At 57.6% G+C, this 57179-nt stretch carries 51 protein-coding genes and 2 tRNA genes (2 of these 53 cut by a window edge); 32 read left to right on the forward strand and 21 right to left on the reverse strand.

The genetic code is table 11. The annotated features are described in order from the left end of the window. The 21 genes from GTP58_RS31755 to tssA form a co-directional block, all read left to right on the forward strand. Positions 1 to 1265, forward strand: partial view of a hypothetical protein gene (locus tag GTP58_RS31755; protein WP_161080156.1) — the final stretch only. Its footprint begins 2515 nt before the window's first position; the window shows 1265 of its 3780 coding nt (coding positions 2516-3780); the start codon falls outside the window, past its left edge; it ends in the stop codon at positions 1263 to 1265. A gap of 241 nt (positions 1266 to 1506) precedes the next feature. Further along, the gene (gene tssB / locus GTP58_RS27360) at positions 1507 to 2037 is read left to right on the forward strand and encodes a type VI secretion system contractile sheath small subunit (RefSeq protein WP_072784765.1); all 531 of its coding nucleotides are present in this window, start codon (positions 1507 to 1509) and stop codon (positions 2035 to 2037) included. Positions 2038 to 2087: 50 nt separating this feature from the next. Next, entirely contained in the window at positions 2088 to 3578 is a 1491-nt protein-coding gene (gene tssC / locus GTP58_RS27365; RefSeq protein WP_161080157.1) for a type VI secretion system contractile sheath large subunit, read from the forward strand. A gap of 82 nt (positions 3579 to 3660) precedes the next feature. Continuing rightward, complete coding sequence (locus GTP58_RS27370; protein WP_161080158.1) at positions 3661 to 4146, forward strand: type VI secretion system tube protein Hcp; 486 nt, start codon at positions 3661 to 3663, stop codon at positions 4144 to 4146. A gap of 58 nt (positions 4147 to 4204) precedes the next feature. Continuing rightward, positions 4205 to 4660: a type VI secretion system baseplate subunit TssE gene (tssE, locus tag GTP58_RS27375; RefSeq protein WP_161080159.1), complete on the forward strand. Its 456-nt coding sequence runs from the start codon at positions 4205 to 4207 to the stop codon at positions 4658 to 4660. After that, positions 4657 to 6405, forward strand: a complete 1749-nt coding sequence (gene tssF / locus GTP58_RS27380; RefSeq protein WP_161080160.1) for a type VI secretion system baseplate subunit TssF — start codon at positions 4657 to 4659, stop codon at positions 6403 to 6405. The genes tssE and tssF overlap by 4 nt, the downstream gene beginning before the upstream one ends. After that, positions 6393 to 7409 carry a type VI secretion system baseplate subunit TssG gene (tssG, locus tag GTP58_RS27385; protein ID WP_229215771.1) on the forward strand — a complete coding sequence of 339 codons (1017 nt, stop codon included), beginning with the start codon at positions 6393 to 6395 and terminating at the stop codon, positions 7407 to 7409. Before tssF ends, tssG begins: the two co-directional genes overlap by 13 nt. 5 nt (positions 7410 to 7414) lie before the next feature. After that, the gene (gene tssH, locus GTP58_RS27390; RefSeq protein WP_161080161.1) at positions 7415 to 10105 is read left to right on the forward strand and encodes a type VI secretion system ATPase TssH; all 2691 of its coding nucleotides are present in this window, start codon (positions 7415 to 7417) and stop codon (positions 10103 to 10105) included. Next, positions 10102 to 12093, forward strand: coding sequence for a type VI secretion system Vgr family protein (locus GTP58_RS27395; protein ID WP_161080162.1), 1992 nt, complete (start codon positions 10102 to 10104; stop codon positions 12091 to 12093). Before tssH ends, GTP58_RS27395 begins: the two co-directional genes overlap by 4 nt. A 1-nt stretch (position 12094) precedes the next feature. After that, the gene (locus GTP58_RS27400) at positions 12095 to 12820 is read left to right on the forward strand and encodes a toxin-antitoxin system YwqK family antitoxin (protein ID WP_161080163.1); all 726 of its coding nucleotides are present in this window, start codon (positions 12095 to 12097) and stop codon (positions 12818 to 12820) included. After that, on the forward strand, positions 12820 to 13206 hold the full coding sequence (locus GTP58_RS27405) for a DUF4280 domain-containing protein (RefSeq protein WP_161080164.1): 387 nt from the start codon (positions 12820 to 12822) through the stop codon (positions 13204 to 13206). Before GTP58_RS27400 ends, GTP58_RS27405 begins: the two co-directional genes overlap by 1 nt. A gap of 22 nt (positions 13207 to 13228) precedes the next feature. After that, the gene (locus GTP58_RS27410; RefSeq protein WP_161080165.1) at positions 13229 to 13465 is read left to right on the forward strand and encodes a hypothetical protein; all 237 of its coding nucleotides are present in this window, start codon (positions 13229 to 13231) and stop codon (positions 13463 to 13465) included. Then, positions 13462 to 14328 carry an ABC transporter substrate-binding protein gene (locus tag GTP58_RS27415; RefSeq protein WP_161080166.1) on the forward strand — a complete coding sequence of 289 codons (867 nt, stop codon included), beginning with the start codon at positions 13462 to 13464 and terminating at the stop codon, positions 14326 to 14328. The genes GTP58_RS27410 and GTP58_RS27415 overlap by 4 nt, the downstream gene beginning before the upstream one ends. 8 nt (positions 14329 to 14336) lie before the next feature. Beyond that, complete coding sequence (locus GTP58_RS27420; RefSeq protein WP_229215772.1) at positions 14337 to 15623, forward strand: dicarboxylate/amino acid:cation symporter; 1287 nt, start codon at positions 14337 to 14339, stop codon at positions 15621 to 15623. An 8-nt stretch (positions 15624 to 15631) separates the two neighbouring features. Beyond that, positions 15632 to 17062 carry a cation:dicarboxylate symporter family transporter gene (locus tag GTP58_RS27425; protein WP_202413882.1) on the forward strand — a complete coding sequence of 477 codons (1431 nt, stop codon included), beginning with the start codon at positions 15632 to 15634 and terminating at the stop codon, positions 17060 to 17062. 10 nt (positions 17063 to 17072) lie between these two features. Beyond that, complete coding sequence (locus tag GTP58_RS27430; protein WP_084560120.1) at positions 17073 to 17585, forward strand: hypothetical protein; 513 nt, start codon at positions 17073 to 17075, stop codon at positions 17583 to 17585. 10 nt (positions 17586 to 17595) lie between these two features. Continuing rightward, positions 17596 to 18921: a type VI secretion system baseplate subunit TssK gene (tssK, locus tag GTP58_RS27435; protein WP_161080167.1), complete on the forward strand. Its 1326-nt coding sequence runs from the start codon at positions 17596 to 17598 to the stop codon at positions 18919 to 18921. Between the two features lie 5 nt (positions 18922 to 18926). Then, positions 18927 to 19688, forward strand: a complete 762-nt coding sequence (locus GTP58_RS27440; RefSeq protein ID WP_229215773.1) for a DotU family type IV/VI secretion system protein — start codon at positions 18927 to 18929, stop codon at positions 19686 to 19688. Positions 19689 to 19710: 22 nt separating this feature from the next. Then, positions 19711 to 23829 (forward strand): type VI secretion system protein, encoded by a 4119-nt coding sequence (locus GTP58_RS27445; protein ID WP_373924784.1) that lies wholly within the window; start codon positions 19711 to 19713, stop codon positions 23827 to 23829. A gap of 5 nt (positions 23830 to 23834) precedes the next feature. After that, positions 23835 to 24470 (forward strand): formyltransferase family protein, encoded by a 636-nt coding sequence (locus GTP58_RS27450; protein ID WP_161080170.1) that lies wholly within the window; start codon positions 23835 to 23837, stop codon positions 24468 to 24470. Positions 24471 to 24602: 132 nt separating this feature from the next. Then, on the forward strand, positions 24603 to 25661 hold the full coding sequence (gene tssA / locus GTP58_RS27455; protein ID WP_229215774.1) for a type VI secretion system protein TssA: 1059 nt from the start codon (positions 24603 to 24605) through the stop codon (positions 25659 to 25661). Positions 25662 to 25665: 4 nt separating this feature from the next. Here tssA and GTP58_RS31670 read toward each other — a convergent pair whose 3' ends face one another. Both GTP58_RS31670 and GTP58_RS27460 read right to left on the reverse strand, forming a co-directional pair. After that, a complete protein-coding gene (locus GTP58_RS31670) occupies positions 25666 to 25791 on the reverse strand; it encodes a hypothetical protein (RefSeq protein WP_255490783.1) in 126 nt (41 codons plus the stop codon). 130 nt (positions 25792 to 25921) lie between these two features. Beyond that, entirely contained in the window at positions 25922 to 26371 is a 450-nt protein-coding gene (locus GTP58_RS27460; RefSeq protein ID WP_072784738.1) for a hypothetical protein, read from the reverse strand. Between the two features lie 186 nt (positions 26372 to 26557). Here GTP58_RS27460 and GTP58_RS27465 point away from each other — a divergent pair, with 186 nt between their 5' ends. Beyond that, positions 26558 to 26968, forward strand: a complete 411-nt coding sequence (locus GTP58_RS27465) for a response regulator (RefSeq protein WP_161080172.1) — start codon at positions 26558 to 26560, stop codon at positions 26966 to 26968. Positions 26969 to 27038: 70 nt separating this feature from the next. On the opposite strand, the gene GTP58_RS27470 is transcribed toward GTP58_RS27465, so the two are convergent. The 4 genes from GTP58_RS27470 to GTP58_RS27485 all read right to left on the reverse strand — a co-directional run bounded on the left by GTP58_RS27470 (position 27039) and on the right by GTP58_RS27485 (position 30175). Then, a tRNA-His gene (locus GTP58_RS27470) sits at positions 27039 to 27114 on the reverse strand. 95 nt (positions 27115 to 27209) lie between these two features. After that, complete coding sequence (murI, locus tag GTP58_RS27475) at positions 27210 to 28040, reverse strand: glutamate racemase (protein ID WP_161080173.1); 831 nt, start codon at positions 28038 to 28040, stop codon at positions 27210 to 27212. Then, positions 28040 to 29569 (reverse strand): fumarate hydratase, encoded by a 1530-nt coding sequence (locus GTP58_RS27480; RefSeq protein WP_161080174.1) that lies wholly within the window; start codon positions 29567 to 29569, stop codon positions 28040 to 28042. Before GTP58_RS27480 ends, murI begins: the two co-directional genes overlap by 1 nt. A 15-nt stretch (positions 29570 to 29584) precedes the next feature. After that, complete coding sequence (locus GTP58_RS27485) at positions 29585 to 30175, reverse strand: YqhA family protein (RefSeq protein WP_161080175.1); 591 nt, start codon at positions 30173 to 30175, stop codon at positions 29585 to 29587. Between the two features lie 206 nt (positions 30176 to 30381). Between GTP58_RS27485 and acs the strand changes: the two genes are divergently transcribed. Together acs and GTP58_RS27495 are read left to right on the forward strand one after the other, a co-directional pair. Beyond that, positions 30382 to 32367, forward strand: coding sequence for an acetate--CoA ligase (acs, locus tag GTP58_RS27490; protein ID WP_161080176.1), 1986 nt, complete (start codon positions 30382 to 30384; stop codon positions 32365 to 32367). Between the two features lie 64 nt (positions 32368 to 32431). Next, positions 32432 to 32522: transfer RNA gene (locus tag GTP58_RS27495), tRNA-Ser, on the forward strand. A gap of 159 nt (positions 32523 to 32681) precedes the next feature. Here the strand turns inward: GTP58_RS27495 and GTP58_RS27500 are convergent. Then, positions 32682 to 33188, reverse strand: coding sequence for a hypothetical protein (locus tag GTP58_RS27500; protein ID WP_161080177.1), 507 nt, complete (start codon positions 33186 to 33188; stop codon positions 32682 to 32684). A 484-nt stretch (positions 33189 to 33672) separates the two neighbouring features. Here GTP58_RS27500 and GTP58_RS27505 point away from each other — a divergent pair, with 484 nt between their 5' ends. Further along, a complete protein-coding gene (locus GTP58_RS27505; RefSeq protein WP_161080178.1) occupies positions 33673 to 34035 on the forward strand; it encodes a hypothetical protein in 363 nt (120 codons plus the stop codon). A 160-nt stretch (positions 34036 to 34195) separates the two neighbouring features. Further along, positions 34196 to 35155: a DUF932 domain-containing protein gene (locus GTP58_RS27510; protein WP_161080179.1), complete on the forward strand. Its 960-nt coding sequence runs from the start codon at positions 34196 to 34198 to the stop codon at positions 35153 to 35155. 73 nt (positions 35156 to 35228) lie between these two features. Here GTP58_RS27510 and GTP58_RS27515 read toward each other — a convergent pair whose 3' ends face one another. The 3 genes from GTP58_RS27515 to GTP58_RS27525 are packed head-to-tail and all read right to left on the reverse strand — an operon-like array spanning position 35229 to position 41324. Further along, on the reverse strand, positions 35229 to 36422 hold the full coding sequence (locus GTP58_RS27515; RefSeq protein WP_161080180.1) for a GIY-YIG nuclease family protein: 1194 nt from the start codon (positions 36420 to 36422) through the stop codon (positions 35229 to 35231). Continuing rightward, positions 36415 to 38529 (reverse strand): DEAD/DEAH box helicase, encoded by a 2115-nt coding sequence (locus GTP58_RS27520; RefSeq protein ID WP_161080181.1) that lies wholly within the window; start codon positions 38527 to 38529, stop codon positions 36415 to 36417. Before GTP58_RS27520 ends, GTP58_RS27515 begins: the two co-directional genes overlap by 8 nt. Beyond that, positions 38526 to 41324: a class I SAM-dependent DNA methyltransferase gene (locus GTP58_RS27525; RefSeq protein ID WP_161080182.1), complete on the reverse strand. Its 2799-nt coding sequence runs from the start codon at positions 41322 to 41324 to the stop codon at positions 38526 to 38528. Before GTP58_RS27525 ends, GTP58_RS27520 begins: the two co-directional genes overlap by 4 nt. Before the next feature lie 300 nt (positions 41325 to 41624). On the opposite strand from GTP58_RS27525, the gene GTP58_RS27530 reads away from it, so the two are divergent. After that, positions 41625 to 42191 carry a recombinase family protein gene (locus tag GTP58_RS27530; RefSeq protein WP_161080183.1) on the forward strand — a complete coding sequence of 189 codons (567 nt, stop codon included), beginning with the start codon at positions 41625 to 41627 and terminating at the stop codon, positions 42189 to 42191. 41 nt (positions 42192 to 42232) lie between these two features. On the opposite strand, the gene GTP58_RS27535 is transcribed toward GTP58_RS27530, so the two are convergent. Together GTP58_RS27535 and GTP58_RS27540 are read right to left on the reverse strand one after the other, a co-directional pair. Next, positions 42233 to 43234: a hypothetical protein gene (locus tag GTP58_RS27535; protein WP_161080184.1), complete on the reverse strand. Its 1002-nt coding sequence runs from the start codon at positions 43232 to 43234 to the stop codon at positions 42233 to 42235. A gap of 137 nt (positions 43235 to 43371) precedes the next feature. Beyond that, positions 43372 to 43677, reverse strand: coding sequence for a helix-turn-helix domain-containing protein (locus GTP58_RS27540; RefSeq protein WP_092278028.1), 306 nt, complete (start codon positions 43675 to 43677; stop codon positions 43372 to 43374). A gap of 143 nt (positions 43678 to 43820) precedes the next feature. Here GTP58_RS27540 and GTP58_RS27545 point away from each other — a divergent pair, with 143 nt between their 5' ends. Next, the gene (locus GTP58_RS27545) at positions 43821 to 44768 is read left to right on the forward strand and encodes a toxin-antitoxin system YwqK family antitoxin (protein WP_161080185.1); all 948 of its coding nucleotides are present in this window, start codon (positions 43821 to 43823) and stop codon (positions 44766 to 44768) included. Positions 44769 to 45016: 248 nt separating this feature from the next. Here the strand turns inward: GTP58_RS27545 and GTP58_RS27550 are convergent, their stop codons facing one another. The 3 genes from GTP58_RS27550 to GTP58_RS27560 form a co-directional block, all read right to left on the reverse strand. Then, on the reverse strand, positions 45017 to 45724 hold the full coding sequence (locus tag GTP58_RS27550) for a hypothetical protein (protein ID WP_161080186.1): 708 nt from the start codon (positions 45722 to 45724) through the stop codon (positions 45017 to 45019). Between the two features lie 52 nt (positions 45725 to 45776). After that, positions 45777 to 46487 carry an inovirus Gp2 family protein gene (locus GTP58_RS27555; protein WP_202413883.1) on the reverse strand — a complete coding sequence of 237 codons (711 nt, stop codon included), beginning with the start codon at positions 46485 to 46487 and terminating at the stop codon, positions 45777 to 45779. A 296-nt stretch (positions 46488 to 46783) separates the two neighbouring features. Further along, positions 46784 to 46966, reverse strand: coding sequence for an AlpA family transcriptional regulator (locus GTP58_RS27560; RefSeq protein WP_154383153.1), 183 nt, complete (start codon positions 46964 to 46966; stop codon positions 46784 to 46786). 378 nt (positions 46967 to 47344) lie between these two features. Between GTP58_RS27560 and GTP58_RS27565 the strand changes: the two genes are divergently transcribed. Then, entirely contained in the window at positions 47345 to 48178 is an 834-nt protein-coding gene (locus tag GTP58_RS27565; protein WP_161080187.1) for a hypothetical protein, read from the forward strand. Positions 48179 to 48216: 38 nt separating this feature from the next. Here GTP58_RS27565 and GTP58_RS27570 read toward each other — a convergent pair whose 3' ends face one another. The 5 genes from GTP58_RS27570 to GTP58_RS31160 all read right to left on the reverse strand — a co-directional run bounded on the left by GTP58_RS27570 (position 48217) and on the right by GTP58_RS31160 (position 53807). Continuing rightward, positions 48217 to 49449 carry a site-specific integrase gene (locus GTP58_RS27570; protein WP_161080188.1) on the reverse strand — a complete coding sequence of 411 codons (1233 nt, stop codon included), beginning with the start codon at positions 49447 to 49449 and terminating at the stop codon, positions 48217 to 48219. Positions 49450 to 49859: 410 nt separating this feature from the next. Continuing rightward, entirely contained in the window at positions 49860 to 50501 is a 642-nt protein-coding gene (udk, locus tag GTP58_RS27575; protein WP_072784729.1) for a uridine kinase, read from the reverse strand. A gap of 379 nt (positions 50502 to 50880) precedes the next feature. Further along, positions 50881 to 52371, reverse strand: coding sequence for a hypothetical protein (locus GTP58_RS27580; protein WP_161080189.1), 1491 nt, complete (start codon positions 52369 to 52371; stop codon positions 50881 to 50883). Continuing rightward, positions 52371 to 53081: a hypothetical protein gene (locus GTP58_RS27585; protein ID WP_161080190.1), complete on the reverse strand. Its 711-nt coding sequence runs from the start codon at positions 53079 to 53081 to the stop codon at positions 52371 to 52373. Before GTP58_RS27585 ends, GTP58_RS27580 begins: the two co-directional genes overlap by 1 nt. 117 nt (positions 53082 to 53198) lie before the next feature. Next, the gene (locus GTP58_RS31160; protein WP_202413884.1) at positions 53199 to 53807 is read right to left on the reverse strand and encodes a PEP-CTERM sorting domain-containing protein; all 609 of its coding nucleotides are present in this window, start codon (positions 53805 to 53807) and stop codon (positions 53199 to 53201) included. A gap of 247 nt (positions 53808 to 54054) precedes the next feature. On the opposite strand from GTP58_RS31160, the gene GTP58_RS27595 reads away from it, so the two are divergent. Beyond that, positions 54055 to 54774 (forward strand): hypothetical protein, encoded by a 720-nt coding sequence (locus tag GTP58_RS27595; RefSeq protein ID WP_161080191.1) that lies wholly within the window; start codon positions 54055 to 54057, stop codon positions 54772 to 54774. A gap of 2 nt (positions 54775 to 54776) precedes the next feature. Here GTP58_RS27595 and GTP58_RS27600 read toward each other — a convergent pair whose 3' ends face one another. Then, positions 54777 to 55172, reverse strand: coding sequence for a hypothetical protein (locus GTP58_RS27600; protein WP_161080192.1), 396 nt, complete (start codon positions 55170 to 55172; stop codon positions 54777 to 54779). Positions 55173 to 55362: 190 nt separating this feature from the next. Here GTP58_RS27600 and xylF point away from each other — a divergent pair, with 190 nt between their 5' ends. Beyond that, the gene (xylF, locus tag GTP58_RS27605) at positions 55363 to 56367 is read left to right on the forward strand and encodes a D-xylose ABC transporter substrate-binding protein (RefSeq protein WP_072784719.1); all 1005 of its coding nucleotides are present in this window, start codon (positions 55363 to 55365) and stop codon (positions 56365 to 56367) included. Beyond that, on the forward strand, positions 56367 to 57179 hold the 5' portion of the coding sequence (gene xylG / locus GTP58_RS27610) for a D-xylose ABC transporter ATP-binding protein (RefSeq protein WP_161080193.1). It continues 720 nt past the right edge of the window; only the first 813 of its 1533 coding nucleotides appear in the window; its start codon is at positions 56367 to 56369; its stop codon lies beyond the right edge, outside the window. The genes xylF and xylG overlap by 1 nt, the downstream gene beginning before the upstream one ends.

Genomic DNA, 57179 nt, shown 5'->3' on the forward strand with positions numbered 1-57179 from the left:
ATGCGTTGACGGCGGATGTGAAGGCGGAGGCGGACAAGGCGCAGCAGGCGGCGCAAGCGGCCAAGGAGTCGGAGCAGTCGCTTGCGGCGCAGGTGGTGGCCAGTGAGAAGGATGTTGGCTCGGCGGCGGCCAGTGCGGAGTCGCAGACGACGGCGATGAAGGATGAAGCGCAGGCGGGCATCAATCAGGCGAAGGTGCAAGCGGAGTCGGTGGAAGCGCAGGTGAATGCAGCGCGCGCGGATGCGATCAAGGCAGAAACGATTGTGGCCGCGGAAGTGGAGAAACACGGCGGTGCTGCGGCACCCAGCACTGAGGCTGCCGCAGGCGCTGCTGCTGCTGCTGCTGCGGGCGCAGGCCAGGCAGCACAAGGCGCGGCCACAGACGGCGAAAATGCAGGCAGCAAGGCTGACGCTGTGGCTGACAAAGACGGCAACAGCGGCGCGAGTGCAGAGGACGGAGCCGCTGCACAAGGCGGCGCGACTGCTGGCGACAGCTCGACGGCGGAAGCGAGCAAGGAAGCATCCGGAGCGTCAGCCAGCACCGGCGCCGAAGGCAGCGACGCCAAAGCAGCCGATAGTGCCGCCACCACCGGGAGCACCGGCGACGCCACGCCTGCCAAGGGCGCTGGCGACGCCTCTGACGCTATCGATACCGGCGCCGCCAAAGATGCTGGCGACCGCGCGCAGCCCCCCGATGTCGAGGCCACGAAGGTTGCTGGCGACAACGCCAACGTCAACGCCGCCGATGACGGCGCAAGCCCTCCAGGCGGCGCGGTGGGCGGCGACAGGAGCGCAGCCGACAGCCTCGCTGCCGGCGACAAGGATGGCAAGGATGGCAAAGACAAACCCATCCCGCCCATCGACGGCAAGAAAGACGTTGGCAAGGCGATGCCTGATATCCCTGACGCGCCTGCCGGCATCGTCGAGCAAACCAAGGCAGCAACTGCCGCAACAGCGCCTGCGGATCTCAACGCCGCCATCCCCGCAGTCCCAGGCAACCTCGCGGATGCCGCCGCTGCGGCCATACCTGCCAAGCCAGCCGTGCCGGCAGCACCGGACGTCCTTAAAGACGCACTTGCAGGCAAACCACCCGCCAATCTCAAACGTCCATCACTGGACCAACTCAAGGATGCCATCGACAAACCAGGCATCAAACCGCCCGACCCAGCTTCCGCCGTAAAAGCCGCGAGCGAGGCAAGCCAATCGCTGGCGCAGAAACTCGCCGCCGCCAAGCTGCCACCGATAGAACCGCCACCCACAACCTGACGTCACCAGAATGTCACATTTGTGCAGTGGCGAAAAACGGACGCGGCAATACGTAAAAATGCTTGTTCCATAAAGAATTTACATTTATTATCAATTGAGTATTGGAAACCTTTGTAGCTATCACCGTTGCGGCGCAACGAGGGTGGTGACGCGAGCCTAGCCGCATTTTTTAAAAACTCCAGTCCGCCTGTTTTTAGTTTGTACATCGTCAGCCGCTTTTACTAGCATTGTGGAGATGGGAATGTCAGACAGCTTACAAAAATGGGTAGGACGGAACCGTCCCCCACGTGTGCAAATCACGTACGATGTAGAGATCGGTGACGCCACCGAGAAAAAAGAACTCCCGCTCGTGGTTGGCCTGCTGGCAGACCTCTCCGGTCAGCCGCTGGTCCCGCCGCCCAAGCTCAAGGCGCGACGACTGATTGAAATTGATCGCGACAACTTCAATGAAGTGCTGGGCAAAATCGCTCCACGTCTCGACCTCTCCGTGCCGGATACCCTCAAGGGCGACGGCAATCTCAAGGTGGAACTGAACTTCACCGAATACGATCACTTCCACCCGGAAGCCATCGTCGCCCAAGTGCCACGCCTGGCCAAACTGCTGGAAGTGCGCCAACAACTGCGCGACCTGCTCGGCAAACTCGATGGCAACGATGAACTCGACGCGCTGCTGGAAAACATCATCCAGAACAGCGAAGAGCTGAAGACACTCAAGGAACAGGGACCGGCTGAAACCGCGCCGGCGGCTGACGCCGAAGCGTCGCCAACCTGATCAGCGTTCACGCGCTTCCCCTTACATCGTTATAACGAGAGAGCTAAATCATGGCTGCTAATCAATCCGCCAAAGGCGGCGCCAAAGCGACGGAGACTGGAGAACTAAGCCTGCTGGACCGCATCGTCCAGGAAGGCAAAATGGCGGTCGAGCCTTCGCAAAGCGCTTACGCCAAAAAACTGCTGGGCCAGTTCGCCACCCAGGTGCTGGACGAAGGCATGAAAACCGCGCCCGATAAAGGCGTGGTCGCAATGATCAACGAGCGGGTCGCCGCAATCGACCGCATCCTGAGCGACCAGCTCAACGCCATCATCCACCACGACGAATTCCAGAAACTGGAAGGTTCGTGGCGCGGCCTGCACGACATGGTGTTCGGTACCGAAACCGGCCCCACGCTGAAACTGCGCTTGCTGAACGTGTCCAAGAAAGAGCTGCTCAAGGACCTGGAGAGCGCGGTCGATCACGACATGTCGGTGCTGTTCAAGAAAATCTACGAAGAGGAATATGGCACCTTCGGTGGCAATCCCTATTCGGTGCTGATCGGTGACTACTACTTCGGCCGCCATCCGCAAGACGTGGCGCTGCTGCAGCGCCTGTCGAAAGTGGCCGCTGCCGCGCATGCGCCATTCATCACCGCTGCCGCGCCATCGCTGTTCGACATGAGCGAGTTCACCGAACTTGGCGTGCCGCGCGATATGTCCAAGATCTTTGAAAGCGCCGAGCTGACCTCGTGGCGTGGCTTCCGCGAGTCCGAAGACTCGCGCTACATCGCTATGGTGCTGCCACGCTACGCGGCGCGCCTGCCATATGGCGCCAAGACCAATCCCGTCGAAAGCTTCAGCTTTGAGGAAGATGTCGATGGCCGCGATCACAGCAAATACCTGTGGGCCAATTCGGCCTACCAACTGGGCCTGCGCATCACCGACGCCTACGCCAAGCATAGCTGGACCACCGCGATTCGCGGCGTGGAAGGCGGCGGCAAGATCGAAGGCATGGTGGCGCACACCTACAAGACCGACGAAGGCGATATCGCGCTCAAGTGCCCAACCGAGGTAGCCATCACCGACCGCCGCGAGAAAGAGCTGAACGACCTTGGCTTCATCGCCGTGGTCAATTCCAAAGGCTCGGACTACTCGGCCTTCTTCGGTGGCCAGACCGTCAACAAGCCCAAGCTCTACAACCTGGACTCGGCCAACGCCAATGCGGCCCTGTCGTCGCGCCTGCCGTACGTGCTGGCGGCATCGCGCTTCGCGCACTACATCAAGGTCATCATGCGCGACAAGGTCGGCAGCTTCCAGACCCGTCAAAGCGTGGAGAACTATCTGAATAGCTGGCTCAGTTCCTATGTGCTGCTGAGCCCTAACGCAACGCAGGGCGAAAAGGCGCGCTTCCCATTGGCCGAAGGCCGTGTCGATGTCACCGAAAAACCGGGCAAGCCAGGCGCTTACTCGGCCACGGTGTTCCTGCGTCCGCACTTCCAGATGGAAGAGCTGACCACGTCGATCCGCCTGGTCGCGGAACTGCCTGCCGCCGCTGGCTGATTCCGCGCTGTTCAACTGACACTTCCGCAGTCCCGGCGCCGTGCTGGCGTCCGGGCCTGCACATCAACAACTGGAGCCAGCAATGTCTGACGTACTTATTCTGGATTTGGGCACGACCATCAAGGGCAACTGCATGATCACCGGCTATGCCGACAAGATCATTGTGCTGTCGTATTCGCACAGCGCGTCGCTGCCGCTGCAAATGGATTCCTCCAACACGGAGCGTACCTCCGGCCGTCCGGTGTTTTCCGAGATCTCGTTCTCGAAAATGTCGGACCTGTCGACCACCGAGATGTACAAGGCCTGTACCCAGGGCACCAAGGTCGGCACCGCCACGCTGCACGTGGGGCGGGTTGAAAACGGCAAGTACATGAGCTTCTTCAAGTACGAAATGACCAACGCCATGATCTCCAACATCAGCACCTCGGGCGGTGGCGGCATTCCGTCGGATTCGTTCTCGATCAGCTTCACCAAGATCAAGTGCGACTACACCCAGCAGCAGGCCGATTCGACTGCGAAGGGCACCGGTACCTGGAACTGGAACCTGGAGACGATGAAGGCGGATTGATGACCATGGGCGGGCGCGCAGCGTCCGCCCGAGTGATCACCGTGCATCGTAGTGAACTATGTCTAAAGCCATCACGGCGTCGCTCGTTCCCTTGTTCGACCGCATCACCGGCATGCATGCCTCTGCCGATGGCAGGCTGCTCGATGGTGGCGGCTTGCAGCATTCGCTACAGCAGGACCTGCTGCGGCTTTTCAATGTGCGCAACGGGCTGACGATAAAGGAGTTCCTTGAAGGCGATCCCACCGTACTGGATTACGGACTGCCGGACATGCTGGCGCTGTCGGCGCAGTCGGACCAGGACCTCGTGACCTGGTCGTCGGTGCTGGAGCGCGGCATCGCCCTGTACGAACCGCGGCTGTCGCATGTGCGCGTGCAGGTGCTGAGCAATCCCGCGCGGCCGTTTGCGGCACACGCGGCGATCGCCGCAGTGGTGGCGTTGGGACAGCAACTGTGCCGTGTCAATTTTGACGTCGTGCTGGACGCGCGTTCAGCATCCATGCAGGCCACGGCATGAGCGACGACATCCTCGAATACTATCGCCGCGAATTATCCTATCTGCGCACGCAGTCGGCGGACTTCGCCGCGCGTTATCCAAAGGTTGCGCAACGGCTGGTGCTGAGTGGCGGTGAATCGGCAGATCCGCATACGGAACGGCTGATTGAGTCGGTCGCTTTTCTGACCGCGCGCGTGCACCGTGATCTGGACCGCGATTTCCCCACCATCGCTGGCGCCATGCTGGACAATCTGTGTCCCAGTCTGACGCAGCCCGTGCCCGCCATGACGGTGGTGCAGATGACGCTCGATTCGACGCAGGGCAAGGTCATGGCGGGCATGCCGGTGGCACGCGGCGCCATGCTGTCGACGACTGCCGCCAGCGGCGAAAACTGCCGCTTCCAGGTAGCGTGGGATACCACCCTGTGGCCGCTGCGCGTGGCCGCCATCAAGATGGAAGATACGCGCACGCTGCGCCTGGATTTGCGTTGTGATGAAGGCATTGATGTGGCGGAGCTGGAGCTGGACAGCCTGCGCCTGCATCTGCATGGCGATCTGATGACGACCATGCCTTTGCATGAACTGCTGATTAGCGGTCTGGAACGCATGGAACTGCAAGGCGGTGATGGCAGCCTGCATCGGCTGGGACCCATGGCGCTCACCGAGGTGGGCTTCGACGAAAACGAAGCCGTGCTGGCGCAGCCCGCGCACGCGCATCCGGCATACGCGCTGCTGCAGGAGTATTTCGCCTTCCCGCGCAAGTTCCAGTTCTTTGATGTGAACGGTCTGCGAGGCCTGCTGGGCGCAGGGCAAGGGTTCTCGCTGCGCTTTGTATTCAACCGCAGCGCGCGCGTGTTGTCGCAACTGAACGCCGACAATTTCCAGCTCGGCTGCGTGCCGGCGGTGAATCTGTTCCCGGTGACCAGCGAGCCGATACGCCTGCATCGCCGTCACTACGAATACCTGCTGGTGCCGGACTATCAGCGCGAAGCCGTGATGGAAGTCCATTCGGTGGTGTCGGTCACGGCTTCCGATCCGCGCGCCGACAGGCCCACCATCATTCCCAGCGTCTTTGCGGAGTCCACTGTGGACGGCAGCGACGGCGTGTTCTGGTCCCTGCGCCGTGAAATGAGTCTGCGCAAAGGGATTACAGGTACCGACGTGTACCTGAGCTTTGTCGACCGCCGCGACGTGCGCGTGGTACCGGACGAACCGGTGGTCTACGCCCAGCTGCTGTGCACCAACCGTGGCCTGGCCGAACAAGTGGCGCCAGGTACGCTTTTCTACGGCGAGGGCATTTCCACTTCGACCCTGATACGCGCGCTCTACCAGCCTAGCGCACAGCGTCCGCCGGTGATGGAGGCCAAGGCCTTGTGGTCGTTGGTGGCGCTGTTGCGGTTGAATCACCGCTCGCTGGTGGATGGCACCACCAGTGTCGCTACCTTGCAGCAGATGCTGATGCTGTTCGCTGGCGACAGTGCGCGCGACCAGGCGCAGGTGCGTGGCGTGAAAAGCATGGTGGCCTCGGTAGCGACGGCGCGGTTGGGCAACGATACCTGGCGAGGCCACTGCCGTGGCACGGACATCGTGCTGGAGTTTGATGCGGATGCTTTTGTCGGTACCTCGCCGCTGGTGCTCGGTGGTGTGCTGTCGCGCTTCTTTGCCTTGTACACTTCCGCGAATTCCTTTGTGCGGCTGGCCGTGGAGCGCGGCGGTGAACCCTGGATGCAGTGGCCTGCGATGAGTGGACGACAATGTCTGATCTGATGTCGCTATTGCGGGAAGACCCGCACGCTTTCGATCTGTTCCAGGCAATCAGCCTGCTGGAACGAAGCGAACCTGCGCGTGCACCGGTGGGCACCGCTGGCGGCATGGATGAAGCGCTGCGCCTGGCCGCCCAGGTGGATATGTCGTTTGCACCCAGCGATGTCGCCGATTTGCAGGACAGTACACGTCCTGGTCCGCCATTGACATTGAAATCGCCCGTGTTGACGCTGGCCGGAGCACAAGGGCCGCTGCCGATACCGTTCACCGAGCTGCTGATGGAACGCCGTCGCGCGCGCGATATGTCCGGCCTGGACTTCCTGGATATATTCAATCAGCGCCTGCTGGGGTTTTTATACCGCAGCCGGCGCAAGCATCATCTGGCCTTAAGTACGGATGCGATCAACACCGCGCCGCTGGTGCGCAGCCTGGATGCACTGGCCAGCCTGGGACGCGCGGAAGGTGTGCGCGGGCCGGACGGCCAGCAAGCCTGGCTGCGCCACGCCGGCTTGCAGGGAGCAGCGCCGCGTTCGATGGCATCGCTGCTGGCGGTAGTGCGCGACCGGATGGGCGTGCGCTTCAATGGCAAGCAGTTTGTCGGCGGCTGGCATCCGCTGGCGGTATGCGACCGTGCGCGTTTGCATGATCCGGGCAAGCCCGTGACGCGGCAGGCGCGGTTGGGCATGGGCGCCAGTCTTGGCGCGCGGGCGTGGGATCAGGGCGCCGGACTGGCGTTGGACGCGCCGCCGCTGAAAGCCGCACAGTACGCAGCGTTGCTGCCGGGTGAAAAAGACAACGCGCTACTGGGCTGGCTGGTGGCGCGGCATCTCCAGCGGGATATCCAGGTGCGTCTGCGCTTGCAGCTGGCCGGGCGTCCGCACACGCTGTTGGGGGCAGGGCAGCCGCTGGCGCCACGTCTGGGCCTGAGTACATGGCTGTGCAGCGCCGGTCCTTCCACGGCGACGTATCAGCCGGCCAACTTCCTGCTGTCGACTGCTGAAGGCTGACGACCATGGAAATCGATATCCGCACCTTGCTGTCCAAGCTGAATCCCGAATGCAAGCGGGCGATGGGCCATGCTGCGGAGCTGTGCGTCAAGCAGACGCAGTTCAACGTGGAGCTGGAGCATTTGCTGTTTACGTTGCTGGAGGAGCGGGCGCCAGATCTGCTGGTGCTGCTCGAACGGTTTGGCATCGCCGAGAGTGCGGTGACGGTGCAGCTTCAGCGCAGCATGGATGGCTTCAAACGTGGCAACGGCCGTACGCCGGCACTGTCGCAGCATTTCATCGCGCTGTTCCAGGAGGCCTGGCTGCTCAGCTCCATGCTGCTGGGCAGTCAGCAGATCCGTTCCGGCACGGTGCTGCTTGCGCTGCTGGAGCAGGATAGCTTGCGCGGTCTGCTGATCGAAACCGCGCCGGAACTGTTGAAGATCCCGCGTGAGCAGCTGAAAAGCGAGCTTGCGGCTTTATTGGCGAGTTCCGCCGAGGATGGCGGCAGCACGGTTCAGGCCAGCGCTGTTGCGCCAGCCGGCGGAGAGGCTGGCGTAATGCCTGTGGCGCGCACGGCGAGCGGCGCCACGCCTTCGCTGGACCAGTACACCATCGACATGACAGCGCTGGCGCGTGCGGGCCGCATCGATCCCATACGGGGCCGCGATGCGGAGATACGCCAGATCATCGACATCCTGCTGCGCCGGCGCCAGAACAATCCTATCCTGACGGGCGAGGCGGGTGTCGGTAAGACCGCTGTCGTGGAAGGCTTTGCGCAGCGTATTGCACAAGGCGCGGTGCCACCGGCACTGGCCAATGTGGTGGTGCGAACGCTGGACCTCGGGTTGTTGCAAGCCGGCGCCGGCATCAAAGGCGAATTTGAAAACCGCCTCAAGTCAGTGATTGCCGAAGTGCGCGCCTCCGCCACGCCCATCATCCTGTTCATCGACGAAGCCCATCAACTGATTGGCGCTGGCGGCAGTGAAGGGCAGGGCGATGCCGCCAACCTGCTCAAGCCTGCCCTCGCGCGCGGTGAACTGCGCACCATCGCCGCCACCACCTGGGCGGAATACAAAAAATATGTGGAACGTGATCCAGCATTGGCTCGCCGTTTCCAGGTTGTCAAAGTCGAGGAACCGTCAGCCGACGCCGCAGTGGTCATGCTGCGTGGGATGGTGGCGACGCTGGAAAAACATCACGGTGTGGAGATCCTCGACGAAGCCGTTACCGATGCAGTGCGCCTGTCGCACCGCTACATCACGGGACGCCAGCTGCCGGATAAAGCCATCAGCGTGCTGGATACCGCGTGTGCCCGCGTCGCGATCGGGCAGGCGGGCACGCCGCCGCAGCTGGAAGCGCTGGAGTACGACATCACGCTGACCAGCGAGGAGCTGCGCCTGGTGCGTCAGCAGCATGCACGCGGCGAAGACCGCGCCGCCGATATCGCGCGCTTCGACAAGCAGTTGACGCAGCTCCAGGAACGCCAGACCCGCGTACGTGACAAGCTGGCCGAAGAGCGCCGCGCGGTCGATGAAATCCTGGCGCTGCGCCGCGCTATCGCTGCCACCGCCGATGACGCGGCCGTGCTCGATGACGAAGAACGCATTTCACGCGGCGACCAGTTGCAGCGCCTGCAGAAAGGCCTGGAGGCGATACAGGACGACGAGCCGCTGGTGCCGGTCTGCGTCGATTCGAAAATTGTCGCGGGTGTGATCTCCGGCTGGACCGGCATCCCGGTCGGCAAAATGCTGGCCGATGAAATCCACACCGTGCTGCAGTTGAAGGAAAGGCTGGAAGACCGTGTGGTCGGCCAGGAGCAGGCGCTGGATGCCATCGCGCGCCGTGTGCGTACCTTCCGCGCCGAGCTGGATGATCCCGGCAAGCCGGTCGGTGTGTTCATGCTGGTCGGCCCCAGCGGCGTCGGGAAAACCGAAACCGCCTTCGCATTGGCGGACATGCTGTACGGCGGCGAGCGCAATATGGTCACCATCAATATGTCCGAATTCCAGGAGGCGCATTCCATCTCCAGCCTGAAAGGCGCACCGCCCGGATACGTGGGTTATGGCAAAGGCGGCGTGTTGACGGAAGCCGTGCGCCGCCGCCCTTACTGCGTGGTCCTGCTGGACGAAATGGAGAAGGCGCATCCAGATGTGCTGGAGCTGTTTTTCCAGGTATTCGACAAAGGCACGATGGAGGACGGCGAAGGCATCACCATCGACTTCAAGAACACGCTGATCCTGCTGACCTCCAATGCCGCGCAGGACGTCATCACCCAGGCGTGCGCCAAAGGCAAACGTCCCGAAGTGACTGAGCTGATTGAGCAGTTGCGCCCGGCCTTGCTGCGCCAGTTCAGCCCCGCCTTCCTTGGCCGCCTGGTGCTGGTCCCGTATTACCCGCTGGGCGATGAGCAGATCAGCAATATCGTCGATCTGAAACTGGCCAAGCTGGCAGCGCGCTTCGCGGAAAACCACAACGCCCGGTTTACCTGGGATGACCGGGTAACGGAGGTCGTCACCGCGCGTTGCACGGAGGTGGACAGTGGCGCCCGTAACATCGACTTCATCCTGACGCAGACCGTGCTGCCCTTGCTGTCGTCGCTGGTGCTGGAACGGATGTCGATGCAGAAGCCATTCAGTGCGATACACATGAGTGTCGGCGCGGATGAGCAGTTTGCCTATGTCTTCCGCGACAATCCACTGAGAGGCCAGCCATGAGGACCGGGTTTGAACAGCCGGGCGGCCTGCTCTCGCTCACGTCGCCATTTGGCGATAACGACTTGTTGCTTGATGCGGTCGAGGGCAGCGAAGGTATTTCCGAATTGTTTAAATTTAGCCTGTACATGCGCTCAGCGAACACCAGTCTGAGTGCCGCCACCGTGGTCGGCAAGAACATGACGGTGACGCTGAATGTGGAAGGCGGCAGCAAACGCTATATCACGGGCATCGTCTCCCGTTTCATACAAGGCGGCTTCGATCAGGACTTCTCGACCTATGAAGCGGAAGTGGTGCCCATGCTTTGGCTGCTGACGCTATCGCGCGACCGCAAAATCTACCAGACCAAATCTGTCGCGGAGATCATCAAGGCAGTGCTGGGCGATTTCGGCATCACCTTTGACGACAAGCTGACGCAGACCTATGACAAGCTGGATTACGTGGTGCAGTACGATGAGACGGCGTTTGACTTCATCAGCCGTCTGATGGAGCAGGCCGGCATCTTTTACTTCTTCACGTTCAGCAGCAGCGGGCATACGATGGTACTGGGCGATGCATCGTCCAACTTTGCCGATTGCGATGGCGCAGCCAAGGTGCGCTTCTTCCCGCATACGGGGATGAGCAATGAAATCGATACTGTCTCGCGCTTCGCGTATGAGAACCGCATCGCCATCAAGAAATCGACTGTCAACGACTATGACTTCATCAACCCCAGCACCTCGCTGGAAGGCACGCATTCCGCCACCACCGGCAACGGTGCGGTGTACGAATTTGCGACCGGCCACCTCGCCGTAGCGGCAGCCAACGCGATCGCCAAGCTGCGCGTGGAAGCCAGCCAGGTCGGCGCGGAGATCCTGCGCGGCGATAGTTACTGCTATCCGTTCAGCGCGGGCAGCAAATTCACCTTGTCCGGGCATTTCGTCGATACGCTGAATGCCGCGTTTGTACTGCGCCGCGTGCATCACACCGCGCGCGATGACCTGTACTCCAATTCGTTTGAGGCCTTCCCGTCCGCCGTGCCCTTCCGGCCGCCGGTACAGACGCCACGTCCGCGCGCAGTAGGCTGCGAGACGGCGCTGGTGGTCGGTCCGAGCGGCGAAGAAATATGGACCGACAAGTGGGGACGCATCAAGGTACAGTTTCCGTGGGACCGGGACGGCGCCAAGGACGATAAAAGCTCGACCTGGCTGCGTGTGGCGCAATCGGTCGCGGGCAAGGGTTTTGGTGCGCTGTTCCTGCCACGTGTCGGCCAGGAGGTGGTCGTCACCTATCTCAACGGCGATCCCGAACGGCCAATGGTGACGGGATGCGTCTACAACGGCGAGAACGCACTGCCTGCCGAGCTGCCTGCCAATCAAACGCAAACCATCATGCGGACCTGGTCGTCCAAGCAGGGCGCGGCAGGCAATGAACTGCGCTTTGAGGACAAGAAGGATTCGGAGCAGCTGTATATGCACGCGCAAAAGGACATGCTGACCGAGATCGAAAACGCACTGACCACCACCATCAAGAAAGGTGCGGAGATCCACACCTTGCAGGAAGGCGACCGTACGGTGGATGTACAAAAAGGGAAGGAGACGCACAACGTCAAAGGCACGCGCGACATCACCGTGACCGGCGATGAAACGCATACCAACAGCGGCAAGTTCACGCACAAGGTCACCGGCGACTATGCCTTGACCATCGACGGCAAGCTTACGATCACCGTCACTGGCGACATCAGCATCAAATCCAGTGCCGGCGTCACGCAGGAAGCCGGCACCGCTTTTGCCGCGAAGTCCGGCACCGCGTTTTCGATCAAGGGCGGCACGGAACTGACCAGCGAGGCGGGCACCAACCTGACCAACAAGGCTGGCATGAAGATGCTCAACCAGGGCGGTGTGCAGATGGATAACAAGGCGCCCATCATCAACAGCAAGGCGGACGCCACGCAAACCGTGGAAGCCGGCGCGATGCTGACGCTCAAGGGCGCACTGGCGAAGGTGAACTGAGATGACAACGGAGACTGCCATGCCGGACGATCTGCTTGCCACCCCAGCTGCACCGCTTCTGGTCGAGGAGCGTGACGATGCGGGCCTGGTGCTGCAACGCGCCTGGTTGCAGGACGGTGCGCTGCACGGTCCTTTCGAGCAGTTCAGCGAACAAGGCGTTCCAGTGCTGAAGGCGTATTTTGAGGCCGGGAAAATGCACGGCGCCATGCAGGCCTACGCGCCGGACGGCAAGCTGATACAGCAGACCCAGTTCCAGCACGGTATGCCGCACGGGATGATGGAGATTTTCCTGAACGGCCGCTGCGTGTCGCGTCAGATGATGGTGAACGGCATAGCGGAAGGCCAGTCGCTGTCGTACGACGAAGCAGGCAACCTGAGTGCGCGCCAGCATATGCTGAATGGCCAGATACACGGTCCGGCCGAATTTTTCCATGAAGGGCTGCGGGTCCGTAAATCGCATTACAAGAACGGCCTGCTGGACGGCGACTCAAGCGACTTCGATCCACAAGGCAGCGTAGTGCAAAGCTGTACCTACCGCGCCAATCTGCTGCATGGACCTATGCGCCGCTACTGGCCTGACGGCGAATTGATGGAAGAGGTGATCTACCGCGACGGCAAGCCGGTGGGCGCGCCCGCGCGCTATGACAGCAAGGGCCGGCGTACCGACAATGCCGCAGCCACGCCGGACATTCTGGAGCGGCTGCAAAAACTGGTGAGGGGAAGCTGATGGGGCAACAGACCTGCATGGGCGGCATGCTCCAATGTACTTTTGGCGTGGCGCCGTCTTCATTGGTGGTCCTGCCGGCCAACTGCGTGATGACGACGACACCATCCGCCACCATCATGGATAACAAACCGATCATGAATGTACCGCCGTTCGGCATGTGCCAGTCGTTGTCCAATCCCATGGTGGCTGCGGCGACTGCGGCGGCGCTTGGCGTGCTGACGCCCATGCCTTGCGTGCCGGCGACGGTTGCGCCCTGGACGCCTGGTTCGCCGACGGTTTTGATCGGTAATATGCCGGCGCTGAATAATTCATCGAAGCTGATGTGCATGTGGGGTGGTGTCATCAGCATCAACGTACCGGGCCAGGTTACTGTGATGGTCCCCTGAATCATAGAATGCGAGCCCAATCATGGAATACCGATTCAGTCTGACACCCCGCCTGATCGCACTGGCGATCTTTTCCGGCGTGGCTTTGCTGGTGCTGTTGTTCGCACTCGGTTACGAAGTGGGCAAGAGCATGGCGGAGCGGCCGGCGATTGTTGATCGCAAAAGCCAGCAGGTGATGGGCAAGATATCCAATGACGCCGCTGCTGCCGCAGCGCCGGTCACCGAGCGCGTGAAAGCCGTGCAGAAGGCGGCGCAATGAACATCACGCGCGTCCTCCTGCTATGCATGGCCTTGTGCCTGGGCGGCATGGTGTGGGCGCAGACCGGAGCGCGTGCCAAGGCAAGTGGTGACGCCGGCAACTCGCAGCCGGTGCCGGTAGCCGTTGGAGGGATGCTGGCACCGGATATTGCCCGCATCGTCAACCACGGCGAGCTGGTGGTGTCCATGCTGGCGGCAGACAATCCGCCATTTTTCTCGACGCAGAAAGGACAGCTGGTCGGCACCGACGTTGACCTGGCGAGGTTGATCGGCAAGGAGCTGGGCGTGCCTGTGCGTTTCGACCGCAGCCCGAAGACATTTGATGGCGTCGCCGAAATGGTGGCCAACAGCCAGGCGGATCTGGGCATCAGCCGTCTTGCGCGCACGCTCAAGCGCGGGAAGATGGTGCACTTTTCAAACAGCTATATGCGCCTGGGCCATGCGCTGCTGATTAACCGTGTGCGCTTTGCGGAAATGGCGGGGGACCAGCCCTTGCCGCAGGTGATACGCAACTTCACCGGCAGCATCGGCGTGATTGCCAATTCTTCGTGGGAGGAGTTCGGCCGCCGCAACTTCCCGCAGGCGAAGCTGGTGAGTTATCCGACCTGGCAGGATGCGGTCAACGCCGCCATCAAGGGTGAAGTGGTTGCCGCCTATCGCGATGAACTGGAGATCATGCAGATCGTGAACAGCGATCCCAGTCTGGCGCTGTCGCTGCGCACGGTGACATTCAACGATCTTGAGTCCCCGCTCAGCATCATGGTCGGCATCCGCGACCTGACGCTGCTTTCCTTCGTCAACGAAGTGATCGCGCAGCGGGCCGAAAAACCGACCGTAAGCAGCGTGCTCAAATCGATCAAATAGGGACAGCAATGGACGCTCCGACCTCCATGCAAGGCTTTCAGCGCTGGGCTCTGAACCCGCTGACGGTGCTGGGCTGCGTGATCGCCGGCGGTGTGCTGGGCTGGGCGGCGCCGGCATTTGCGCGGCATCTGGGCGTGGTGGGCGTGGTGTATGTGGATCTGCTCAAGATGATTGTGCTGCCGTTTATGATTTCAGCGGTGATCTTCAGTTTGCAGAACCTGTACCACGACGGCGGCGCAGCGCGCATTTTCAAGCGTGTGGTGGCGGTGTTCGTGACGTTCTCCTTCCTGGTGGCGATACTGGCCGCTGCGGCTTCCTTGCTGGCGCGCCCGGGCGGCGACCTGCGCGCCGAAACCCGCATTGCACTTGGCAAGATCGTCAGCGCCGATACGGATAGCAGCAATACGCGGATGTCGATGCGTACCATCGAGGAAGCGCCGAAGCGCACCAGCCTGAAAGAAGTGCTGCAGGCGCTGATCCCGCAGAATATTTTTGCCGCGCTGGCCAATGGCGAGACCTTGAAGGCGCTGGTGTTTGCGCTGCTGTTCGGCTTTGCGGCGGGGCAGGTGCCTAACCGTATCGCCAGCGGTTTGCATCAGGCGCTGGAGACGGTGTATCACGCCTGCCAGACGTTGACGCGCTGGGTCAACCTGCCGGTGCCGTTTGTGCTGGTCTGCATGGCGGCCAGCGAGGTGGCGCTGGCGGGACTGGGGCCGATACGGGCAATGGCGGGTTTCGTCATGCTGTTCCTGCTGGTGTGCGCGCTGTTGCTGGTCCTGGCCATCGCGTTGATGGGGCGCCGCGCCGGTGTGCCGTTCCGTACCGTGGCGCAGGCGATGCGCGAACCGTTTGCGCTTGGTGTGGCAACCAATAACAGCGCCACCTGCATGCCCGCCATGGTCAGTGGCCTGGTGGACAAGCTGCAGTTTTCGCGTACGCGCGTGGAGCTGCTGGTTCCGCTCAGTATCTCACTGCTGCGCGTTGGCGCGGTGGCGTATTTTGTTTGCGGCACGCTGTTCATCGCCGCGCTGTACGGACGTCATGTGTCGGCGCTGGACCTGGGGGTGCTGGTGCTGGTGTCGGTACTGTCCGGATTTGCCTCGGCCGGCATGGCGGGCATTGTTACCGTATCGTTGATCGGTACCATTTGCAGCTATCTGTCGCTGCCGTTTGAAGCGGCGTTTATTTTGCTGGTGGCGGTCGATCCCATCTGCGCCATGGGCCGCACCGCGGTCACGGTGATCGGCAGTTGCGCCGCCGTTGCCACCATCTGCGCCGCTCCGGTGAAACTGTAGGAGGCGCCATGCAGATACAGACCCTGGTCAAGCCGCCATCGATCATACAGCTGCGCGATGTATTCCAGCATCCGGCGACGCTGCTGGGGGCGATGCTGCTCGGCGGCTGGGTAGGCACGCTGGCGCCGGACCGCGCCGGCCAGCTGGCGGCATTGGCTGCACTGTATCTGTCGCTGATCCAGATGGCGGCTTTTCCGTTCGTGATCCTGGCCGTGTATTTTGGTTTGCAGCGCCTGCCATCGGAGCCGGGATCGGGGCGCAGGCTGGCGCAGGTGGCGGGCACCTCGCTGCTGGCCATGCTGTTATGCGCCATCGTCGGCGTGATCGTGGCCAGCGTCTTTGGCGCCGGTTCCGGCTTGTCGGCGCAGCAGACCGCGACCCTGGGGCGACTGGCGTTGCGCTCGGATTCGCAGTTCAACATGAGCATGCACGACGATGATCCAGCGCCGCAGCCGCTGGATGTGCATATGCTGGTGCCGGACAATCTGTTTGGCGTGCTGGCGTATGGCTCGGTGCCGGCGGTGCTGATCGGCGTGCTGTGTTTTGGCGCCGCCGTGGCAGTGCAGGACCCGCAACGCTCGGCCCAGTTGAATGGCATTTTCGAAGGTGCGTACCGCGCGCTGGAGTCGCTGGTGCATCGCTTTAACATCCTGCTGCCTGCTGCTGCATTTGTGCTGGCCGCCGCTGCCACCGCCACCGCTGGCATGGATGCGATTCTGCTGCTGGGAAGTTTTCTGCTGTCGTTCTTTGTTGCGGGAGCGCTGGTGTGCGCTGCGGCCATCGGTGTGATCTGCTGGCGCTTGAAGACCACGCCATGGCCGGTGATGCTGGCGCTGCGCGAGCCGATCACGGTATGCCTGTTCTCGCCGGCGGCGGTGGCTGCGGTGCCGGGCTTCATCCAGGGGATGAGTGTGCGCCTGGGGTTCAGCCGTGGCCTGGTGGAGCTGGTATCGCCGATCGCGCCGGTGTTCATCAAGGCGGGGGAGGCGATGTTCTTTGCCGTGCTGGCGGTGTTCGTCGCGAATATCTACCATCAGCCGCTGCAAATCGGCGATATCGCGCTGATTTGCCTGCTGTCCTGGGCTTGCGCCTTGTGGTCGGTGGGGATTGCGGGTGTGAAGTCGGTCATCCTTGGCGGCTTTGTGCTGGGGGCGATGGGACTGCCGCTGGAGGCCGTGCTGCCCGCTTTCATGCTGGTGGAAGTGTTGTGTGAAGGTCCACGAAATTTGCTTTCCTTTCTTATATCGTCGGCGCTGATTGCCTTGGTAGCAGAGGGACTGTATATTCATAACGAGCAAGTTTCCGAGGTGTGGCACCCATCGACGCTGAAACTCGTCTTCACCCGCAAGCAAGCGCTGTTCGTACTTTTGCTGTTGTTGTTCGCTTTGTTCACAGTGTTTTGCGCAGGCATAGGTTATGGCCTGCGGCACGCGTTATGAAGACTGACTTATGCAACTGAAGATGCGCCGCAACCTCCCCTTGCTTCCGCTGCTGCTGGCCGCGACGCTGCTGCTTTCCGGCTGTTCCACCATGCGTTCGCTGGTGGGTATGGACCCCAAGCCTGTCTCTCCCGACTGGAAATCCCTGAGCCTGCGCGCTGCTGCCGACGCCAATAACAATAGTGCTGTCGCGGTGGACCTGGTGCTGATCAAGGATGCGTCCATGGTGGATTCGCTCATGAATATGCCGGCGTCCAAATGGTACGCCACGCGCGCTGATTTGCAGCGCACTTTCCCCGAAGGCCTGACGGTCTATCCGTTTGAACTGGTGCCTTCGCAAACCCTGCGTCTGGATGACAGGAAGTGGAACGGCCAGAAGGCCTGGGCTGCCGTGGTGTTTGCCGGTTACGGCAATCCCGGCGAGCACCGCGCGCGCCTGATGCTGAATGCCGGCGCCTATGTCGTCCAACTGAACGCCCAGGGCTTCGCTGTGAGCGAAGTGAAACCTGGCGCAGCACAGTAGAAAGAGACCGATGACCGTAACTCCACTTTTACCTCGCATCCAGTGGCACGAAGGCATGATGCTGACGCCGCAGCACTTCCAGCAGGAAGGTGCGCGCGTCGACGGCATGCTGGCGTGGCAGTCGCTGGCCACCAGTCCTTATGGCTGGGGTGTGCGCGAGCTGGCCATCGATGAAGCGCTGCTGACCACCGGCTTGCTGCGCATCCGCCAGCTGGAAGCGATACTGCCCAACGGCATGGCGGTAGCCTACGACAGCGCACTGGCGCAAGGGAAGGCGCTGGAGCTGGACTTGTCGCCATGGGCGGAAGCGATGGCGCAGCAGGATTTGCCGGTGTATCTGGTCATCGGCAATACACGTTCGCTGCGCCAGCCTGGCCAGCCGGCCATGTTCCGTGGCGTGGAAAGCGCCGCAGCGGAAGATGAGATATCGCAGGCGCTGGCTGCCGATGTGCCGCGCATGGACGTCAATCTGGCGCTGATGGCAGGCGCCACGCCGTCCGCTGCATACACGGCGTTGAAGCTGATGACGGTCAACAAGGGCAATGAGATCGTGCATCGCGGCGTCTTCATGCCGGCCATGCTGGAGGTGCCCGCCGCTGCTGCGGTGCGCCAGCGCGCACAGACGCTGGCCACAAATATGCGCAACAAGGCGGTGTTCCTTGCGCGCCAGACCGCGCAGCCGTCCTCGCGTACCGAAGACCGTATCAATCTGCTGGAGCAGAAGGCGCGGTTATCGAGTTTGATCCTGAATCTTCCATGGCTGGAAGCGGTGCTGCGCGCGCCAGTGACGCAGCCGTTGCCGCTGTACCTTGCCTTGTGCGCGCAACTTGGGCCGCTTGCGACCTTGCGCCCCGGCGCCGTGCCGCTGATGCCGCCGGCCTACGATCATGCCGATGCCTGGCCGGCTTTTGATGCAGTGCTGCTGGCATTGACCGATCTGGTGGCGGAAGTGAGCCAGGAGTGGAAGACCTGTACTTTCAATTTCGATGGCCAGGTGTTCTCGCTGCCGATGCAGCCGGAGTGGATGGGGCAGCGGCTGGTGATTGGCCTGCGCGGCCAGCCGGACCGCGAGGCGACGCAGTGGATGACCGGCGCCGTGATCGGCTCGAAGACGGTATGGACCTCGCTGACCGATCGCCGGGTGCTGGGTGCGCCCCGTGCACGCATCGAGGCGGCGCCCGAACTGGGCTTGCGCGCCAGCGCCGGCTATACCTTGTTCAGCGTTGAGGTGTCGGACGAATTCATCGTGGCCGATCAGGCCCTGTTAATCAGTAACGCCACCGAAAGCGTGCGCTCGCAGCGTCCGCAAGAGGTGGTGTTGTTCATCAAAGGATGACGACCATGACTGCCAATAGCGCAGCGGCGGCGCCGGCCGCATGGAGCGGCGGCATCAGCGAAGGCGTGGACCTGGCCTCGGTGCAGTTCCGCGATTTTTACGATACGCTGTCGCGCTCTGCGCAGGCGGCAATGCAAGTCAGCGAAGCGGACGCCAAATCGGCTGCGGAGGCACTGAGCCGCCAGCTATGCCAGTTGATCGAATTGCAGTCGCTGGAGGCGCGCCGGGTTGCCGGCAAGGCTGGCATCGAGGCGGAAATCCAGGGCCGCTTCCTGAAAGCCGCACTGGCCGACGAGGTGCTGCTGAATACGGAATGGGCGGGGCGCAGCTATTGGCGTCATGTGCTGATCGAGACCATGCTGTTCCAGTCCAGCTATGCCGGCGAGCGCGTGTTCGACGATCTGGACCAGCTGCTACGGGAACGCGAGCCGTCGCGCCGCAATCTGGGACGGTTGTATCTGTATTTGCTGTCGCTGGGTTTCCAGGGCCGCTATCGTGGCCAGAAGCAGGACAAGATTGTGGAATACAGGCGTGAGCTGTTCCAGTTTGTCTACCTGCGGCCGGCCGACCTGCAAGGGCGGGACCGCACGCTGTCGGAGCCGGCGTACGCCAGCACGCTGTCGCATCTGGCCGCACGGCGCCTGCCGCGCTTCAATCGCAATGGCCTGCTGTTTGTGATTGTGCTGCTGGTCCTGCTGGGACTCTCCGAGCTACTGTGGTTGTGGCAGTCGTGGCCTGTGCGGGCCGGACTGACCGCAACGCTGTGATCAACCAGGGGGAAGACGCATAGTGTTGAACTTCTTGTCAGATAACACGGCCATCGCCACGCTGCTGGTGCTGACGGTGCTCGTCATGCTGTTGTTCGCCATTGTGATCTGGGCGGCGATGAAGGGCGCGGAGCAGGCCGACAAGCCGGCTGCATTGCAGCCGCGCCTGATCAGTGCCGATTCGCTCAAGCAGTCGTTCCGCGTGGCGGTGGAACTGATCGAGAATAATATCGCGGCACGCTCGGAGCGCTATAACCTGCCATGGACGCTGGTGCTGAACGAGGGCACGGCCGGGCGTGAGCTGCCGCTGCTGCAATCAGGGCTGCAAAGCGCGCTGAGTACGGACAGCTCGCTGACTGCGGGCGCACAGGGCATCAGCTGGAACTTCTTCGACCAGGGCGTTGCGGTGCAGCTGCAAGCCGACTATCTTGGCTCGCCGGACCCGGATGCCGCCAACGCCAACAACACCTGGGACGATTTCCTGGGCCTGTGCCGCAACTACCGGCCCGACCGTCCTTTCGACTCGATCGTGCTGGCGATACCGGCGGCCCTGTTCCTCAACGCGGACGGCGCCGGACAGCTTGACCTGGCGGCACGCGCCAAAACCATCCATCGCCGTTTGTGGCTGGCGCAGAACCGTCTGGCATTGCGCTTCCCGATTTATATTGCGATCACCGATTGCGAAGTCATTCCGGGCTTTGCGCGTTTTGCCGCAGCGTTGCCGGAGCCACTACGCCGCTCGATGCTGGGCTGGTCGTCGCCGCATGAACTGAGCGCGCCGTTCCAGCTGCAGTGGATGGACACGGCGATGAACGAGATCGGCCGCACGCTGTCCGACAGCTGCGCCGAACTGTGTGCGCTGGAGCCTGCGGGTTCGGACAGCAGCGAATACTTCCTGCTGCCGAATCAGATCGAGCGCCTGCGCAACGGGCTGAAGATCTTTGCCGAAGAACTGATGCGCCCGAGCGCGTATCACGAACCCTTCCTGCTGCGAGGCGTTTATCTGACAGGCGATTGCAGCGACGAGGCAGCGCTGCTTGGCGATGGCCACGCGCCTGCCGATTTGGCGCTGGGCACGCCGGCGGTTGATGCCCCGCCACCGGTCGAGCCAGTGGCGGATGGCGAAGCGCCACCGCCGGCATGGCTGCCGGGGCAGGGCAGCGCCGTGCCGGCCTTCCTGCGCGATATCTTTGAACGCAAGATCTTTGCCGAAGTAGGGCTGGTGCGCGCGTCGTCGGTGCATCGCATGCGTCGTCCGGCCATGAATCGCCTCGCGCGCTGGACTGCGATTGGCATTCCAGTGATCTGGGTACTGGGCCTGACCTATGCCACCTTCGACCTGCATCGCTTGAGTAGCGACGTCCGGATCTACCTGGAAAAGCTGGACCGCGATTCGCGCGCCAGCCTGCAAGCCAGTAGCCAGAGTGTGATCGATCCTGCGCAAAGCCGCCAGCGGGCGATGGAGGCATTGCAGTACATTGAATTGATGGGCAATGCACGCTTGCGCTATTTGGCCATGCCTGGATCGTGGCCTTGGTTCGACGACCTGCATCAGCGGGTGCAGCGGCGCATGGAGAAGGGCTTTGCCGATAACGCTTTCGATCCGCTACGCCGCTCGGCCTATGCGCGCATGAGCGAATTGACCGGCGTGCCGATCGACCCGGTATCGGGCAGCCTGATTATCGGCGGCCGCTGTACATTGCCGGCACGCTGGAACGAAATGACCGCTGGCGCCAACAACGCTTTAAATATTGAGAACCTGCCGGAGTTCTCGGCACTGCTGCAATACACCTCCCGTATCGAACAGATGGACCAGGTGCTGCAAGCGATGATGCGCCTGAAGTCACCGAATTCCGGCCCTGCCTCAGGTGAGGATCTGGCGCTGGTGGTGCGAACCCTGCTGGGCGCTGAATTGAACGGCAATCCGGACCGCACGGCGCAGCTGTTCCGCCAGGTGGCCAAGGAGGTGCAATCGCTGACGATAGAGCCGTTGCAGGAAGCGGCCAGTTGCTCTTACAAGCTGGCGGTGCGCGCCACGGCAAAGCGCCTGTATGTCAACAATGGCTTGCTGAAGGCGGAGCAGACTATCTCGGAGAGTTCCAACGCGTTGTATGAAGCCGATCCGCGTGCGGATGCCAGTACCACGGTCGCTATCTGGCAGGCGCTGCGCACTGCGCTGCGCGCGCAGGAGCTGTACCTGGTGGCCGGCAAGGGCGGCTGGATGCACCGCGCCACGCTGGACCTGGGGCCAGCCTGGGATAACCTGATGCAGAAGACGCAAAGCATTTCTCTGCTCGGGACACCGATCGTTGACGATGCGCGCAAGCAGATGGATGAAGGCTTTACGCAGTTTATCTCGGCGTGGGATGCGACGCTGTCGGCCGACAGCCATTCGCAGGGGCTGAGCTCGGGCCTGGAATACTCGGAGGCGAATTCCTCCTGGGCTTTTGCGGTGGACCGCAAGGCGCTGTCGGATGCGCTGCAAAGTTTGTTGACGCAGCCTTTCATGAAGTTCAATCACCTGAGCCGTTTGCCCGAGGTGCCGCCCGGTTCCACCGTTGCCTGGGATGGCGCGCGGCTGGATCAGGTGCAGGCGCTGGCCGACGCGCGCAAGCGTGTGCAGACCGACTTCCTGCCGAAGTTCCCCGCCAATCTGCAGGCGCCGGCGGCCCGCCTGGCGGATGCGGCACTCGGCGAAACGGCGCGCGACCAGCTGTCGCAGGCATACATGGTGTCGGCGCGCGAGGTTCAGGCGCCGGTGACGGAAGCCGATCGCGCCCGCGTGCTGCGCATCCGTTCCTGGCTGCAGGAGATCGGCGCACTGGCGGTGGCGGACAATCTGTCTGCCGTGATGAGCCGCGATGCCTTGTCGCGTTTGCAGATGCTGGATGAAACGCTGACGCGCGCGGAAGTGTTCGTGCCGCGCGACCGCTCCTTCCGTTCGTGGAATGGCGAGAAGGCGCCGCTGCTGGATGCTTTTGGCGCCGGCGATGCTGGCGCGCTGGCGGGCTATGTGGCGCAGCAGCAGGCCTTTATCGAAGCGACCGGCAAGGATGCGGAAGCGCTGCTGCTGCAACTGGGCGGCTCGGCGGCTGGCAATCCCCTGGTCGGCAAGTGGCAGGCGACCGTGTCGGACCTGAACCGCTACAAGCTCAAAAGCCCGACCAGCAGCCTGACCGCACTGGAGAATTTTGTGCTGGTCGGTGCGGCCGATATCGACATCAACAACTGCCTGGACAAGCTGTCGGCACGCGCTGCGCAGCGCCGGGCCAGCGATATCTTCTCCGAGCGCATGCAGGGTTTGCAGGGCGGTTTGTATTCGCGTTGCCGTGAGCTGATGCAGACCGGCTACCAGGATGCGTGGACGCGCTTTGCCGATGCCTTCAACAGTGAACTGGCCAACCGCGCGCCGTTCCGTGCGCTGTCGCCGGATGGCGTGAAAACAGTCGATAAGGTTCCCGCCGACGTCGAGGAGGTGGGCGCGGTGCTCAAGCTGTTCGACCGCGTGCATACGCTGGCGCTGGCGTCGGACCGCGATCCCAGCCGGCCTTCCGCAGCCAGCACGGTGCGCAAGATGGACGATCAGATGCAGAAGGTGCGTGATTTCCTGGCGCCGCTATATCCCAGCGAAGAAGGGCAGCCGGTCGGCTTTGACGTGCTGGCGGAATTCCGCGCCAATACGGCGACGGAAAGTGAGGGCAACAAGATCATCGACTGGGCGCTGACCGTGGGCAGCCATACCTTGCGTCAGCGCGACGCCGCCAAAGCGCTGCGCTGGGAGCCGGGTTTGCCGGTGATGCTGACGCTGCGATTTGCGCAGGACGGTCCCGTGGTGCCGAAGTCCGAGGGTGGTCATGCGGGCATGTCGGTGGAGGAGCGGACCGTCAGCTACAGCTTTGATGACCCGTGGGCGCTGTTCAGCTTTGTGGCGGCGTATCGTGAATCGGAGGGCGCACCAGCTTCCGGCTCGCGCTCGCAGTTGCTGAAGTTTGAGTTCCCGCTGACGGTGGTCGGCGACGGCAAGATCGCGGCGCGCGATGCGCGTGCGCGCGTCTACGTGCGCCTGACGGTCAGCGCCGCCGGCAAGCGCGCGCCGCTGGTGTGGCCGCCGGCGTTCCCGGTCAAAGCACCTGCCTGGTGACGGTGATGGCCCCTGTATCCGCATTGACGCGCATTGCCGTTTTCGGCAGCTTCCACCGGGGCTTCCAGGTGCTGGGGGAGTTGTTGAGCGGGCCGTTGTCGCAACGCGTGCAGGTGGTGGGCGTCGCCACCGACGACGCCAGCGCCGACTTTATCAGCCGTGGACGCCGCGTGTGGTCGTATCCGCACACGGACAGCGAAGCGCTGATGGTGGAGCGGCTGGCGCAATCGCGCGGACTCAGTGTGTACAAGGGCCGGGTCAAGTCCGAGGCGTTCTATCAGCTATACGAACAGCAATGGCGGCCGGATATCTGCATTGCCGCCACGTTCGGGCAGCGCATCGACGCGCGCCTGTTTGCCTTGCCGCGTATGGGCTTCTTCAATCTGCATCCGTGCATCGACGATGGCTGGCCGTCGCGCTATGCGGGACCGAATCCATTCCAGGCGTTGATGGACAATGGCGCCGATCATGTGGTGATCGCCCTGCATGAAGTGGACGACGGTTTTGATACCGGCCGGCTGGTGGCGCTGTCGGACAAGGTTTATATTCCGCCCGGCGCGTCGGTGGTGGACCTGCACAAACTGACGTCGCCGCTGGCGGCCAAGTTTTTTGCACGTGAACTCGGCAAGATGCTACCGTAGGCCATGGCGACGATCAAAAGCAATCTGCGCAATCTGGTCGACAAGGCGCGTTCGCTCATTACTGAAGATAAGAGTTTGGAAAATCCAACAGCCCCCATGAATGGACCTAGCCTACCGATACCGCAGTCTCTGATGAACGTCGAACATCTGCGTGAGCTGGAGCTGTTGCAGCAGCCGATTACCGAGGGCCAGCCCTGCGGCATCGCGCTGCGTTACGATCCGGTGTTTACCGAGATCCGGCTGGCGCGCGAGGAAGACGACCCCAGTCTGCCGATGGGGCAGTGGGAGCGTCCGCTGAAAAAGGCCGACTGGGCGCTGATTGAAACGCGCTGCAAGACGGTGCTGGAGCATCGCTCCAAGGATTTGCAGATCGCGGCCTGGCTGGCGGAGGCGTGGACCCGCCAGTTTGGCGTCGATGGCCTGTACCGCGGCCTGAGCCTGATCGATGGTCTGCTGCGCCGCTACTGGGAGCCGCTGCATCCGATGGTCAGCGATGGCGACGCCGATGCCCGCATTGCACCGCTGGAGTGGATGAACGCATCGTTCGCCATGATGATACGGCTGCATGTGCCGCTGTTGAGGATCCACACGCGCAAGCCACCGGTGCTGACGCTGGTGGACTGGGACCGCATGACGGCGCGTGAGTTATCCACGAATGGCGCACATGACGATAAGGGTGAGCCGCCGATGTCGCGCACGGAGGTGATTTCATACGCACATCAGCGCCTGGGACGTGAGATGGCGCAGCGTCTGCAGGTGGTACAGCGCTGCCTGAACTGCCTGGAGACGATGCTGGCCTTCGTCGACCTGCAGCTGGGTGCCGAGTCGCCCAATCTGTCGAAACTGAAGGGGGCGCTGGTGGCAATGGAACGCGTGCTGCAGCAGCTTGCGCCCGAGCATAAAGAGGAAGAGATCATGCCCGATGAGCCGCAATCCATGGAAGCTGGTCTGAGCGCGAAGGTGGCGCCGACGGCGTTGCTGTCCGGCTGGAAGAACCGCGACGAAGCGTATGCGACGCTGGAAGCGATCGCGGATTATTTAAGCCTGGTGGAACCGCATAGCCCGACGCCGTATCTGCTGCGTCGCGCCGTCAACTGGGGCCGCATGCCGCTGCCCGAGCTGATGGCGGAAATCATCCGCGAAGAGGGCGACCTGAATCGCCTCGTGAATATGCTGGGCTTGCGTGAGTAGGCGCTTACTTGAGTTGATACACGGATGCCTGCTGATCCAGCAGCAGGTTCTCCGAGCACAGCACGTAAGTGGAAGCGCCAGCCAGACTGAGAAGCAGTGCCCCGAAGGCAAGGGGTAGATAGCGTGCCATGACCAACTCCCTGATGTATTTAGTTGAACGATCCATGCGTTCAGAATAATTCAGGGAGTGTCGAAACGGCATCAGCAAAACGTCCGACGCCGTGTAGGACAACTGCTTGTCGTATATCTTGTTGGAAATCTTATTTGGTTTTCCAAAGCGTGATCGGACCGACCGGCGCGGTATCTAGCGCATTGGCCTGTTCCAGCCACTGGGTCAGGCGTTCGGGCTGCTTGAGATGAATGCCCATGCCATCGATGGTGCCGATTTGCTCCAGGGCGCTGGCGTTGAGCTTGGCCTTGGACACCGTTGGCGCACTCATCACCATGCGATCATAGGCTTTGCGGGCCTTGTTTTCCCATTTGTGCAGGCTGGTTTCATCGAAGCGGTTGCTTTCGAAGTAGACGGTCAGCGTGCCATCCGGATTGCCAAAGCCGACGATACCGGCGCCCAGGCGGATGGCAGCGTTGCTGCCAGCGTCAAATGCGGCGGTGGGGACGAAGACGGCGGCGCGGCCGTCGGTGTCAGGACGACCTACGGGCGTGTCTTTGCCATAAGTGCTGACTTCAATAACAGGTTTATCTTGTGACATAACTTAAACAAATTCAGGGGATCAGCAGACGAGGTGTGCGGCTTTGCATGGGCATGCAAACGATTAACCATTGTAGCGCTAAACTAGTGCTGAATGGCAATAGGCTGTGCCAAAAATGTTGTAACGTTACGCGTGCGCCAGGGCATTGGGTTATAGTTATTGGAATGATAGCCAGGGGAGGATTGCATGCCATTGCACCAAGGGCTGAGCGTTTTCATTATCGACGACAATGAGATGACCCGCGGCCTGTTGCGCGTCATCATTCAGGGCGACAAATATGACGTGGTGGGCGACGCCGGCACGGCCGAGTCCGCCCGTTTGCGTTTGCGTTCGCTTCGCGCCGACATCATTTGCCTGGATGTGGTGATGCCGGATGGCGATGGCCTGGAATTGCTGGAATGGATACGGGACAAGCAGCCCAGGGCGGCGGTACTCATGGTGACCGCCAGTACCGACCGCAGCACCGTGGAACAGGCGCTGCGCAGCGGCGCCAAAGGCTATATCGTCAAACCCTTCAATCCTGGCACCGTGATGGACACGCTGGACAAGATCGCAGTCCAGATCAAAGCCCAGCGCGCGACGCGTCAAACTGGCTAGATGGCATCGGCAATGTCGCGGCCGAAACGCAAAAAGCCCAGTCAGAGACTGGGCTTTTCACTTAATTCTTTGGGGTGACTGATGGGGCTCGAACCCACGACAACAGGAATCACAATCCTGGACTCTACCAACTGAGCTACAGCCACCGCTGATTTACTACTCGCTGCCAACTAGTGCTGAACAACGAGCCAGAATTATACAAGCCGTTTTTAATTCCTGCAAATTTATATTTCGACGATGCTTAAACGTCAATCTTCTCCACCGGCGGGGTGAGACCCAGCAGGTTGGCAAAGGCTGGTGCCAGTGCGCTGACGTCGGCGGTGGTGTAGCCGTGCAGCGTGGCTGCGTCACCGCCTGCCGGACGCAGCAGTCCGGCGGCCTCCAGCAGGCGGCCGAGTTGGCGCGCTACAGCGTCGCCGGTATCGATCAGCGTGACGCCGCTGCTGGCATGGTCGCGTATCACGCGTTCAATACCGTCCTGCACGAAGGGATAGTGAGTGCAGCCGAGCACCAGCGTGTCCGCGCCTTGATCCAGCAGTGGTGTGACGTATTTATCCAGCAGGGCAGCGATGGCTGGCGTGTGCAGGTCGCCCAGTTCGATCTGGTCGACCAGGCCCACTGCCGGCTGCAGCAGGAATTCAGTCTGCGTGGCGGCGGCAATCTGCTCGCGCAGTTGCAGGAATTTTTCGCCTTTGAGCGTGCGCGCGGTCGCCAGCACACCAACCTTGCGGCTGCGCGTGATGGCCGCCGCCGGCTTCAGGCCCGGCTCAACGCCGACCACTGGCAGCTCAGGATGCTTCGCCCGCACCGCCTTGATGGCAGCCACGGTTGCAGTATTGCAGGCCACGACCAGGGCCTTCATGCCTTGCTTGAGCAGGAAGTCGGTGACGATCAGTGCGCGTGCGACGACGTAGTCTTCGGTCTTGTCACCGTACGGTGCGTGACCGGAGTCAGCAAAATAGATCAGGTGTTCGTTCGGGTACTGCGCGCGAATGTGGCGCAGTACCGAAAGCCCGCCCACGCCGGAGTCATACACACCAATTGGAGCATCGGGAGAGCGGGTCATGGGCATCAGGCAGTCACAACAGGGACGTTGAGTTGCTCGATGCGGGCCTTCCATTCTGCAGGACCGGTGTTGTGCACCGAGCTGCCTTGCGAATCCACGGCCACGGTGACTGGCATGTCGACCACGTCAAACTCGTAGATCGCTTCCATACCCATGTCGGCAAAGCCCAGCACTTTCGATTGCTTGATGGCTTTCGACACCAGGTAGGCGGAACCGCCCACTGCCATCAGGTAGGCCGACTTGTGCTTCTTGATCGACTCGATCGCAGCAGGGCCGCGCTCGGCTTTACCGATCATCGCGATCAGGCCGGTTTGTTCCAGCATCATGTCGGTGAACTTGTCCATGCGGGTGGCGGTGGTTGGGCCGGCTGGGCCGACCACTTCGTCACGCACCGGGTCGACTGGACCGACGTAGTAGATCACGCGGTTCTTGAAGTCGACTGGCAGTTCTTCGCCTTTAGCCAGCATGTCCTGGATGCGCTTGTGCGCTGCGTCGCGGCCGGTCAGCATTTTGCCGTTCAGCAGCAGGGTCTGGCCAGGCGTCCACGAAGCGACTTCTTCCTTGGTCAGCGTGTCGAGGTTGACGCGCTTGGATTTTTCGGTATCCGGCGCCCACGACACATCAGGCCAGGTCGACAGCGGTGGCGGAGTCATGTAGGCAGGACCGGAGCCATCCAGCACGAAGTGGCCGTGACGGGTGGCGGCGCAGTTCGGAATCATCGCCACTGGCTTGGAGGCCGCGTGGGTCGGGTGCATCATGATTTTTACGTCCAGCACGGTGGTCAGGCCGCCCAGGCCCTGGGCGCCGATGCCCAGTGCGTTGATCTTGTCGCACAGTTCGATACGCAGCTCTTCCAGCTTGTTCTGCGGGCCGCGCTGTTTCAGCTCGAACATGTCGATGTCTTCCATCAGCACTTCCTTGGCCATCAGCATGGCTTTCTCGGCGGTGCCGCCGATGCCGATGCCCAGCATGCCTGGCGGACACCAGCCGGCGCCCATGGTTGGCACGGTTTTCAGGACCCAGTCGATCAGCGAATCGGATGGATTCATCATGATCATCTTGGATTTGTTTTCCGAGCCACCGCCTTTGGCTGCGACCTTGACGTCAACCGTATTGCCTTCGACCAGTTCCATGTGCACCACGGCTGGCGTGTTGTCCTTGGTGTTCTTGCGGTCGAAGTGCGGGTCGGCGACGATCGACGCGCGCAGCTTGTTGTCGTCGTAGTTGTAGGCGCGGCGCACGCCTTCGTTGACGGCGTCGGTGACGGTGCCGGTGAAGCCTTCAAAGCGCACACCCATGCCGATCTTCAGGAAGACGTTGACGATGCCGGTGTCCTGGCAGATCGGACGCTTGCCCTCGGCGCACATGCGCGAGTTGGTCAGGATCTGCGCGATGGCGTCTTTTGCGGCCGGGCTTTGCTCGTGCTCGTAGGCGCGGGCCAGGTGTTCGATGTAGTCAGCCGGGTGGTAGTAGCTGATGTACTGAAGCGCGGCGGCAACGGATTCGATCAGGTCTTCTTGCTTTATGATGGTCATGATGTTCTCGCGGGGTTAGTGGGATTCGTTGTGCGTCATCGTGGTGATGCGGTCAGTGTAAGAGATGGCCAGGGCCGACAACAGGAATACGACGTGGATGCCGGTTTGCGCCAGCAGCGTCTTCTCGTCGTAGATGCTGGCGTTAATAAAGGTCTTCAGCAAATGGATCGACGAAATGCCGATGATGGCCATGGCCAGCTTGGTCTTGAGCACGGAGGCGTTCACGTGCGACAGCCATTCCGGCTGGTCCGGGTGGGTATCCAGATTCATGCGGGAGATGAAGGTCTCGTAGCCGCCAATGATGACCATGACCAGCAGGTTGGAGATCATGACCACGTCAATCAGGCCGAGCACGACCAGCATGATGGTGGTCTCATTGAGCTTGGTCGGCATCGGGGCGCCGGGTACGGCAACTGCCTGCAGGATGTGCTGTAGCGCGGCTTCGTTGCCGAGCGCGGCGCCGATCAGGTCCTTCAGCTCGACCCAGAAATGGAAGACGTAGACGCACTGCGCCAGGATCAGGCCGAGGTACAGCGGCAGTTGCAGCCAGCGGGTCATGAAGATAAAAGCAGGCAGCGGACGCAGCTTCTTTTGTGGCTCGGTCATTACGGCAAAACTCCTTGAAATGAGGCAGACTATGAAGACTGCCGACATTTTACACGTGCCGCCGGGCGACCGCATCGGCCCGCTGCGTTGAATTATTGGTAAAATTGTCGGGCTGACCATCCTCCGCCGGGGACTGGGCAGCTGTAAGGGCACAGTAAGCGATCAGCTTTATGTTGATGGCAAATGATTACTACACTGGAGACACCATGAGCAGCACTACTACCCAAGGTCCACAAGAATCCCGCGTGTTCGCGCCATCGCCGGCGTTTGCAGCGCAGGCCACCGTATCCGGCATGGATGCATACAACGCGCTCTGCGCAGAGGCGGCGGCCGACTACGAAGGCTTCTGGTCCCGTCTGGCCAAAGAACACATCGAGTGGCAGCAGCCATTCACCCGCACGCTTAACGAAGACAACGCGCCATTCTACAAATGGTTCGAAGACGGCAAGCTCAACGTCTCGTACAACTGCCTGGACCGCAATCTGCAAAACGGCAACGCCGACAAGACCGCCATCATCTTTGAAGCGGACGATGGCAAGACCACGCGCGTATCGTACAAAGAACTGCACGAAAAAGTCTGCAAATTCGCCAACGGCCTGAAAGCGCGGGGCATCAAGAAGGGCGACCGCGTCATTATCTACATGTCGATGTCGGTCGAAGGCGTGGCAGCGATGCAGGCCTGCGCGCGTATCGGCGCCACGCACTCGGTGGTGTTTGGCGGCTTCTCCGCCAAGTCGCTGCAAGAGCGCATCATCGACGCTGGCGCGGTGGCCGTGATCACCGCCGACGAGCAGCTGCGCGGCGGTAAAAACCTGCCATTGAAAGCCATCGTCGACGAAGCGCTGGCGCTGGGCGGCTGCGACACCATCAAAGACGTCATCGTCTATCAACGCACCGGTGGCAACATCGCGTTTAAAGAAGGCCGCGACCTGTGGCTGCACGATCTGGTCGAAGGCCAGCCGGCCGAGTGCGAGCCGGAGTGGGTGGAAGCCGAGCATCCGCTGTTCATCTTGTACACCTCCGGTTCTACCGGGACGCCGAAGGGCGTGCAGCACTCGAGCGGCGGCTACCTGCTGTGGGCCGCGCTGACCATGAAATGGTCGTTCGACATCAAGCCGTCCGATGTGTACTGGTGCACGGCTGACATCGGCTGGGTCACTGGTCACAGCTATATTGCCTACGGCCCGACTGCAGTGGGTGCGACGCAGGTGGTATTTGAAGGCGTGCCGACCTATCCAAACGCCGGCCGCTTCTGGGAAACCATCGCCAAGCACAAGGTCAACATCTTCTACACCGCGCCGACTGCGATCCGCTCGCTGATCAAGGCGTCGGATGTGGATACCAAGGTCCATCCGAAGAACTACGACCTGTCGTCGCTGCGTCTGCTGGGCACCGTGGGCGAGCCGATCAATCCGGAAGCGTGGATGTGGTACTACACCCAGGTCGGCGGCGAGAAATGCCCGATTGTCGATACATTCTGGCAGACCGAGACCGGCGGCCACATGATTACCCCGCTGCCAGGCGCGACGCCGATGGTGCCGGGTTCGTGCACCTTGCCGCTGCCAGGCATCATGGCAGCGATTGTGGACGAGTCGGGCCACGACGTGCCGAACGGGCAGGGCGGTATTCTGGTCGTCAAGCGTCCATGGCCGTCGATGATCCGCACTATCTGGAACAATCCGGAGCGCTTCAAGACGTCGTACTTCCCCGAAGAGCTGGGCGGCAAGATGTATCTGGCGGGTGACGGTGCGATCCGTAACAAGGACACCGGCTACTTCACCATCACTGGCCGTATCGATGACGTGCTGAACGTGTCGGGTCACCGCATGGGAACGATGGAGATTGAGTCGGCGCTGGTGGCCAATCCGCTGGTGGCAGAGGCAGCCGTGGTGGGCAAGCCGGACGATACGACCGGTGAATCGATCTGCGCGTTCGTGGTGCTGAAACAGGCGCGTCCGACGGGCGACGATGCCAAGAAGCTCGCGCTGGAGTTGCGCAACTGGGTGGCCAAGGAGATTGGTCCGATCGCCAAGCCGAAGGAGATCCGTTTCGGCGACAACCTGCCGAAGACGCGTTCGGGCAAGATCATGCGGCGGTTGCTGCGGGTGCTGGCCAAGGGCGAGACGATTACCCAGGACGTGTCGACGCTGGAAAATCCGGCAATTCTGGAGCAATTGAAAGAAGCTTCCTAATAAGTTTTGTACTCTTGGGAATCTTTGCTATAATCTGGCGCTTCCCGGATGTAGGGGAAATGCAGGAGAGGTGGATGAGTGGTTGAAGTCGCACGCCTGGAAAGCGTGTATAGGTTCATAGCCTATCGGGGGTTCGAATCCCCCTCTCTCCGCCAGGAATTTTAAAAAGCCCTTGAAATTCAAGGGCTTTTTTGTTTCTGGAGTATTTGACTATCAAATTGACTATCAAACTAGGATCTTGTTAGTCATCGTCAGTGGGAGCCCCTCTGGCCTCAGATCTCCTGGGGGGAGGACTGGCTAGGTTTTCTTTGTGTTCATGAGGATTTGAATTTATCCAAGTGAGCTGTGATGTGACTGCGAAGGCTTTCCTTGACTTGATCTATCGGAGTAGGGTTTTGATCCTCTTCAATCCCGTTCGAGTAGAGATGCCCACGCCATTCGCCGTTGAAAAAGACTCCCCCAAGTTCATATCCGGAAAAATCAGGTAAGCCGACTACCGCTCTGTATTCATCATCACTGTGTAATCTACGTTTGTCCAGTTGTGGGAAGCGAAATGGCACGATGCTCCCCATCCAAATGGCCTCATCAGGGTTTCGAAGTTTCACAAAGACGCGCCATGCACCAGGGTCGTAACCTTCAGGTTTACTGATGTGAACAACTACTCGGTCACCTAAGCGATCCAAATTCAACTTCACAAAAGAATCGACTATCTCACGCAACATGTCTGCCGGATGTTCGTTTCCAAAAGTTTTGCATATCTCCTCAAAATCTGCCTTTAGACGAGGAGAAACGCGAACACGTAAAAGTTCAGTTTTTTCCATATTTCATTCACTTTGAAGTTTAAGATAAGTCACTTTAACACAAAACACAAATCTTGGGATTTGTGTTTTGTGTTTTTTGAGTGGTGCTAGAAAATTTCAGATCTATATTTCTGAAATGAGAACAGGGAACTCTGCTGGATGCCAAAGTTGACGGCTCCTAAACGAAGACTCAGCCTCATCAACCGAGGGCATAACTCCGCAGCTTGCTGGCTGCGGAGTTATGCCCTTTTCGCTTTTCAACATCCGGTACTACGTACCGGCTCATTTCAACTATCTTTGAAGGAGTTATGATGCGACCAAACACGTCCCCTTTGGAACACCTTACAGCATTTTCCATTGTATTCGCTGCTGGATTCCTGTCAGCAGCAAGCTTCGTCGCGTACATGGAGCGAGTACGGCGCAACGCCGTACTAGACCACTACAAAAGGGTCAATGCGGAGTCGAACCTAGCAGCCGCACGATTCGCACGCCGGAGCGTGGAAGAATGACACTCTCATGCCCCCGATGTGAGTCCAACCGGATCGTTACCAAGAACTACGCGAAAAGACTGGCCTGTGTTGTTGGAACGATTGCGGGTGCAGTTCGTGGTGCAGCTGGCGCTGCCAGTGGCGCGGAGCTTGGTGCCCTTGCTGGGGCTTTTGCAGGGCCGCCTGGCGTTGTTCTAGGAGGTGTCGCAGGCGCTGTCATTGGCGCCCTAATTGGCGGTGCTGCTGGTGGCTCTGCTGGTGCTGCGCTTGGCGATATTGTCGATGAGAACATTCTCGATAATTTCCTGTGCATCGACTGCGAGTTCAGCTTTGGCAAAAAGAGCGAAGAAGTTCTAGAGCCGATTTTTTACGAAACCTGATGGCTAACCGCTGCCCCTTGGCAGCCCTATGCTGATAGTTCAAGTGGGTATCCGTCATCGGGCATACCGCTAGCAATACCATCCCCCTCATCTTATCTACCCTTCAGTCCGGATTCGGATTGAGGCGTAGCTACGCCTCAACAAAGAAAGGAAATACCTAATGGCACATTTGCTTGAAACGATGGCTTACTTGCATGAAACTCCTTGGCATGGCCTAGGAAATCAACTTAGCTCCGGACAGCCTGTCGAAGTCTGGACGCAACAAGCTGGCATGGATTGGCGCATCTGTGAATCGCCAGTTCACTTCATGACGGACGGTGCCAACGGCCCTGGCGTGATTGCGTCCTATCCTGAAAACAAAGTGCTGTTCCGCTCTGATACTCAGGTACCTCTGTCTGTTGTCAGCCAGCGCTTCCAGGTGGTGCAGCCGCGTGAAATATTGGAGTTCTACCGAGACCTCACAGAGGTCTCAGGGTTCGAGCTTGAAACTGCTGGCGTACTGAAAGGAGGCCGGAAAATCTGGGCGCTGGCTCGCACCGGCCAATCGTCAATGCTCAAGGGTAATGACGTGAGCAACGCCTACGTCCTTCTTGCCACAGCATGCGATGGCACACTGGCGACGACAGCACAATTTACGAGCATTCGCGTCGTCTGCAACAATACGCTGGCTGTGGCCTTGGGCGCCAGTAATGGAGCTATAAAGGTACGCCATAACACGGCGTTCGACGCGCAATCTGTAAAGCGCCAGCTCGGCATTTCGGTTTCAACTTGGAATTTCTTCATGTACCAAATGAAGGGGCTTAGCGAGCGGAAGGTAAAAACGCATGAGGCAATGAACTACCTTGCACGCGTCTTTTCTGATGAAACGAAAGCGGGTAGCGATAATGCGAGTGATCGCACGATGGCAAAGGTCATGACGCTCTTTGACGGGCACGGCAGAGGCGCTGAGCTGGCATCGTCAAAGGGCACTGCCTTTGGTCTGCTCAATTCCGTAACGCAGTTTATTGACCATGATCGCCGCGCACGCAGTACCGATCACCGGCTGGAATCCGCATGGTTTGGGCAAGGTGCGGCTCTGAAAGCGCGGGCATTAGATCAGGCACTTATGATGATTTCCTGAGCACGTTTTTCTTGGAGAATACTTTGCGGTGTAACTCATGGAGCGGTTTTTCGCCGCTCCATGACGACAATCGCTAAGCCTGATCCATAAGACGAGCAGTCTGGGGGTCATACGTGACATCGGTAATCGAGCCGTCCCGAATACGATGAACCGCTTCATCAATCACATTGAGTGGTACTAAGAACCACTCCTTCGGCTTCACAGGGCGACCGAAGCGATCTTCAATAGTTAAATCAAGCTGTGCGGCACCAAACAAACGATGGAAAATATTCTCCAGTCTTATACGGTTGATGTTGTGGAGCTTGTAGGTAGCAATTATTTCCACATCGGCGAGGAGATAGGTCGAGTCGTTTTCTGCGCCTGCGATGCGGGTTTCGACTCTGCCCCCAGTAACGCCGATTTTGTGGATCAGTTCACGATGTTCAGCAACGAACGGATGGCTGGACAAGCTACGCAACACATAGATCGTTCCGGTTTCAATGTCCTCTGGTTCTGAGACGCTACCAAATAGTGGACCGTCATCCTTGCGGATAAGACGGCGCCCTACAGGTGTGTCTCCGTCAGGGTAGAGTGAGCGCGAGAGTGAGCGTAGCAATAGGTTACTCTCTGTCTGGTTGTCAAAAACGACCCTCAGTCGTGGGTTTTCGCGTCCATCCTTGGTCTTAGCGCCTTCGTACATTTCGGCCACATAAGCTATCTGGCCGCTAATAATGAAGAAATCCTTTACCTCGATACTGGCGTTCTTGATAAAGGGCTTGGTCATCCAAGTGCCTGTTTTGAGGCCGGCTTCAGCTTCATCAAAGAAGGGTTTGAAGTAATCGAAATCTACGCAGGAAGTACGGTCGGCAATTTCCTCCGCTGCCTTGATTTCGACGTAAGATCGGACGTGGCGTAATATCGTAATGTCATTCTGACCGGCAGGATTATCGTCAATACCCAGCTCAGCCAGCAATGCGTCTTCATCCAAGTCATCTACGCAGGCTGCTATGCCTGCCCCAGATAGTAAGCCAGGTAAGTCCAACTCGGCGAGCAGAGTTTGCGCCTGGGGCGACCTGCGCAGTTGATCAAGACGGACAGCGCACAGCCGCTCGAATATATCGTGGCCCTCGCCATGAAGCGGGGCTCTCCCATGTGCCCGATGGAAGCGTAGGATATCTTCAAATCCTGCAATGATACGTTCCTCGGTCGTAGTGCGACTGGCAGCTTTGAGCGGGGTGGCATCTACTCCAAGCGCATCTAGCAGTTCGTCATCATTCATATCAGCCATTGCCAGACTCCCTTTGGGCGGCCTTGGCCTGCGCACGGTAACGAGCCAGCGCGGAAACACCTTCGGCCATCCGTTTTTCCCACAAGTCGGCAGAGTTGATATCGGGCAGGCGACCACGTTCGTTCTTGAACTGCAAAGCGCGTTTGGCCAGCTCACGTGCTTCATCTTCAGGGATGCTTACCTTTTTGGCGGCAATACTCGCCTGCACCTGACGCAGAGATTTTTCATCCATAGACTTCGCTAGTACCGCATAAGCGGCATCGAAGGGGTTAATGCGGTCGATCAAGTCAATGTCTAAGTCCCGCACATTGACGAACCTGCGCACACCATCAAGCAACGCTGTGCTGCCTTGGTCCGTTCCGTTGCCGTTGGTATCCGCTTGGGCCGATGCTAATTTGGCCTGCTGCGTAAGATTCATTGCGGCGACAGCATGTTGCCGAATTGCCTCTTGGTCCACTTCGCTCAAGTCCGGGTAACGTTCCCGCACTATCTTACCCATGCGTAGCTGAGTAAGTTCTTCGGGCAAGGTATTCTCCTTGTCGAACAAGCCGCGCTCTAGCACAGTTTTGTCTTGCAAAAAACTCGTAACGACTTCGTTCAAATCCTCTTTGCAAATACGTGTAGCCTCCGAGCTTTGCGGAGTGGCCAGACCGTTAATTTCAACGTGATACTGCCCGGTCTCTTGATTTACGCCGATGTTGTGCCCGCCTTCCTTGTAGCCATCCTCACCGTAATCGAAGCCTTCTTTCGGACCGGCGTTTTTTGGGGTGAATTCATATCGCGGAGCGAGTACCTGTTCCATCAACAGGCTAGCGGAAATGGCTTTCAGCATGTCGTTAACCGCTTCAGCGACTGCGGATTGTTCAGCAGCAGGCTCCGCGATCAGGTTAGTGAAGCGAGACCGCTCTTTTCCTTCGGCATCGCGGGTCGCGCGGCCAATGATCTGAACTATTTCGGTCAGACTACTTCGATAGCCAATCGTCAGCGCGTGCTCGCACCAGATCCAGTCGAAGCCTTCCTTAGCCATTCCCAGCGCAATGATTACATCGACACTATCGCGGTTGTCTTTCTGCGCGGGGTCTTTCAGCGCTGTGAGCACTTTTGAGCGCTTAGCTGGGTCGCTGTCGTCGACCAAGTCCGCTACCCTCAAGGTGCGGCCATCATGAGCCTGAATTAGATGGAAGCCAGTGACAGGATCAACGCCTTTCCATTCGCCCAAGCCGTGCATGATTTCGTTCACCTCTCGCTCTTTATCTTTCAGGCTCTCGCGGGCATTCACATTGGGGATGTGGACGATGGTTTTTAGCGCTGGGTCCAGTACCTTATTGATCGCATTAACGTAAGGGCCTGTGTAAAAGAAATAGCCAATGTCCAGCGACTTCAACCAACGATAGCCGTTGAGCTGTTCGTAATAAGTGTACGTGATCGTCTCGAACTTGGCCTCGTCCTCTGGCCCCATAACGGCCTCACTATCGCCGCGGAAATAGGAACCCGTCATGGCGATCAGATGCACCTTATCGCGAGCGATGAATGCACCCAGTTGGCTTCCCAGCTTATTATCCGGGTTGCTTGAAACATGGTGGAATTCATCGATGGCGATCAGGCGATTATCGAATGCCTGGACGCCCAACTCTTCTACTGCAAAGCGGAACGTGGCATGAGTGCAGACCAGTACCTTGTCATCACTCTCTAGGAACTTGCCCACCGCTTCCACTTTGGACTTCGCCACACGTGGCTCGTCTACCCCAGGAGCATTGCAAAGATTCCACTGCGGGGCTACATGCCAATCCCATTGAAATCCATGTTGACTCAACGGCTCATCAGCAAAGCTACCGCCGATAGAACGTTCCGGCACCACGACAATAGCCTGTTGTAAGCTCTGATTGTTGAGCTTGTCCAGTGCGATAAACATCAATGCACGGGACTTCCCTGATGCGGGTGGAGATTTAATCAGCAGATACTGCTCGCCTCTTTTGGCGTAGGCACGCTCCTGCATAGTGCGCATTCCTAACGCATTCGCCTTGTTGGATGCTCCTGTGCGAGCTGTACTGATAGATACCGATGGAACGGTATAGCGATTCGCAGCATTGCCGGTTTGTTCGATCATGCCTTCTTCCCCTTCTTTGATTTGACAGCTACTTTGGCTTTATCCCCGGTCATTTTTGTGTAAAGGTCAAACAATTTTTCTAGTCGTTCGGTGTCGTTTCTGAAGCGACGGCCAATGTAAATCCGTTCCAGCACTTCGTCGTTGCGCTCATGAGCGTGACGCAGGTTTTCTGGCATCGCTTCCGGTTCATACAGATCGGCGATGGTGGCAGGAAAATGCACCTCACGTGCCAGTAGGATTTCTTCTGCACACGTGGTTAGGTCAGCCCTGTTCTGTTCTGTTAGAAGAGGTATCGGGAAAGTGTTCCATCCAATTGTGTTTGAATATCTGAAATCGGTTTTCATTTTTCCGCAAACCGTCGCGACCCAAACAAGGTGCAAGCGAGACGCAATGAGAGCCATATTCCAAAGAGGAGCATCCAATAAGGCAAATGCGAGATTACTAACAATCGTCCCTGGTTGTGAGTACCCAACAGGCAGATAGTCGCGAGCCTCAGACGAAACGCTAGGAACAATGATCACGGCTTCCTCACCTGTTTGTCTAATCTCTCCGAATTTGTGAGATGCGTTGGCGATGGCAACGGTCGCGGCTTTGGGGCTGGCCAGCCTCATAGTTCGCGTTCCTTCAATACGTTGCCGAATTGAAGGCGTGTGCATTGCCTCTTCCAAGTTGTTTTCCGAAATCCAAAGACAATAGCGCTCCAATCCCCGAATGAATTCTGCCGATCCGAAGATGGGGTGAATAAACCTCTCGTGCTGCTCGCTGGTTAGTGCCAAAGATTCCACTTCATCTCTTGACAACAGTAGGTGTCCGCCATCGACAGGTTTGTTTCCAAAGTTCATTTCAGCTTGCCCACATAGCGGGCGTGATGCTTTTTCCACCATCACGTTGGCTCCGCCCACTAAGTAAGCGTTGATGTGTTCTACCTCTTTCACATCTACTGCGTTAGTCACGCTACTGGTGGAAGAGTACAAACGTGGAGGCGCTTTCGTTTGCGGGGATAGGCCTACGATCACAACGGTCACTCCCGCATTGTGACTGGCAAGATTTGCCCATTTGAATGAGGTATGCGCAAATACTATCTTGTTGCCTGTATTGAAAATTAGCGGCCAAAGAATTGGTACCTGCTGACCTTGGCAAATGGAATTGGTGGACACAAACGCGGTCGCAGCTTTGGTACGGGTACCGTAATCGGCCGCCTTCATAAACCAACCGGCGACATAGTCCAACGACTTCCAAGTTTTAGTGTACCTAGAAAAGATCGCTTCAAGGTCCGCCTTTTGTTCGTCGGTTTGCCAAGTCGAACCAAGGTAAGGCGGATTGCCACAGATGTAGGTCTCACCACCTTCGTTCTCGAAGTCGATTTCCGCCTGATTCAATGGAGAATTGAATAAATCATCCGTCGCCAGTCTCACCCCCATGCCTGTAGGCGGGCAAATGCTTAGCCAATCCAATCGCAGCGAGTTCCCGCAAATAATCCAGTTTTGTGCGTTCAGCGGCAGAAATTCCGCCAGGGCGTCTTTTTGTCCTCGATAGATCACGTCGCACTGAAATTCAGCAATGATCAGTGCCAGGCGAGCGATCTCTGACGGAAAGTCGCGTAGCTCAATACCCCTAAAATTAGTCAATGGGATTTCGCTACCAAGATGAGTTTCGCTTCGACGTAGATTAATTTCAGCCTCAATTTCACGCATCTGCTTGTAGGCGATGACCAAGAAATTGCCTGAGCCGCAGGCTGGATCGAATACGCGAATCCTTGCCATACGTTTGCGTAGGTTTAGAAGCTTACGTTCGTTGTCGCCAGCTTCGGCCAGTTGCGCTCGAAGATCATCCAAGAAAAGCGGGTTCAATACCTTGAGAATGTTGGGCACGCTAGTGTAGTGCATACCCAAAGCGCCGCGCTCCTCATCATCGGCTACTGCCTGAATCATGCTGCCAAAGATATCCGGATTTATTTGTTTCCAATTCAAGCCACCAGCATGCAACAGATAGGTGCGCGCCATCCGCGTAAAGTGCGGCACATCGGTATTTCCAGAGAACAGGCCGCCGTTTACGTAGGGGAAGCCATTTGTCCAGCCTGGTAACCGAGGATGGGTGTCGGCGCGCTCAGCGACTTTGACGTTCATTGCACGGAAAACAGCCTCCAGTACCTCATGCACATTGGAACCGTCTCGTTCACTCATCCGTTCCACGGTCTGGGTGAACATGCCCGTGCCGTTAAAGATATCAGTGTCTTCAGCGAAAAAACAAAAAATCAAGCGAGCCATGAAGTGGTTCATGTCGTGCCGGCGCTCGCTAGTCGCCCAGTCCGGATTCTCACTCAACAGCTCCACATACAGCTTGTTTAGACGACCGGTGGCGCGTACATCAATGGGGTCGTCTTTGATCTCCTTGATCGTGGAGATACCGGCTAAAGGTAGGAAAAAGCCGAAGTGGTTCGGAAAGTCTGGATAGTCACAGGCTCTGGTTTCCCCGCCGATTAAATCTTCAGCCTCAAGAGTCTGTCCATCAGTAGCGAGGATGAACTTTGCCTTAGCTTTCGTAGTTGCCGAACTGCTGCGCAGTGCCTTTAGGGTTTCGCCGACATAGCCAACATCGCATATGGCGATATGAATATTGTTACGCTGGAGGACGCCTCCAGGCACATCAGACGTATTGTTGTTGCCAGTACGCAGGCGCTTGATGGCGGTGTCTTTATTGCCGAAGGCGGCCAAGAATGCGAAGGGGAATTCTTCTTTGTTGAATGGCTGAAGCGCCAATTCCGATATTGCTGATTCGATTTCTACTGCATTCATGGAGCATTCTGGTTACCCAACAAGACACACCCATATCGGAATTATCATGTTGGCAATTTTTAAGAGGAAGTTTACCTGCCATCTTAGCATTCGACTGCGCGAAAAACGACCCTTTTTGATCCCTCGCATGGCGGTGATGTAACCCAGCGCGGTATGTGGAAATCGAAGGTAGCTACCACTAGAGCAGGGTCAACTGATCTGCTTCACGCCACCATCAAAACCCTATCAATGCCGCTCATCTCTCTAGAGCCTTTTGATAATTTCATCACTTCCAGAACCTAATGATAGAAAGGAATCGCCATGACGATTTATGGCTACGCTCGCACCTCGACAATTGAACAAGTTGCCGGGCTTGCCGATCAAATTGCTAAGTTAAAGGGAGCTGGCTGCACGGACCAGTCGATCTACCGGGAACAGATCAGCAGCGTCAGAATGGAAGATCGGATTGAGTTCGCCAAGGTACTCGCCATCCTGAAGTCCGGTGACGTGCTTGTCTTTAGTAGCTTGTCCCGTGCGGCTCGCTCAATGGTACACATGGTCGAGATTGAATCGCGTGTAGCGCGTGCCGGCGCAACGATACGCATTCTTGATCTGGCCGTGGACACGGCCACTCCGTCAGGACGTCTCACATTCAATCTGTTTGCATCCATTGCCCAGTTCGAGAGGGAGAACATGCTGGAGCGCCAGCGGGTCGGAATTGCCGCAGCAAAGCAACGTGGAGCATATACTGGCCGTGCACCCACTGCTCAAGCAAAGAGTACTAAGGTACTGGCCTTGATTGCCAAGGGGGTGACTAAGCAAGAGGTCGCGGATGCCTGCGGAATCGGGATAGCATCGGTGTACCGGATTTTGAAGGCCCACGGATAGGTGTATCGCCGCAACTAGCTCGCTCTTCAAATGCGTCGGATTTAAAGCTCAGACCGAAGGTGATCCATCAGTGTGGGTACTGCCCACGCGGGCAGCAGTCCATCTTGAACAGCGATGAAATTACGCTGATTGGACTCAGGAAAGTTCCATGCGTGTTCGGTTTTTGTGCGCTCTGCAATGACAAGCCCATGATCCCCGACACCGAGAAAGAACTTAGGCTGAGAGATGCCGAGTCCATTGAGTTCTACTCGGATTTTATTGTCCGGTGAATCCAGCCACAATGCGAGTTGATGAGCATTTCGAATCACATTTACACATGCCATGCTGGCGGCACTGGACGTCACGGCTGCTGTAACTCCACCGCCAAACCCAAAGTAGTGTTGGCCGTTGTGCTCCACAGGCGCGACAATGCCTGCGTTGCGGAGCGACTTCACGTCGCCTGGTTCTGTAGGGGCTGATGTGACTTGCATAGTGCTAATGCGATGAGGCTCTGCTTGTTCCGGCCACGAATCGATGAAGGTCTTCAGAAGCTCTTCCTGAGTCCAAAGGTCCTTCTCGTCATGACTGCGGACGTCGATAAGAGCTACGACGTCTTCATAAATCCTAGCGAAGAGCAGCCAACCAGACCGTTTAGAAAAGCGTTCCCCCTCCAACAAGGGTTCGGGCGTCAAATGTAAGTGATGAATGCCCCAATCCGCCCACAAGCCGTCGGTCCGCCGCATTTGCTTGGCTGCAGAGACGTCATTAGCGATGGTTGTTTTACTGAGATATGGGTTTACATCATCACCGTTTGTGAATTTAGCCTCAAGCACAGAGAGTGCTTTGTTGATCTCGGCTGGTACGTTCTGCACCGGAAAACGTGATGATTTTACAACCTTTCGAGGTTGAGCAATTACATGCCGAAGCCGGTAGTCCATCCACCGCTGTAGCGCCATCTCGTCCGCAGTGCTGCCAGACAAGCTGTAAGTCAGACCGTATGCCTGTACAAGCTTCAACGCTAGCGTCGTTATGTCGGCCCAGAATTGCTCAACAGTCGCAGCCATAAAAATTCCTATTAATGACCTCGTGCATAGACGAGATTGGATATCTAGCCTACATCAAAATGAATGGGGGGGCGATGGCTGCCTTGGGTGGACAACGGCATACGAACACGATCACTCACCTTGCGCTCGCTTTAGGCTCAAGTTATCGCTAATTGTTCGGCTAGCTGACACAACTTCTCTTTGTCATCACTGGACAAACGTTGATACAAGACGAGCAGTCTCGCTTCGTCCTCGCTCGTAGCGTAGAAGTACGCCAGCGGCAGGCCGAGAACGTTTCCGATCCTCTCCATCAACTCTACACCAGGAACTCGCGTGCCGCGTTCATAGCGATTCATTCTTGCGCTGGCGCTTTCAACCTCAAGACCGGCCTGAAGCCCAAGCTGCTCTTGTGACAGTCCGCATTTTAGACGTGCTTGTTTTAGACGATCGCCCAGTACAGACATGTTTCTATTTCCCGAACCTAAAGGAAAAGATAGTCCACGTTTCAGCTTGAACAAATACTACCGAATTGGTAGGATTTGGTTGCCAATAAACAATTTCTTGCACAACAACCCAAGACCGGGATAGCCCGGAAATAAGGAGCGCCATGCATCAACCTAAAACACCATTGAAATTAGCCACCTTCGTGGTTGCATCATTGAGCATCATCTTGCTGCAGGGCTGTAGCCGTGAGATCGACGCACGGCAGGCGCACGTTGAGCGAGGCCTGATTTACAAGAAGGACGCCAGTGATCCGTTTAACGGCACGCTGACCAATGTGGGCGTTACCGACGTCGGCAAGCGATACGCAGCACAGTACGGCGCATGGGCTGGCAGTTGTAAGGTGCCAGTGAGCGACGGTCAATTCGATGGCACTGCCGTGTGCCAGGATGCCAATGGCAAAAAGATCGGTGAATTCACCTACAGCAAAGGTCAGATCGACGGGCCTCTGAAAATGTGGGCATCCGATACAGGCAACCTGATGATGGCCGCTACGATTCATGGCGGCGTGCCTAACGGCGTTGAAGAACGCTACAACCCTAAGACTGGCAAAATCATCAGCCGCATCAACTATAGTGCTGGTCAGAAGGTTGGTGAGGAAAAGCTCTGGGACATTACCGGAGATACCTTGCTGACCGATTTGGTTTGGGAAAACGGACGCAAAACTGGGGTCTCACGCTCCGGCGCGTATGAGGAACACTACGTCGCTGGTACTTATGACGGCACATGGAAAACTTGCGAGCTGAGTCCGGCTGTTACCGGCGAAAAGCGCAGGGCGTATTTTGCAAAAGCACAGCTTTACCCTGCAATGGCACAGCAGCTAGGTGGTACGTACTTTAACGCCGCTATGGTAGATGATCCAGCAGACGTGATTTGCAAGGAAAAAGTCTACAAAAATGGGGTGGAGCAAGTTGCGGCATCTGCCACCTCCGGCCCTAGTTCTGAGAATTCTTGCTTTGATGCCAAAGTAGCGGCATTCCGCAAGGAAAATGGGGAAGATGCGCCAATCATGAATGACGTCATGCAAGAGTGGGAAGCTGGTTGCAAAAAATAGTCTAAGTTGGGCCGAGGGCTGCGATCTTTACACTCAGCTGTGATCACCGAACCGCTGGGCCGACTCCGCCATCCTCCTCACCTGCGTGGACGCTCTCTTGCCACACCGTCTGCAGTTATCGGCCTGCAGCCCATATGTGGTTTTGCGCTTTGACTTTGCGCCGGTTGGCAACGCGCTGGGGCTGAGCGTTGCCAACCGGCGCGCTTGCGCTTAGTACGAGCGTGAAACCCATAGATGACAATAGTCTACTAGCGACCGTCTGTCAGCTCGCCGACCAACGCCGCATGGCAGTTGGAGAGCAGTTCCGCTACCTGGCTCAATGTTTCGATCATCGCTTGCGATTGCGCATTTTCAAAGGTGTAAGCGCTCAAGATTTGATTGTTCGAATCGGTGACCATAAACATCTTCAACGGCAACGGTCTATCAGTTATGGTTGACAGTATGTCGGCATTGTCATTCCTTTGAATCGCGGACTTGTCCTTGTCCTTGTTGCCATGCTTGGTGACCGGGTAGCGAAAGAATGTGCTGGACGAATCGGTGGCGTCGATATTGTCGATCCCAATGGCTAGTTCATTGGGAAAGCTCCAGTCTGTATTCGTGTGCGCATTCAAGTAGTCGGCGTGGTGGACGAATAGCTCGCGCATGTAGGCATGCAAGGGCTTGACGGCATGCACCGTGTACATTGGCTTCCATTTTCCGTGGACCGGCACTTGCGGCTCGTCGCTTCCCGGCAGCTCGCCGTAGGGTAGGTTGAGCTTGCGGTGAAAAATTGTGATCGCTGATTTGAGGAATAGTTCGATCGCATGCCGATATAAAAAGCTCACGGGAAGGTGCGCATTCAAAAACGGCGTAGCTCCATCTTCTTTTAAAGCATTCGCCGCATCCATGAATGAGTCTGCGACGGCGCCAAAACCCAGATCAAAGTGCTCATTCAGCGGTAGCATCATGTACTGCATGTGGCTTCTCCTAGAGGTTGAAGCTTCGAATGGTTCCGATATAAGGCGAGTTTTATATCCTACTTGCGCCGAAGCCATGTCCACCGTCACCGTAGGCCTTCGTGCTTGACTTACAGAGGTAACTAGCCCTAAAGAAGAATTCATCGAAGCTGTCCTGGTCGTCACGGTGAATGACGTAGGTGGCATTTTCGGGAAAATGAACCAGTCCCATTACGTCATCGGGTTGGCGCGCGAGTGCGCTGGCCCAAGCTTCGTGCAAGCGATTGTACATATTGTCGATGCCTCGTGCGTAACGGCCTAGTGCGCAGAAGGCGTCTTTGTTTAATAGGATTGCGCAGTGGTAGTGTGGGCGGCCACGTTGGCCGAACTCCCTAGCCCATACGAAGCGAACCACGCTGTCATGAGCTTTGGGATTTTCTTGAAGTGCCTTTCGACGATTGTGCTTGATCTTGGCCTTAAACGAACTAATGAATAGCCCCATGAGCTCATTCTGGTAACTTAGCAATCTTTCTTTAGACCTCATGGGTAATCTAAGATCGAATCTAAAAGCGAATACCTCGCGGTACTGAGATGTGGCATGAGTTATTGTGCGGTGCAAGGTATCTAGGTGCTCTTTGATAAATGGGCCTTTCTGGTCTTGTATCGGCGATCCCTTGTAGGTGGATGCATAGTGCAGGGTTAAATTGCGGTTGGATGAGTGACGAGGCATTTGATACTCCAGTGGTTGATTCATACCTTTACCACCAGGAATATTTTTCCCCATTTCACGTTTCTGCTCGACAGCTCTCTGCGCTGTCTCACTTTCCTTATATTGGAGAGGTTGTTTACCTCAAGTCATGTCTTTCTGATGCGAGTAGCTTCTTTGAGCAGAGCATCTGAGACTAGATGCTCCTTCTACCTTTCTCTTCTTCTATAAAACATTAAAGCATATTACTAATACCGAGACCATCAAGGCCTCGGTGTTGGAAAACTCTCAGCAGTTTGAAGAGAAATATTTATGCTTTATTGTGAAAGTACAACTCTGGGAAATTAGTACCTGAAAAAATGCTCAGGTTCGTGTTAACGCTTGCGCATGTCTAGGCGTGATTGAATCCACTGCTGGATCTCGCTTTCGAGCCAGCCGACGCAGCGCTCGCTGAGCTTAAAAGGGGCTGGGAAATTTCCAATAGCGATGTACTTGTAGATGGTTGAGCGGCCAAGGCCTGTTGATAGCATGACTTGGGATAGGCGAAGTACTTTCATGTTTGGCTCCGGTGGTTTTCTCAAACGATCCGGAGTCCGAATATTTTTCTGCGATATGCGAAGGGCTGCTTTCTTGGAGTGGTGGGGCGGCAGTATGGTTGGACTCGCTACATTGCCGGGCCGGGGAGGTTCTAAGAGTCTGTAAAGGCGTATTCAACTGGACAAGATGAGGCTTCGACTGGAAGTGTTTACTGAGAGGGAGGGGGGGGGCTTGCAGAGGGGAGTGCGACTAAATTGATGTAATTTACAATACTATATTCGTTCTAGAAGTGACGTAGATTCGGCCTTGACTTCGCCTATAATTGATCTAGAATTTCCATAGACGCGTAGAAGTTGATAAGAGAAAATTCTCGCAAAGATAAATTATTGATAATATTTATGCAAAGACATACGAAGCCACTTGAGCAGTATCTGTCCGACGTTCGGTTTGATGCCTGGATTTCTTTTCAAAGAGCACAGGCAGGTTTTGATATTCCAAGAGGAGAGCTTGGAACTGCCGATTTCAGAAATAGTTTAAAATCTATTGAAAAGGCAAGTGAGCGTGTTCTTCGAAAAACATTATCGGAAGACAGTTTCTTACCTAAGGAACGATTGGATTGGATTTCGGAGGATGAAAGGCAAATTAACTGGTTGATGATTTTTATTAAAAGGAAAATTAATATACGTCGCTATCCAGTAATCGCTAATCTATTTGGTAGGAACTTAGTTATAGCAAGCATTGATTATCTTGATGAAGAATTACAAGAAAAAGCTAGAACTGTTGAGAGAATGCAATGGGATTGGAATGAGCATCAAAAAAGTGATCGACTATTCCAGTGGTTTAAGCGTGAAGACGAGATTGCTCGCTGTAATTTTGCCTGGACTTGGTTGGTAGATAGAAGAGGTCGTGAAACCAAGGGAAGGTCGCCGTTTAGGAATTACAAAGATCTATTGATGTTTTTCGACGAATTAGATGTAAGCTATAAAGAAAAGAAATCTGATGCGGATTCAATTCGAGATAATTGGAATCAAATAAGACGTCGAGAAAAAAATAAGAAAATAGGAAAGAAGCAGTACAATTTTGAGCTTTCGGATAAAACTGCGAATTTTATTGATAAATTGGCAATTATATATAACTCCAGTCGCCCTCAAATTATTGAGGCGTTAGTTCAATGTGAGTTTGAAAAGGGACTGTATTTGCCAGAAAAGGTGAGGAGAATATCTTTGGATTAAGCCGGTGCTCTTAGGTTTGACTATGCCGTTTGATGGGGCTACGATGGCTTGGCTGGCAACTTATTGCAATAAATCGCCCATTCCGTCATTAGTGCTGCGCGCTTCGCAAATTGTGAACCACGCTGATAGGCTCGTTCTACAGCGTCCGGCAATTGATGTGCAAGAGCGTGTTCGGCAACTTCACGTGGGTAGTTGGTTGTCTCGGCTGCCCACATCCGGAAGCTGCTACGGAAACCGTGAACGGTGATACCTTCACCGTTTACATCTACCCAGATTGGCGTGTCGCCGTCGTTCATGCGTCGAATTACGGCGGTCAGTGACATGTCCGACAGCGGCTGCTCCTTGGTGCCTGCAAACACAATATCGCCCCGCTCAGGCATCAACTTTAGTAGCGCCAACGCTGCATCACTTAAAGGGACTTCATGCTCCCGCTTGGCCTTCATGCGTTCCGCTGGAATGGTCCAGACCTTCTTTTCGAGATCGAATTCTGACCATCGAGCGCCGCGCACTTCGCCGGAGCGACAAGCAGTCAAAATTGCGAATTCGACGGCGCGGGCAGAAGCGCCTTCGCGAGATTTGAGTGCGGATACAAATTCGCCCATGCGCTGCCAGGCCAGGGATGGATGATGTTTGATGCGACTGGATTTGCTGATAGTGGCCAGCAAGTTTTCAAGATGACCTTTCCATCGTGCCGGATTTTCACCGATGCGGTACCCGCTGGTGGTGGCCCATCCCAGTACAGACTCGATGCGTCCACGTAGCCGGCTGGCCGTTTCAGTCTTGGATTCCCAAATTGGCGTGAGGCACTTCACGATCAAGCCTGTGTCGATCTCGGCCACAGGCAAATGACCAAATATAGGGCTAGCGTAAGCATTGAGTGTGTTAGTCCATTGATCGGCATGCTTGGCATTCTTCCAGCCCGCTTTTTGTGCTGCGATATACGCTTTGGAGCATTGGTCAAAAGTGAACATCTTCGCATCAGCTAGCGCGGCTGCTAGTTGTTCCTGCTTCTTCGCAGCAAGGGGGTTAATGCCGTCAAGAACTAACTTCCGCGCTGCTAATGCCTTCTGGCGAGCTTCCGCTAGACTGACTGTATGAATTGGTCCCAAGCCCATGCCGTATGCTTTACCTGCCATCATGTAGCGGAATAGCCAGGACTTCACCCCGCCGCGAGTGATTTGCAGTGTCAGACCGCCCCCGTCCCCGTACAATCCAGGCTTGCTGAGTTTGTTTACTTGAAGTGCCGTGAGTCGTTGTTGCGTGCGTCCCATTATATTTTCCAACTATCGAAATGACTATCAAATAGTAGCTGGATTTTAGCGAATGGTAAAGGACGTTCGTGGATGTAAACTTTATCTATCTATTTGTTTATTAAAGGATTTGCGGAGCTTCGTGGACACTGGTGGATTCTGCCTGCGCGGACCCTCTCTCCGCCAAGGACACAAAAGCAAAAAGCCACCCTCGGGTGGCTTTTTTGTTTTTGTGCCTTGGCGGAGAGAAGCAAGCCCCCTGCGGGGCTTGCGTGGGGATTCGAAGGCATCGCCCCTACCGGGGCGAGCCGCTCCGAATCGTCCGACTGCCACCGCTACGCGGTGGCGCGCCAAAGGCGCCGCGCGCAGCGCAAGAATTCCTAAAAGCACTATTTCACTTCACCAATTGCCCGAATGGCGGCACCGAACAATCAAGACCGCTTCAACTGCCCGATAACGCTGGCTACCTTGGTAGTAATCATATCGACTGCCGGGCCATTGGCACCGTGTGGAATAATGATATCGGCGTTGCGCTTGGTCGGCTCGATGAATTGCTTGTGCATCGGACGCACCGTTTCCAGATACTGGCTGACCACGCTCTCTACCGATCGGCCGCGCTCGGTGATATCCCGTTGCATACGGCGGATAAAGCGGATGTCAGAGGCGGTATCGACAAAGATCTTCAGCGACATCATGTCGCGCAAGTCGGCGTCATACAAGGCAAACAGACCTTCGATCACGATGACCGGGGCTGGCTTGACGGGAATGGTGCGGTTGGAGCGGTTGTGGAGCGTGAAATCGTACTCTGGCATCTCAATCGCCTCGCCATTGCGCAAGGCTTGCACATGTTGCACCAGCAATGGCCATTCGAAAGCTTGCGGATGGTCGTAATTCTGCTGGCTGCGGACTTCAGGGCTGAGATGGGTTTGGTCGCGGTAGTAATCATCTTGCATCACCACCGAAACCATATCTGCACCAAACGCAGCGAGCACTTTCTGGGACACAGTGGATTTACCACTGCCGCTACCGCCTGCGACGCCAATAATAAACGGTTGGAAAGAAATCGTATTCATGCCGAATGATACCGGAACCGCGGCCGAACTGACAGGGAGCGGCTGTTCTAAAGCGGCATTCAGCAGTCGTGTGATGCTGGCGTTGAGCGCCAGCCAGCCCCTCTGTCTATGCTAAAGCAGTCGCGACAATTTGAAAAACGAGTATTGATTTATGAGTTTGGAAAAATACCCGTTTCGCCTGAAGCATCCTGATGCCACCAGAATCGAACTTGATCGATTGGCATCTGATGGCTATTGAATTCACGCTGTGATGATCTGACTCGGACCGCAAACGGACCCGGGCATTGAGGCAATTAGTGTAATGCTATGGATGAGCGCGCCGTCAGGCATAGTGAAAAGCGGAAAATTCCCTGACGGCGCTATCGCAGCGATCATGAGGTCATGATGCGCGCTCCTGCTGCCTCTCATTGCGTAAGGTGCGCGCGAAGCTTGCCAGGCCTGCGGAGGCCTCCAGGTCCCCAAGCTTGTCCAGGAAACCTGCAGCGGCAGACCAGTACAGAAAGTTGCTCGGGTCGATGAGGATGGCTTGCTGAGTGCGGGCCATGGCTACTTCGGGCTCTCCCTGGAGGTCAAAAGATATCGCGTCTACCAGCAAATGCTGGTCCGAATAAGGCGTAGTCGCCAGTATGCGATCCAGTAATTCCCGGTTTTCCGGATTTTCTCTTATCGTGCGCACCAGCAATTGCATATCGACAGGCGCTGCTGGGGCCTGGCCTGCTTGTGCAGCATCAGGCCGGATCAAAGAACGATACCGCGAATTGCGCATGACCACAGCCGCATATACTGGTGCCACTGTGGATGAGAGCAGATGCCAAGGTGCGGGCACAGAGGTTCGTGGCGGCCGTAGATTGATGGTGTCGTCGTTTGGCAGTAACAGGTCTGCGAGCTGGTCCGGCACCAATACCCGTTCCTCGCATATCCTGTCCTGCCAGTTGCCGCCGCCCATCTGGGCTGCCAGGATGGCTGCATGCGCACCGTTAAAACTGAATTCAAAAGGATAGCGGGAGGGGGCGCCTTTTATGATGTAGGTGTACGCGCCACAATCAGCCGCAATTTCTTCGTACTTGATATCAAAGGCTTTGAAAGCCGTCTCCTGATCCATGTCCAGCGTTCGGAGGGTAAAAATAGTGGCCTGCATCAGCTTGAATAGATAATGTTGGCCGAGCACCCATTCGTCGTAGCTTTGTGCAGCCCTAACTTCGTCGATATCCTTTTCCGCTGTCTGCAGCAGATAGGCAATGCCATCGGCTCCGTCGCGCAATACTCGTAGCGCCGCTAGATTTACCGGCAACAATTCTGCGGTATACCAGTCGAAATCATTGTGAGGCTGGTTACCGAGGCAGAACGAAACGATATCATCGTCGCTGGCAACACGCTGGCGGACTTGAAACAGGAAGATCAGGCAGTTCTTTAGCGCTATAGGGTCAGGCTCAAGCAAAAAGCCGTGCTTTTGTAGATCGAGCAGGTAGCGCACGCTGGTATTGAAATTGGTCATATGCAGGACATACAGTGCTGCTCGCTGCAGGTAAATCAAAATATTTCCTGCTTCCTCAGGCATTTTCTGTTTTTGCCAGAACTCGTAACGTGAGGCCAGCAACGATCCCAGCCCGAGTATCGTTCCACGGCCGTAGTAGCCGCCAGGCGGGGCTTCTGGCGCCGTTTCGCTAGAACATAGTAAAAACGGAAGGCCCATGACGGCCTGGTATGGCGCGCCATTATCGACTGTGGCCAATGCTCTGGAAAATGGATGGCCATGGGCACGGATGAAGTGTGTTAAATCATCAGGGAAGGCGGGGTGTGTTCTGTCGGCGAGCAGACCAAAGGCGCGGTACTGTGATACAGCCGCTGTAATGAGTTGATTGAGTGCCATTAATCGTCCCCTTGCTCTGCGTTGCCGTGCACCGCCTTGCCAACAAACGGTACGATCGCGGCCAGATCACGCTTGTGTTTCCATAGAAATATAAGGAATTTGCGAAGGTAGTCGCCGGCGGTAAGTGGTTCGCTGCGTTGATGCGGGATATCCGCCAAGTCCAAGGCCTTGCCTACGCGCTCGCCGAAAGTGTTGGTGGGGAGGTCTGCATTTTTGGTGGTGGCAGGGAGAAGAGGAAATAGTTTTCGCACTCGTGCGGTTACCTTTTCCTGATTGCCCTCCAGCGGTACGTATACCGCATCAGAGGCATGCGCGATACGTTGAAGTAGCAGGACGCCAGGTAACTTCAGCGGTTTTGCGGGGAATAGATCACGGGCGAAAACCACCGCTGGGTTTTCTTCTGAGAGACTGATGTCCAAACCGGCAAAGGTGCTGCTGCGGCGCGAACGCGGTGCTTTTTCGTACAAGACCAAGACAGCATCGGTGCTATCGTTTCCTACACCGCCCGATTGCAGATAGGCAGCGACACCCTCATCATTTCTTAAATCGTAGAGGAAAAGCGCATACAGGCCCTTATGCTGTTCATCGAGCTTTGCAAGTACTTCCGTTTGGAACAGTGCCTCCGGATTCGTGAACTCACCTTCGATGTGTCTGATACCTTGGCTTTCGTTCAATGCTTCAAGAAATGGGCGGAACGCTTGCTCTAGCATTTATCAATCTCCAGAATTAAGTCGGCAGGAGCTGATATTGTGAACTGATTTGCACGTTGGAAATCTCTTCAATTATTGTATTAATCAAAAAATATTTAAACTGGCAACCAAACTGATTTATCGACTTGGACGCCGTCTCGTTTGGCGGTGCAATTGGCCTGCCAGCAACCCCAGCCCCGCCAGCATCATGGCCGCTGTGGCTGGCTCGGGCACTGGCGTTGTCTGCGCTGGCAACGGTGCAGCATAGGTACGGAAGGTGTAGTCGTATTGGGAGAACGGCGTGTAGTCGTTAGCGTAGGCCATGCCCTTTTTATAGTTGTCGAGGCTGCCGCCGATGATGAAGATCGGAGTGTCACTGGTGAAGGTGAGGAAGTAGGTCTTGTTGGCTTCGGCCTTGACCGGCTTCCAGAAGGTATCCGCCCACAAGGTGCCGACGCCTTTGGCCACGCCTTCCGCCAGCTTCACGCCGCCTTGCGTGGGCAGGGCGTCCCACAGGGCGATGGTGACGGGTCCGTCTTCCTCGGCGCGCGGCCATAACTCGATGCCGGCGCCGCTGATGCTGTCGGCGCTGGTCTGGAAGGACTGGGCTAGTCCGCTTTGAAAGAAACCGCCCATCGCATACGAGATGTCTTCCTGTTTCTGATCGATGGTGTTCTGTGCAAAAGCCAGCGGCGCGGCAAGCGCGATGCAGCTGGCGATCAGGCAGGAACGCAGGGGCGAGCGCATGTGTATCTCCTCATGTATGCCTGGCAGTTCGAGCTAGCGCCTTCGTCGCCGGGCAATACGCGGGGCGCGCTACAGTTGATGCATTAACATCGTGTTTTCTTTACAGCAGTGGATTTGATTCTATTGAGGCCGAGGCCGGCAGAATGTGCGAACACGCACGGCCAGCCTGAAGTTTGCGGTGAGTATCTGTGACAATTTCTTGAGTGCAAACTGATATGCTGCGCGGTTATTGCTAACTCATCCTCGCATGCTCGTGAAAAAACTGTCGCTCGCTACACTGTCTTTGTTGTTTGCTGCCTGCACGTCTGTACCGCCTCCGCTGTCGAGCGATAATCTGATCGCCTCAGGCTTCCAGCGTCCTGCCGCGCCAGCGCTGGTGGTGATGTTGCCGCCGCAGGTGGCGGCGCTGGATTTGCAGGAGGGCGTGGCGCTGTTGAAGGAGCAACTGCGTTTGCAACTGAGCCAGGCGGGTTACAAGGTGGTGGCGCTGGACCAGGATAGTTACAACGCTATCTGGCGGCAGGAAATAGCTGAGGTTGGTGGCGTGTTCGATCCGGCGACCGGGGCGATGAAGCGGCGCGAGTATGCGCAGGCCTTGGGGCACCTGGTACAGCGCGTTAGCGCCGAGACCAAGGCGGCAATGGTGATACGCCCGCAACTGGTGTTGCGCAAGGCCGAAGTTGCTGGCGTGTCAGCAGCGTGGGATGGTCAGATCCGCCGGCTGCCTGCCAAGGGTGGTGGTGGCGATGATGTACGTGGCAATGGTTCGACGCTAGGCTTGTCGGTTGGCTTGAATATGTTTGCCGCCAGTGGCGAGTTGGTGTTGAGTACCTATGGCGGCGCCATGCTGCCGTATCGCGTCAATTTTTTGACGCTGCAGAACGAGGTGCGGCCGGATTTGTTTGCTGAGGATAAGGATCTGGCGGATGGTGTGGCGTTAGCGCTGGAGCCGTTCTTTAAGCTGTAGACTTATTTCTTCCCGGTTTTTTCCAGGTCGTCCTGAATTTTTCTCAGGAGCTTGGCCGTTTCTTCTGTTTGCCGTTTTACCTCGGCCTGCGCAGTGCTGAGGTTTTTGCCGGACTCGAATGAGGCAATCATGTTGGACATCACGGTGGCGTTGAATGCTGCGACGCCGAGGATGACGGTAATGCCAGTGATGATAATGGTAATGCGCAAATTGGCCAGTGACGTTCGCATTTCCGCTAGCATTGCCTCGATACGATCAAATTTGGCATCGGAGTTCTTCTGCCGCTCATCCATGCGTTTGGAAAACTCAGTGTAGGTGGCTTCTACAGACGAGACTCTGCCGTCCATCCGTGCTTCAATGGTCTCTATCTGGGAGGTGGGATTGGTGGCGGGCGTCATAAAGCCAGTCTAGCACCGTGTCCGAGACGGTGTACTTGATATTGCGCGAATCGAGGGGCATCCGTTGAGCGCCGTACTGCCAACGCCTGAGCTGGCTGCCTGAGGTACTATAACGCAGCGAGGCAGGACAGACAGACCTGCCACGACATAGCGTTGGGCATAGAACTCGGCAAACTGGAGACTGAAAACGATGAAGAAATTACTGAGCACGGCCGCTATTGCCGTGATGCTGGCTGTCGCGGGTGGCAACGCCATGGCCGATGCCAAGACCCCCAAGATCGGCTTCTCGATTGACGACCTGCGTGTGGAGCGCTGGGCGCGCGACCGCGACTATTTTGTCGCCGCCGCCGAGCAGCAGGGGGCCAAGGTATTTGTGCAATCGGCTGACGCCAGCGAGCAGCGTCAGATCGCTCAGATTGAAAATCTCATCGCGCGCGGCGTTGATGTGCTGGTCATCGTTCCCTACAACGCCACCGTGCTGACCAACGCGGTGCGCGAGGCGAAGAAGGCCAGGATCAAGGTTGTCTCCTACGACCGCCTGATCATGAATGCGGATATCGACGCCTACATCTCCTTCGATAACAATATGGTCGGCCAGTTGCAGGCCCAAGGCGTGCTGGCGGCCAGGCCGAAGGGGAACTTCTACCTGCTGGGCGGCGCGCCGACTGACAGCAACGCCAAGATGCTGCGCGACGGCCAGCTGAAAGTGCTGCAGCCCTTGATTGACAAGGGCGATGTGAAAGTCGTCGGCAAGCAGTGGGTCAAGGACTGGAGCCCGGCGGAGGCGATGTCGATTGTTGAAAATGCGCTCACCGCGAATGGCAACAAGATCGATGCCGTGGTGGCTTCGAATGACGTTACTGCTGGCGGCGCGATTCAGGCGCTGGCTGCGCAGAAGCTGGATGGCAAGGTCGCTGTGTCGGGCCAGGACTCCGACCTGGCGGCGGTGAAACGCGTGATCGCCGGTACGCAAACGCTGACGGTGTACAAGCCGCTGAAGCTGATCGCGTCGGAGGCAGCCAAGCTGTCGGTGCAGCTGGTGCGCAATGAGAAGCCTGCATTCAACGCCAAATATGACAACGGCTTCAAGCAGGTCGATGCCTTGTTCCTTAAGCCTGTGCTGCTGACCAAGGCGAATGTGGACCTGGTGGTCAAGGATGGCTTCTACACGCAAGCCCAAATCTCGGGCAAGTAATGTCTGGCTATTTGCTGGAAATGAAGGGCATCGTCAAGAAGTTCGGCGGTGTGCCTGCGCTTGACGGTATCGACTTGAAGATCAAGCCCGGTGAGTGCATTGGTTTGTGCGGCGAGAACGGCGCCGGTAAATCGACCTTGATGAAAGTGCTGTCGGCGGTCTATCCGCATGGCAGCTGGGACGGTGAAATTCTGTGGGATGGCCAGCCGCTCAAGGCGCAGTCGATACGCGAGAGTGAAGCGGCAGGCATTGTCATCATCCATCAGGAGCTGATGCTGGTACCCGAGTTGTCGGTGACCGAGAATCTCTTCCTCGGCAACGAGATCACGCTGCCGGGTGGCCGCATGCATTATCCCGCCATGCATCAGCGCGCGGAAGCGCTGCTGAAAGAACTCAAGCTTGATGATGTGAATGTGGCGCTGCCGGTCATGAACTACGGTGGCGGACACCAGCAGCTGATTGAAATAGCCAAGGCCCTTAACAAGAACGCGCGCCTGCTGATTCTTGATGAGCCTTCGTCGTCGTTGACGGCTGCCGAAACGCAGGTGCTGCTGGAGATCATACGCGGCCTGAAAGCCAGGGGCGTGGCGTGCGTCTACATTTCGCACAAGCTGGATGAGGTGGAAGCCATTTGCGACACCGTCGTGGTGATCCGCGACGGCAAACATATCGCCACCACGCCGATGCAGCAGATGGACGTAAGGCAGATCATCGCGCAGATGGTCGGGCGTGAGATGCATCAGCTGTATCCGCAGCTGGAGCGCACGCTCGGCGATGTGGTGTTCGAGGCGCGCCATGTCACGTGCTACGAC

Source organism: Duganella sp. CY15W (genome assembly GCF_009857555.1).
Classification (GTDB): domain Bacteria; phylum Pseudomonadota; class Gammaproteobacteria; order Burkholderiales; family Burkholderiaceae_D; genus Rugamonas; species Rugamonas sacchari.

Bases quoted from the DNA above. Each gene is read 5' to 3' on its own strand.
- tssB (WP_072784765.1), top strand. From the start codon at position 1,507: ATGTCAGACAGCTTACAAAAATGGGTAGGACGGAACCGTCCCCCACGT.
- tssC (WP_161080157.1), top strand. From the start codon at position 2,088: ATGGCTGCTAATCAATCCGCCAAAGGCGGCGCCAAAGCGACGGAGACT.
- GTP58_RS27370 (WP_161080158.1), top strand. From the start codon at position 3,661: ATGTCTGACGTACTTATTCTGGATTTGGGCACGACCATCAAGGGCAAC.
- tssE (WP_161080159.1), top strand. From the start codon at position 4,205: ATGTCTAAAGCCATCACGGCGTCGCTCGTTCCCTTGTTCGACCGCATC.
- tssF (WP_161080160.1), top strand. From the start codon at position 4,657: ATGAGCGACGACATCCTCGAATACTATCGCCGCGAATTATCCTATCTG.
- tssG (WP_229215771.1), top strand. From the start codon at position 6,393: ATGTCTGATCTGATGTCGCTATTGCGGGAAGACCCGCACGCTTTCGAT.
- tssH (WP_161080161.1), top strand. From the start codon at position 7,415: ATGGAAATCGATATCCGCACCTTGCTGTCCAAGCTGAATCCCGAATGC.
- GTP58_RS27395 (WP_161080162.1), top strand. From the start codon at position 10,102: ATGAGGACCGGGTTTGAACAGCCGGGCGGCCTGCTCTCGCTCACGTCG.
- GTP58_RS27400 (WP_161080163.1), top strand. From the start codon at position 12,095: ATGACAACGGAGACTGCCATGCCGGACGATCTGCTTGCCACCCCAGCT.
- GTP58_RS27405 (WP_161080164.1), top strand. From the start codon at position 12,820: ATGGGGCAACAGACCTGCATGGGCGGCATGCTCCAATGTACTTTTGGC.
- GTP58_RS27410 (WP_161080165.1), top strand. From the start codon at position 13,229: ATGGAATACCGATTCAGTCTGACACCCCGCCTGATCGCACTGGCGATC.
- GTP58_RS27415 (WP_161080166.1), top strand. From the start codon at position 13,462: ATGAACATCACGCGCGTCCTCCTGCTATGCATGGCCTTGTGCCTGGGC.
- GTP58_RS27420 (WP_229215772.1), top strand. From the start codon at position 14,337: ATGGACGCTCCGACCTCCATGCAAGGCTTTCAGCGCTGGGCTCTGAAC.
- GTP58_RS27425 (WP_202413882.1), top strand. From the start codon at position 15,632: ATGCAGATACAGACCCTGGTCAAGCCGCCATCGATCATACAGCTGCGC.
- GTP58_RS27430 (WP_084560120.1), top strand. From the start codon at position 17,073: ATGCAACTGAAGATGCGCCGCAACCTCCCCTTGCTTCCGCTGCTGCTG.
- tssK (WP_161080167.1), top strand. From the start codon at position 17,596: ATGACCGTAACTCCACTTTTACCTCGCATCCAGTGGCACGAAGGCATG.
- GTP58_RS27440 (WP_229215773.1), top strand. From the start codon at position 18,927: ATGACTGCCAATAGCGCAGCGGCGGCGCCGGCCGCATGGAGCGGCGGC.
- GTP58_RS27450 (WP_161080170.1), top strand. From the start codon at position 23,835: ATGGCCCCTGTATCCGCATTGACGCGCATTGCCGTTTTCGGCAGCTTC.
- tssA (WP_229215774.1), top strand. From the start codon at position 24,603: ATGAACGTCGAACATCTGCGTGAGCTGGAGCTGTTGCAGCAGCCGATT.
- GTP58_RS31670 (WP_255490783.1), bottom strand. From the start codon at position 25,791: ATGGCACGCTATCTACCCCTTGCCTTCGGGGCACTGCTTCTCAGTCTG.
- GTP58_RS27460 (WP_072784738.1), bottom strand. From the start codon at position 26,371: ATGTCACAAGATAAACCTGTTATTGAAGTCAGCACTTATGGCAAAGAC.
- GTP58_RS27465 (WP_161080172.1), top strand. From the start codon at position 26,558: ATGCCATTGCACCAAGGGCTGAGCGTTTTCATTATCGACGACAATGAG.
- murI (WP_161080173.1), bottom strand. From the start codon at position 28,040: ATGCCCATGACCCGCTCTCCCGATGCTCCAATTGGTGTGTATGACTCC.
- GTP58_RS27480 (WP_161080174.1), bottom strand. From the start codon at position 29,569: ATGACCATCATAAAGCAAGAAGACCTGATCGAATCCGTTGCCGCCGCG.
- GTP58_RS27485 (WP_161080175.1), bottom strand. From the start codon at position 30,175: ATGACCGAGCCACAAAAGAAGCTGCGTCCGCTGCCTGCTTTTATCTTC.
- acs (WP_161080176.1), top strand. From the start codon at position 30,382: ATGAGCAGCACTACTACCCAAGGTCCACAAGAATCCCGCGTGTTCGCG.
- GTP58_RS27500 (WP_161080177.1), bottom strand. From the start codon at position 33,188: ATGGAAAAAACTGAACTTTTACGTGTTCGCGTTTCTCCTCGTCTAAAG.
- GTP58_RS27505 (WP_161080178.1), top strand. From the start codon at position 33,673: ATGACACTCTCATGCCCCCGATGTGAGTCCAACCGGATCGTTACCAAG.
- GTP58_RS27510 (WP_161080179.1), top strand. From the start codon at position 34,196: ATGGCACATTTGCTTGAAACGATGGCTTACTTGCATGAAACTCCTTGG.
- GTP58_RS27515 (WP_161080180.1), bottom strand. From the start codon at position 36,422: ATGGCTGATATGAATGATGACGAACTGCTAGATGCGCTTGGAGTAGAT.
- GTP58_RS27520 (WP_161080181.1), bottom strand. From the start codon at position 38,529: ATGATCGAACAAACCGGCAATGCTGCGAATCGCTATACCGTTCCATCG.
- GTP58_RS27525 (WP_161080182.1), bottom strand. From the start codon at position 41,324: ATGAATGCAGTAGAAATCGAATCAGCAATATCGGAATTGGCGCTTCAG.
- GTP58_RS27530 (WP_161080183.1), top strand. From the start codon at position 41,625: ATGACGATTTATGGCTACGCTCGCACCTCGACAATTGAACAAGTTGCC.
- GTP58_RS27535 (WP_161080184.1), bottom strand. From the start codon at position 43,234: ATGGCTGCGACTGTTGAGCAATTCTGGGCCGACATAACGACGCTAGCG.
- GTP58_RS27540 (WP_092278028.1), bottom strand. From the start codon at position 43,677: ATGTCTGTACTGGGCGATCGTCTAAAACAAGCACGTCTAAAATGCGGA.
- GTP58_RS27545 (WP_161080185.1), top strand. From the start codon at position 43,821: ATGCATCAACCTAAAACACCATTGAAATTAGCCACCTTCGTGGTTGCA.
- GTP58_RS27550 (WP_161080186.1), bottom strand. From the start codon at position 45,724: ATGCAGTACATGATGCTACCGCTGAATGAGCACTTTGATCTGGGTTTT.
- GTP58_RS27555 (WP_202413883.1), bottom strand. From the start codon at position 46,487: ATGGGGAAAAATATTCCTGGTGGTAAAGGTATGAATCAACCACTGGAG.
- GTP58_RS27560 (WP_154383153.1), bottom strand. From the start codon at position 46,966: ATGAAAGTACTTCGCCTATCCCAAGTCATGCTATCAACAGGCCTTGGC.
- GTP58_RS27565 (WP_161080187.1), top strand. From the start codon at position 47,345: ATGCAAAGACATACGAAGCCACTTGAGCAGTATCTGTCCGACGTTCGG.
- GTP58_RS27570 (WP_161080188.1), bottom strand. From the start codon at position 49,449: ATGGGACGCACGCAACAACGACTCACGGCACTTCAAGTAAACAAACTC.
- udk (WP_072784729.1), bottom strand. From the start codon at position 50,501: ATGAATACGATTTCTTTCCAACCGTTTATTATTGGCGTCGCAGGCGGT.
- GTP58_RS27580 (WP_161080189.1), bottom strand. From the start codon at position 52,371: ATGGCACTCAATCAACTCATTACAGCGGCTGTATCACAGTACCGCGCC.
- GTP58_RS27585 (WP_161080190.1), bottom strand. From the start codon at position 53,081: ATGCTAGAGCAAGCGTTCCGCCCATTTCTTGAAGCATTGAACGAAAGC.
- GTP58_RS31160 (WP_202413884.1), bottom strand. From the start codon at position 53,807: ATGCGCTCGCCCCTGCGTTCCTGCCTGATCGCCAGCTGCATCGCGCTT.
- GTP58_RS27595 (WP_161080191.1), top strand. From the start codon at position 54,055: ATGCTCGTGAAAAAACTGTCGCTCGCTACACTGTCTTTGTTGTTTGCT.
- GTP58_RS27600 (WP_161080192.1), bottom strand. From the start codon at position 55,172: ATGACGCCCGCCACCAATCCCACCTCCCAGATAGAGACCATTGAAGCA.
- xylF (WP_072784719.1), top strand. From the start codon at position 55,363: ATGAAGAAATTACTGAGCACGGCCGCTATTGCCGTGATGCTGGCTGTC.